54 protein-coding genes and 4 pseudogenes (1 of these 58 running past the window's edge) are annotated in these 57,671 nt (G+C 44.3%); 47 read left to right on the top strand and 11 right to left on the bottom strand.

Annotation, left to right across the window (positions count from 1 at the left end):
- The 7 genes from ACQSGY_RS27185 to ACQSGY_RS27155 all read left to right on the top strand — a co-directional run.
- Window positions 1–864, top strand: the 3' portion of a protein-coding gene (locus ACQSGY_RS27185; protein WP_427181721.1) for an ABC transporter substrate-binding protein. The gene continues 303 nt to the left of window position 1, outside the view; only the last 864 of its 1,167 coding nucleotides appear in the window; its start codon lies off the left edge, out of view; it ends in the stop codon at window positions 862–864.
- 26 nt (window positions 865–890) lie between these two features.
- A complete protein-coding gene (locus ACQSGY_RS27180; protein WP_427181719.1) occupies window positions 891–1,262 on the top strand; it encodes a hypothetical protein in 372 nt (123 codons plus the stop codon).
- A 49-nt stretch (window positions 1,263–1,311) separates the two neighbouring features.
- Complete coding sequence (locus ACQSGY_RS27175) at window positions 1,312–2,166, top strand: GNAT family N-acetyltransferase (protein ID WP_427181717.1); 855 nt, start codon at window positions 1,312–1,314, stop codon at window positions 2,164–2,166.
- Window positions 2,167–2,460: 294 nt separating this feature from the next.
- A complete protein-coding gene (locus tag ACQSGY_RS27170) occupies window positions 2,461–3,465 on the top strand; it encodes an ABC transporter substrate-binding protein (RefSeq protein WP_427181715.1) in 1,005 nt (334 codons plus the stop codon).
- Window positions 3,466–3,619: 154 nt separating this feature from the next.
- Window positions 3,620–5,209 (top strand): helix-turn-helix domain-containing protein, encoded by a 1,590-nt coding sequence (locus ACQSGY_RS27165; RefSeq protein WP_427181713.1) that lies wholly within the window; start codon window positions 3,620–3,622, stop codon window positions 5,207–5,209.
- Window positions 5,210–5,371: 162 nt separating this feature from the next.
- Window positions 5,372–6,409 carry an NAD(P)/FAD-dependent oxidoreductase gene (locus ACQSGY_RS27160; RefSeq protein WP_427181712.1) on the top strand — a complete coding sequence of 346 codons (1,038 nt, stop codon included), beginning with the start codon at window positions 5,372–5,374 and terminating at the stop codon, window positions 6,407–6,409.
- Window positions 6,410–6,782: 373 nt separating this feature from the next.
- Window positions 6,783–7,145: a VOC family protein gene (locus tag ACQSGY_RS27155; RefSeq protein WP_111270911.1), complete on the top strand. Its 363-nt coding sequence runs from the start codon at window positions 6,783–6,785 to the stop codon at window positions 7,143–7,145.
- Between the two features lie 52 nt (window positions 7,146–7,197).
- Here the strand turns inward: ACQSGY_RS27155 and ACQSGY_RS27150 are convergent, their stop codons facing one another.
- A complete protein-coding gene (locus ACQSGY_RS27150; protein ID WP_188591977.1) occupies window positions 7,198–7,632 on the bottom strand; it encodes an Rrf2 family transcriptional regulator in 435 nt (144 codons plus the stop codon).
- A gap of 648 nt (window positions 7,633–8,280) precedes the next feature.
- On the opposite strand from ACQSGY_RS27150, the gene ACQSGY_RS27145 reads away from it, so the two are divergent.
- The 7 genes from ACQSGY_RS27145 to ACQSGY_RS27115 all read left to right on the top strand — a co-directional run bounded on the left by ACQSGY_RS27145 (window position 8,281) and on the right by ACQSGY_RS27115 (window position 19,990).
- Entirely contained in the window at window positions 8,281–10,041 is a 1,761-nt protein-coding gene (locus ACQSGY_RS27145; protein WP_427181709.1) for a sensor histidine kinase, read from the top strand.
- Window positions 10,042–10,077: 36 nt separating this feature from the next.
- Complete coding sequence (locus tag ACQSGY_RS27140) at window positions 10,078–11,556, top strand: response regulator transcription factor (RefSeq protein ID WP_427181708.1); 1,479 nt, start codon at window positions 10,078–10,080, stop codon at window positions 11,554–11,556.
- Between the two features lie 231 nt (window positions 11,557–11,787).
- Window positions 11,788–13,071 carry an ABC transporter substrate-binding protein gene (locus tag ACQSGY_RS27135; RefSeq protein ID WP_427181706.1) on the top strand — a complete coding sequence of 428 codons (1,284 nt, stop codon included), beginning with the start codon at window positions 11,788–11,790 and terminating at the stop codon, window positions 13,069–13,071.
- Window positions 13,072–13,094: 23 nt separating this feature from the next.
- Window positions 13,095–14,045, top strand: coding sequence for a carbohydrate ABC transporter permease (locus tag ACQSGY_RS27130; RefSeq protein WP_427181704.1), 951 nt, complete (start codon window positions 13,095–13,097; stop codon window positions 14,043–14,045).
- 35 nt (window positions 14,046–14,080) lie between these two features.
- Window positions 14,081–14,863: a carbohydrate ABC transporter permease gene (locus ACQSGY_RS27125; protein WP_427181703.1), complete on the top strand. Its 783-nt coding sequence runs from the start codon at window positions 14,081–14,083 to the stop codon at window positions 14,861–14,863.
- 5 nt (window positions 14,864–14,868) lie between these two features.
- Window positions 14,869–16,038 (top strand): glycoside hydrolase family 88 protein, encoded by a 1,170-nt coding sequence (locus tag ACQSGY_RS27120; RefSeq protein ID WP_427181702.1) that lies wholly within the window; start codon window positions 14,869–14,871, stop codon window positions 16,036–16,038.
- A 118-nt stretch (window positions 16,039–16,156) separates the two neighbouring features.
- On the top strand, window positions 16,157–19,990 hold the full coding sequence (locus ACQSGY_RS27115) for a polysaccharide lyase family 8 super-sandwich domain-containing protein (RefSeq protein ID WP_427181701.1): 3,834 nt from the start codon (window positions 16,157–16,159) through the stop codon (window positions 19,988–19,990).
- Window positions 19,991–20,046: 56 nt separating this feature from the next.
- Here the strand turns inward: ACQSGY_RS27115 and ACQSGY_RS27110 are convergent, their stop codons facing one another.
- Entirely contained in the window at window positions 20,047–20,952 is a 906-nt protein-coding gene (locus ACQSGY_RS27110; protein ID WP_427181699.1) for an AraC family transcriptional regulator, read from the bottom strand.
- Window positions 20,953–21,163: 211 nt separating this feature from the next.
- Here ACQSGY_RS27110 and ACQSGY_RS27105 point away from each other — a divergent pair, with 211 nt between their 5' ends.
- The 7 genes from ACQSGY_RS27105 (at window position 21,164) to ACQSGY_RS27075 (ending at window position 25,725) form a co-directional block, all read left to right on the top strand.
- A complete protein-coding gene (locus tag ACQSGY_RS27105) occupies window positions 21,164–21,808 on the top strand; it encodes a carbohydrate-binding family 9-like protein (protein WP_427181698.1) in 645 nt (214 codons plus the stop codon).
- Between the two features lie 34 nt (window positions 21,809–21,842).
- Window positions 21,843–22,691, top strand: a complete 849-nt coding sequence (locus ACQSGY_RS27100) for a sugar phosphate isomerase/epimerase family protein (protein WP_188591972.1) — start codon at window positions 21,843–21,845, stop codon at window positions 22,689–22,691.
- Window positions 22,692–22,746: 55 nt separating this feature from the next.
- Window positions 22,747–23,805, top strand: a complete 1,059-nt coding sequence (locus ACQSGY_RS27095; RefSeq protein WP_427181697.1) for a Gfo/Idh/MocA family protein — start codon at window positions 22,747–22,749, stop codon at window positions 23,803–23,805.
- Window positions 23,806–23,936: 131 nt separating this feature from the next.
- Entirely contained in the window at window positions 23,937–24,446 is a 510-nt protein-coding gene (locus ACQSGY_RS27090; protein ID WP_427181696.1) for a hypothetical protein, read from the top strand.
- 263 nt (window positions 24,447–24,709) lie between these two features.
- Window positions 24,710–25,018, top strand: coding sequence for a PadR family transcriptional regulator (locus ACQSGY_RS27085; protein WP_308423455.1), 309 nt, complete (start codon window positions 24,710–24,712; stop codon window positions 25,016–25,018).
- The gene (locus ACQSGY_RS27080) at window positions 25,015–25,362 is read left to right on the top strand and encodes a DUF1048 domain-containing protein (RefSeq protein ID WP_427181735.1); all 348 of its coding nucleotides are present in this window, start codon (window positions 25,015–25,017) and stop codon (window positions 25,360–25,362) included. The genes ACQSGY_RS27085 and ACQSGY_RS27080 overlap by 4 nt, the downstream gene beginning before the upstream one ends.
- A gap of 12 nt (window positions 25,363–25,374) precedes the next feature.
- Window positions 25,375–25,725: a DUF1048 domain-containing protein gene (locus ACQSGY_RS27075; RefSeq protein ID WP_427181694.1), complete on the top strand. Its 351-nt coding sequence runs from the start codon at window positions 25,375–25,377 to the stop codon at window positions 25,723–25,725.
- Window positions 25,726–25,803: 78 nt separating this feature from the next.
- Here the strand turns inward: ACQSGY_RS27075 and ACQSGY_RS27070 are convergent, their stop codons facing one another.
- Window positions 25,804–26,187 carry a collagen-like protein gene (locus ACQSGY_RS27070; protein WP_427181691.1) on the bottom strand — a complete coding sequence of 128 codons (384 nt, stop codon included), beginning with the start codon at window positions 26,185–26,187 and terminating at the stop codon, window positions 25,804–25,806.
- Between the two features lie 198 nt (window positions 26,188–26,385).
- Here ACQSGY_RS27070 and ACQSGY_RS27065 point away from each other — a divergent pair.
- Window positions 26,386–26,466: pseudogene (locus ACQSGY_RS27065) on the top strand (DUF302 domain-containing protein); the annotation flags it as partial.
- A gap of 29 nt (window positions 26,467–26,495) precedes the next feature.
- Here the strand turns inward: ACQSGY_RS27065 and ACQSGY_RS27060 are convergent.
- Window positions 26,496–26,669, bottom strand: a pseudogene (locus ACQSGY_RS27060) (hypothetical protein); the annotation flags it as partial.
- Between the two features lie 200 nt (window positions 26,670–26,869).
- On the opposite strand from ACQSGY_RS27060, the gene ACQSGY_RS27055 reads away from it, so the two are divergent.
- The 4 genes and pseudogenes from ACQSGY_RS27055 to ACQSGY_RS27040 form a co-directional block, all read left to right on the top strand.
- Window positions 26,870–27,850: an SDR family oxidoreductase gene (locus ACQSGY_RS27055; RefSeq protein WP_427181689.1), complete on the top strand. Its 981-nt coding sequence runs from the start codon at window positions 26,870–26,872 to the stop codon at window positions 27,848–27,850.
- A gap of 725 nt (window positions 27,851–28,575) precedes the next feature.
- A complete protein-coding gene (locus ACQSGY_RS27050) occupies window positions 28,576–29,430 on the top strand; it encodes a helix-turn-helix transcriptional regulator (protein ID WP_427181688.1) in 855 nt (284 codons plus the stop codon).
- A 103-nt stretch (window positions 29,431–29,533) separates the two neighbouring features.
- Entirely contained in the window at window positions 29,534–30,397 is an 864-nt protein-coding gene (locus tag ACQSGY_RS27045) for an SDR family oxidoreductase (protein WP_427181687.1), read from the top strand.
- Window positions 30,398–30,537: 140 nt separating this feature from the next.
- A pseudogene (locus ACQSGY_RS27040) lies at window positions 30,538–30,995 on the top strand (aldo/keto reductase); the annotation flags it as partial.
- A gap of 9 nt (window positions 30,996–31,004) precedes the next feature.
- Here ACQSGY_RS27040 and ACQSGY_RS27035 read toward each other — a convergent pair.
- Window positions 31,005–32,210, bottom strand: a complete 1,206-nt coding sequence (locus ACQSGY_RS27035; protein ID WP_427181686.1) for a hypothetical protein — start codon at window positions 32,208–32,210, stop codon at window positions 31,005–31,007.
- Window positions 32,211–32,718: 508 nt separating this feature from the next.
- On the opposite strand from ACQSGY_RS27035, the gene ACQSGY_RS27030 reads away from it, so the two are divergent.
- The 4 genes from ACQSGY_RS27030 to ACQSGY_RS27015 all read left to right on the top strand — a co-directional run bounded on the left by ACQSGY_RS27030 (window position 32,719) and on the right by ACQSGY_RS27015 (window position 36,369).
- The gene (locus ACQSGY_RS27030) at window positions 32,719–33,396 is read left to right on the top strand and encodes a response regulator transcription factor (protein WP_427181685.1); all 678 of its coding nucleotides are present in this window, start codon (window positions 32,719–32,721) and stop codon (window positions 33,394–33,396) included.
- Window positions 33,393–34,796, top strand: a complete 1,404-nt coding sequence (locus tag ACQSGY_RS27025; RefSeq protein ID WP_427181684.1) for a HAMP domain-containing sensor histidine kinase — start codon at window positions 33,393–33,395, stop codon at window positions 34,794–34,796. Before ACQSGY_RS27030 ends, ACQSGY_RS27025 begins: the two co-directional genes overlap by 4 nt.
- A 114-nt stretch (window positions 34,797–34,910) precedes the next feature.
- Window positions 34,911–35,534, top strand: coding sequence for an undecaprenyl-diphosphatase (locus ACQSGY_RS27020; RefSeq protein WP_427181683.1), 624 nt, complete (start codon window positions 34,911–34,913; stop codon window positions 35,532–35,534).
- A 274-nt stretch (window positions 35,535–35,808) separates the two neighbouring features.
- Complete coding sequence (locus ACQSGY_RS27015; RefSeq protein ID WP_427181733.1) at window positions 35,809–36,369, top strand: DedA family protein; 561 nt, start codon at window positions 35,809–35,811, stop codon at window positions 36,367–36,369.
- Window positions 36,370–36,455: 86 nt separating this feature from the next.
- Here ACQSGY_RS27015 and ACQSGY_RS27010 read toward each other — a convergent pair.
- Window positions 36,456–36,663: pseudogene (locus ACQSGY_RS27010) on the bottom strand (IS3 family transposase); the annotation flags it as partial.
- A 66-nt stretch (window positions 36,664–36,729) separates the two neighbouring features.
- On the opposite strand from ACQSGY_RS27010, the gene ACQSGY_RS27005 reads away from it, so the two are divergent.
- Both ACQSGY_RS27005 and ACQSGY_RS27000 read left to right on the top strand, forming a co-directional pair.
- On the top strand, window positions 36,730–37,287 hold the full coding sequence (locus ACQSGY_RS27005) for a helix-turn-helix domain-containing protein (protein WP_427181682.1): 558 nt from the start codon (window positions 36,730–36,732) through the stop codon (window positions 37,285–37,287).
- Between the two features lie 30 nt (window positions 37,288–37,317).
- The gene (locus ACQSGY_RS27000) at window positions 37,318–37,797 is read left to right on the top strand and encodes a YbaK/EbsC family protein (RefSeq protein ID WP_427181681.1); all 480 of its coding nucleotides are present in this window, start codon (window positions 37,318–37,320) and stop codon (window positions 37,795–37,797) included.
- A gap of 154 nt (window positions 37,798–37,951) precedes the next feature.
- Here the strand turns inward: ACQSGY_RS27000 and ACQSGY_RS26995 are convergent, their stop codons facing one another.
- The gene (locus ACQSGY_RS26995) at window positions 37,952–39,340 is read right to left on the bottom strand and encodes an MFS transporter (RefSeq protein ID WP_427181680.1); all 1,389 of its coding nucleotides are present in this window, start codon (window positions 39,338–39,340) and stop codon (window positions 37,952–37,954) included.
- A gap of 115 nt (window positions 39,341–39,455) precedes the next feature.
- Between ACQSGY_RS26995 and ACQSGY_RS26990 the strand changes: the two genes are divergently transcribed.
- On the top strand, window positions 39,456–40,343 hold the full coding sequence (locus ACQSGY_RS26990; protein ID WP_427181679.1) for a LysR family transcriptional regulator: 888 nt from the start codon (window positions 39,456–39,458) through the stop codon (window positions 40,341–40,343).
- Between the two features lie 94 nt (window positions 40,344–40,437).
- A complete protein-coding gene (locus tag ACQSGY_RS26985) occupies window positions 40,438–41,319 on the top strand; it encodes a nucleoside hydrolase (protein WP_427181678.1) in 882 nt (293 codons plus the stop codon).
- Between the two features lie 892 nt (window positions 41,320–42,211).
- Here the strand turns inward: ACQSGY_RS26985 and ACQSGY_RS26980 are convergent.
- From ACQSGY_RS26980 to ACQSGY_RS26965, 4 genes are all read right to left on the bottom strand, one after another.
- Window positions 42,212–42,682: a DinB family protein gene (locus tag ACQSGY_RS26980; protein WP_427181677.1), complete on the bottom strand. Its 471-nt coding sequence runs from the start codon at window positions 42,680–42,682 to the stop codon at window positions 42,212–42,214.
- 102 nt (window positions 42,683–42,784) lie between these two features.
- Window positions 42,785–43,366: a TetR/AcrR family transcriptional regulator gene (locus ACQSGY_RS26975; protein WP_427181676.1), complete on the bottom strand. Its 582-nt coding sequence runs from the start codon at window positions 43,364–43,366 to the stop codon at window positions 42,785–42,787.
- Complete coding sequence (locus ACQSGY_RS26970) at window positions 43,363–43,824, bottom strand: DUF1348 family protein (protein ID WP_427181675.1); 462 nt, start codon at window positions 43,822–43,824, stop codon at window positions 43,363–43,365. Before ACQSGY_RS26970 ends, ACQSGY_RS26975 begins: the two co-directional genes overlap by 4 nt.
- 309 nt (window positions 43,825–44,133) lie before the next feature.
- The gene (locus tag ACQSGY_RS26965) at window positions 44,134–44,970 is read right to left on the bottom strand and encodes an alpha/beta fold hydrolase (RefSeq protein WP_427181674.1); all 837 of its coding nucleotides are present in this window, start codon (window positions 44,968–44,970) and stop codon (window positions 44,134–44,136) included.
- Between the two features lie 444 nt (window positions 44,971–45,414).
- Here ACQSGY_RS26965 and ACQSGY_RS26960 point away from each other — a divergent pair, with 444 nt between their 5' ends.
- The 13 genes from ACQSGY_RS26960 to sufB all read left to right on the top strand — a co-directional run.
- Window positions 45,415–46,605 carry a glycine C-acetyltransferase gene (locus ACQSGY_RS26960; RefSeq protein WP_427181673.1) on the top strand — a complete coding sequence of 397 codons (1,191 nt, stop codon included), beginning with the start codon at window positions 45,415–45,417 and terminating at the stop codon, window positions 46,603–46,605.
- A 39-nt stretch (window positions 46,606–46,644) separates the two neighbouring features.
- The gene (locus tag ACQSGY_RS26955) at window positions 46,645–47,604 is read left to right on the top strand and encodes an L-threonine 3-dehydrogenase (RefSeq protein ID WP_427181672.1); all 960 of its coding nucleotides are present in this window, start codon (window positions 46,645–46,647) and stop codon (window positions 47,602–47,604) included.
- Between the two features lie 302 nt (window positions 47,605–47,906).
- On the top strand, window positions 47,907–49,277 hold the full coding sequence (locus tag ACQSGY_RS26950) for a UDP-N-acetylmuramoyl-tripeptide--D-alanyl-D-alanine ligase (RefSeq protein ID WP_427181671.1): 1,371 nt from the start codon (window positions 47,907–47,909) through the stop codon (window positions 49,275–49,277).
- 103 nt (window positions 49,278–49,380) lie between these two features.
- Complete coding sequence (locus ACQSGY_RS26945) at window positions 49,381–49,848, top strand: hypothetical protein (protein WP_426332777.1); 468 nt, start codon at window positions 49,381–49,383, stop codon at window positions 49,846–49,848.
- Between the two features lie 363 nt (window positions 49,849–50,211).
- Complete coding sequence (locus tag ACQSGY_RS26940; RefSeq protein ID WP_427181670.1) at window positions 50,212–50,877, top strand: GntR family transcriptional regulator; 666 nt, start codon at window positions 50,212–50,214, stop codon at window positions 50,875–50,877.
- Window positions 50,878–50,895: 18 nt separating this feature from the next.
- Window positions 50,896–52,587: a dihydroxy-acid dehydratase gene (gene ilvD, locus ACQSGY_RS26935; protein WP_427181669.1), complete on the top strand. Its 1,692-nt coding sequence runs from the start codon at window positions 50,896–50,898 to the stop codon at window positions 52,585–52,587.
- Window positions 52,588–52,861: 274 nt separating this feature from the next.
- The gene (locus ACQSGY_RS26930; protein WP_427181668.1) at window positions 52,862–53,359 is read left to right on the top strand and encodes a MarR family transcriptional regulator; all 498 of its coding nucleotides are present in this window, start codon (window positions 52,862–52,864) and stop codon (window positions 53,357–53,359) included.
- Window positions 53,360–53,364: 5 nt separating this feature from the next.
- Window positions 53,365–53,940: a nitroreductase family protein gene (locus ACQSGY_RS26925; protein WP_427181667.1), complete on the top strand. Its 576-nt coding sequence runs from the start codon at window positions 53,365–53,367 to the stop codon at window positions 53,938–53,940.
- Between the two features lie 15 nt (window positions 53,941–53,955).
- Window positions 53,956–54,441, top strand: a complete 486-nt coding sequence (locus tag ACQSGY_RS26920; protein ID WP_427181666.1) for a hypothetical protein — start codon at window positions 53,956–53,958, stop codon at window positions 54,439–54,441.
- 72 nt (window positions 54,442–54,513) lie between these two features.
- Complete coding sequence (locus ACQSGY_RS26915) at window positions 54,514–54,753, top strand: NifU family protein (protein WP_427181665.1); 240 nt, start codon at window positions 54,514–54,516, stop codon at window positions 54,751–54,753.
- A gap of 72 nt (window positions 54,754–54,825) precedes the next feature.
- On the top strand, window positions 54,826–55,608 hold the full coding sequence (gene sufC, locus ACQSGY_RS26910; RefSeq protein WP_289372569.1) for a Fe-S cluster assembly ATPase SufC: 783 nt from the start codon (window positions 54,826–54,828) through the stop codon (window positions 55,606–55,608).
- Window positions 55,609–55,632: 24 nt separating this feature from the next.
- Window positions 55,633–56,937: a Fe-S cluster assembly protein SufD gene (gene sufD, locus ACQSGY_RS26905; protein WP_427181664.1), complete on the top strand. Its 1,305-nt coding sequence runs from the start codon at window positions 55,633–55,635 to the stop codon at window positions 56,935–56,937.
- Between the two features lie 39 nt (window positions 56,938–56,976).
- Window positions 56,977–57,671 (top strand): Fe-S cluster assembly protein SufB (gene sufB / locus ACQSGY_RS26900; RefSeq protein ID WP_427181663.1); only part of this gene is annotated, 695 nt, incomplete at its 3' end.

The following is a 57,671-nucleotide window of genomic DNA, read 5'->3' as shown; positions in this document are numbered from 1 at the left end:
ATGGGAGCTATTCCGGTAATGGCGGAAACGACTGGGGTTTTCTACAACAAAGCTCTTTTTGACCAAGCCGGAATTGCTTATCCAAAGGAAAATTGGACCTGGGACGAATTTGTGAAAAAAGCCCGTATGTTGAACCGCTATGATGTGGATGGCGAAGTAATTCGCTACGGGGCTTATTTGGTCCCAAGGCTTCTTCCAGTTGAGCCGCTTGTGTGGAGCAATGGAGGAGCGTTTTTATCTGAGGATGGAACGAAGGCAGCCGGTTATCTGGATTCGGCTGAAACTGTTGAAGCGATTCAGAGGTACCTTGAAATGTACCACCCTCTAGAAATAACGCCTTTTGAGGATGTAGGAAGGGATACCTGGTTTTCCTGCTTTGTACACCATAAGATGGCGATGTATTACGATGCGAACTGGACGATTAAACCTATGGGGCAAGAGCAACGGGAAACGTTTGGTGTTGTTATGCCTCCTCGTATGGGAGAAGAGCCGCTGCGCAACATTGTCCAGGTTTATGGATACTGCATCTCCGCACAGTGCCAAGATGTGCAGCTGGCCTGGGCATTTCTTCAGGAGCTTGCTTCTCCACATACAGAGCCGGGCAGAGAATGGGCTAAACATAATCTGGTGGTATCGCGTACAGCAGCTGAAATAAGCGGACAGCAGTCCGATCCCTTATATATCCCTTTTCTCGAATCGTTAGAGAATGCAAGGCAGAGCGCATTTGATGTGTCCAGCATGAAGCTATGGCGTTTTTGGAACAATGATGCATTCCAGGAATGGATATTTCGAGAAAGTCGAATCAATGTAGAAGAACGTCTGGGGAGAATCGCAAGACAATACGACGAAATGCTTCATACATAGAAAAAAGGAACGTGTGGTGAGACAAAATGGGCAATATGCATCGAATTCTGTGGTTTGATGAGCAGGTGCGGTTCGGAAAGTACCCTAATAGCGGACATTTGTCGGAGCATTTTGAAATATCCGTTCGGCAGGCCTGTAGGGATATCGAATATTTAACCAATACGCTTTGTGCTCCTCTGATCTACAATCCTAAAAGGCGAGGGTATCAGTATGAAGATAAAACTTATGCACTACCCGCGCTAATATTGACGGCATCCGATATAGAAATGATACAAGCCATCATATCCCACCTAGAACAAACGGCAACGTTGTTCGGGGCAACCGCATTTTCAGAAAAAGCAGTAGGTCTGCTGCAGAATATAATTTCCCACTCTTCTTATGAAGGGAATAGGGACTAATACAAAGGTTTCCTTTGCTGATTGAAAACACTTTAAGGAGGACATTAGAATGTCACTACAAATTCGTCCATACTGCACTGAATTAGAGGAGGCAGTGAAAGATTTAAGTCACAAAGCTTGGATATTTTTTAAGTACAATAAAGATTACGATTATCAGAGAATGTGTTGTGTATTTAACGAGCACGAGCATTTAATTGGTGTGGGATACTTGCGGCATGGAATAGCTGATGATCATGATGTATTCGAAATTGAGATGCCTACTAATGAATTAGCGCTAGATCGTATGAATGAACTGAGAACGGCTCTTTATCCCGTATTTTTAGATATGTGTCGTAGGCTCCGTAATCCAAACAAAATAACAAAACTGGTTGCGTGGAAAGACTTTTATGGAGATAGAGAATTTTACGAAGAGAAAGGATTTCAAGCTTATCAGACCTATTATGTAGCAAAGCGTTCACTTGAAAAACCGATACCTGTGGTCAGTACGCCTGTTGGAGTCCAAGTTCAGTTTCACCCAATGGAATCCAAAGAGGAGAGAATCCGATATACCGAACTGGAAAATCAATTTTATCAAGGCGTCATATACCGAAGTGTAAATATGCTGGAATGGATGATGGGTGGCCCAGAGCTGCATACGATTTCCGCATTTGAAGGCGATGAACTTGTTGGCAGTGTTATGTGCTGGCAGACTGGTGCCGTTGAAAGATTATTCGTCATTCCGAGATGGCGTAATAAAGGACTGGCTAAACTGCTTATAACGAAGGCATATGAGTACCACATTAACAATGGCCGGAACGAAGTTAATACGCTGGTTAATGAACAAAATAGGGAAGCAATGAGCTTGTTGGAATCGATGGGGTATACCTTTCCTGTTAAATTAGAACTCAAAGCATTGGATGTTTAAAAAAGGACACTACGATTTCAGACAACAACATACTCCAAATTAAAGTCGCTATTTTAGCGGCTTGTTTTATGTTAACGGTACATTTTTTTCGGAGCCAAGGTCAGAAAAGGATAAAACATTTTATCTGAAATACGAAAATGACGAGTTTGTATAAAGCCGATCATATAGAATGTATATTGAGCATGCAATCCGAAATGGGGTAAAATCGACTCAAGCAAAATGATAATGATTATCATTATAAATTAACGAATTATTTTGCTACAATACATAAAACTTACGGGAGTGAAGGCAGACATGGCAAGTTCAGAATTTATGAAAATCAGGTGGATATCGCTTATAACGGCAGCAATGATTATGGTGACAGGTTGCGGATCGACAAGCGATCAAGGTGCGTCTACAGTACCTGCCGATCAGACTGGACAGGCAACGGCTGCGACCAGCGAGGCGCTACCTCAGACCGAAACACGCATTGTAACCGATGGCTTTGGAGAGGTAGCGATTCCGACCAATCCGAAGAGAATCTCAGCTCTTTATCGTGAAGATTATTTGGTTGCACTTGGGGTAACGCCTATTGTGCAATATTATAACCCGATGTGGGGTAAGCAGGATTATCTGAAGCTGGACGTGCCGTTGTTCGATGTAACAGGAAATATCGAAGCTTTGCTTATATCCGAGCCAGACTTAATCATCGGTGCGGGAGAGGTCGATGCAGAACAATACGAGCTTTATTCCAAAGTAGCTCCGACATTTCGTTTGCCGGACGATGTACTTGCGGATTCACGTAAAACTTTGACCTTAATCGCCGATCTGCTTGGTCTCAGCGATAAAGCGGAGCAGGTTATTGCCGATTATGATACTCGTATTGCCGATGTGAAAGCAAAGTTGAACTCGGCGATCGGCGATGAGAAGATCGTTGTTCTGCGGATGAACGTCGCAGACAAATCGATTAATATTTTCGGTATCCATAACACCTTTGTCGGAGAAATCTTGTATAAGGAGCTTGGGCTGAAGGCACCAGCGTTCGCCGAAGCGATGACGGAGGGCAATATCGTCTTGTCGAACGAGGTCATTCCTGAACTTGACGCGGACCATATTATTTTGCTTCCGTCCAACGGAACGTGGGAGGAAGAGAGTAACGCAAAAGCACTTGAAGAAATGAAGGCTAATTCGTTATGGAAGACCGTTCCCGCATTTAAGAACGGCCATGTATATCCCGTTGAAAGATCATACTGGCAGACGGGAGCCATTACGGCCAACGGGTTGAAGATGGATGATTTGCTTCGATTGTTAGCTTCATAACAGGGATCAGAGAGATTACGTTTATGGAGAAGGATCAGCACCATCATAGAGCAAGAACGAGTCACTCTTCAACGAAGGTTGAAGGGCGGCTCTTTTTAATTTACACTATATATATTGAGAATGAATATCAATTGAAAGGCGTTGGATAGTAAAAATGGATATTGAAGAGGGCAAACAAGCGGGGACGGCTCCTTCAGTTCAATATGTGCTACGATCGATCCGCTTCTTTGTTGTGGGTGAGCAAGGAGAAACAGGTGACTGGGACGGCGGAGACGGAGACGATAAGGAAGATTTCTATCTCTTCTTTATTATGAATGGAACGGGTCAAGGAAAATGCTATTTACAGGGACCTGGCAGACCTTTCTCTATTGAACAACAGGTTATAAACTGCAGCTATTACCGAATTTGCTTTACAACGATCGGCGATGGTGAAGTTTCAGGTTTGCTGCCGGATAAGCACGAGCTTTCCTGCGCACCCTTCGCGAAGGCGATGGATCTGCTTGATGAGTTATATGGACTTGACGGAGCGACAGGCGAGCTCGAGCTGTTCCAACGATTTGTCAAATTCCAGGAGCTGCTGCTCTATCTATTTCACCAAAATGCACCCGCAACCAAAGATAATGGAACAGATATCGAGCATCACGGGGTAGAGCTTAGTATACGGCACATTCATGAATATTACCGCGAGCTTCTGACCGTGGAGGATCTTGCTTCCCTTGCAGGCATTGATCGATGGAAGTATACCCGTCTGTTCAAGGAGATTACGGGTCAAGTACCGCTTCAGTACTTGAATGAAGTACGGATTAGTCAGGCCAAGAAGTGGTTGGCAAGCGCCGATGACAGGCTGCTCGATATTGCGCTCAATGCAGGATTCAACAATGAATATTATTTCAGTCGTCGTTTCAAGCAGACGGTTGGCATCTCGCCCGGACAATACCGCCGAAGCCGCAAGGGAGAGCTTAGAGTAGTAGCGCCGTATTTGGAGGATTTTCTCGTTGCGCTGGATATGCAGCCGATCGCTCAATATCGACATGAGAAATGGGGAAAACAAGACTATCTAGGTTTAAACCATATTCCGACGTTCGACGAGAACAGCGGCAACTTTGACGAGCTTTCCTCTTATAAGCCGGATCTGATATTGCTTGTCGATCGTTACGAGAAGCAGCAATATTCTCAGTGCCGACGCATATCCAACACGTGCATCCTGCGTGAGCCGACCACGAATTGGCGTACACTGCTGCGTACCGTGGCCGATTATTTCGGCCGGATGGACTTGGCCGACAATGCTATTACAAATTATGCTTTCAAAGCTCGGAACGCGAGCCACACGCTGAATAAACTTATGAAAGATGAAACGGTCGCTTTTTTGCGTATCTCGGCGGACCAGATCATCCAATATACGGAAGAAGCACAAGGCTTTGTTTCAACGGTTCTCTATGGTGATGTTGGCTTGCGCTCGCATGCCGCAGTAGGGATAACCTCAAAATTGAATAAACCGGGTATGTTCACTCTCTCTGTAGAGGAACTAAGTGCGTTAAACGCGAACCATCTGTTCATTACTTTCGATAAGTGGCATAGCCAAGCAGAAGGGAAGGAAAGGGCACTACTGGAGCAGCCAGAGTGGCGCGATCTTCCCGCTGTAAGAAACAACCGCGTTTACGAAGTTGATTTTCTAACCTGGATGAATAACGGAGTTATTTCTAACGGCAAAAAAATTGATGATATCCTGCGATCGTTAGCGTGATTTTTGTTTTCCTTACGACCAGTTGGTCTGCTCCTCCGTTTTGTATAAAGCAAACGTCGATTTTGTTCATTGTTATTGTTACGTTGTCGAAGTTACAATGATAATGATAACTATTATCATAAGCGCGGATATTTACATAAGCCGGCAGGAGGAGGACTTCAATTGACTGAGCAGCTTGAATTATACGATGTGACCATTATCGGCGGTGGTCCTGCGGGAATGTATACTGCTTTTTATAGTGGAATGCGCGATTTAAAGACGAAGTTAATAGAAGCGAAAGAAGAGCTGGGAGGGCGGATGCTTATTTATCCCGAGAAAATGATCTGGGACGTTGGAGGAGTTACCCCCATCCTATGCGAGAAGTTAATCGCACAATTATCGGAGCAGGCGAAGACGTTCGACCCTACCATTGTATTCGGCCAGCACATTATCCGATTGGAGAAACAAGCGGATTCAACCTACATTCTGGAGGCGGTAACAGGGGAGAAACACTGGACACGCACAGTCATTCTGGCGATCGGGCGCGGCATTCTGCGAATGGCGAAGCTGGAACTGGAAGGGGCTGAGCGCTACGAGGTGTCCAATCTGCACTATACGGTACAGGAAATGGAGCCTTTTAGAGGGAAACGAGTACTTCTTTCGGGTGGGGGAAACTCAGCTGTCGATTGGGCAAACGAGCTGGCTTCCATCGCTGCTCAGGTGACGGTTGTACACAGGCGGGATCACTTTGGCGGACATGAAAAAAATGTTATTCGAATGAAGCAGTCCTCTGCCGATGTGCTTACGCCATATGAAATTACACAATTATACAGCGGCAATGGAAAGGCGATTGAACGGGTGACGATTGCCCACATCGAATCTGGGAACTCGCACGAGCTAGAAGTTGACGAGGTTATCATCAACCACGGGCTGAAATCCGATTTTACAGGAATCAAGGATTGGGGGCTGGATATGGACGACTGGAACATATTCGTCAGCCCGAAACTTGAGACGAACTTGCCAGGTATTTTCGGGGCTGGCGACTTTGTTAATTACGACAGCAAGCTGAACCTGATTGCAGGGGCGTTCACGGATGCTGCCTTAGCGCTTAACAGCGCCAAACGATATATAGATCCCGATGCACCGCGAATGGCTTATGTATCGTCACATAACGAAAGGTTTAAAGAGCGTAACAAAGCGCTTGGCGTATCCGATAAATAGCAGGGTCTGCAGCCAGTATACGAATAGAAAATGGGTATAATCGCAACTGGCCATGGATGAGCAGACAGAAACAATTGTAATAACAATCGGCCCACATACACTCGTGTTTGAGCTAGATAGACTAACACCCTTAATATGTACGTAAGACTAAACAAAGCCGCTATTTTAGCGGCTTTGTTTAGTTTGTCGGTATAAGTTCCCGCCAATGACAAGAACTTGTTCTCCATTACCGATTAGATGAATATTTGTTCTTTCAGTGTAAGTTCAGTTACTTCATTGACAATGAAAGCTTGACAAGGACAAAACATCCATATATAACTAAATTAGTTATAACCATTATGGTTATATTTAAAAATAAAAATTGGAGGTTAATATGAAAATCATAAATCATTTTATACCTGTTTTTACCGATCAACTGGAATTAACTGTTGCATATTATGAATCTCTTGCTAACCGATCTATGGATCGCACATGGAATATTCCCGAGGCTGGCTTATCTTTAGCCACAGTATATCCTTACGTCATTGTATCTGGAAGTCCAGAGGCCTTGGAGCCTGCTAAATCACTCCGTGCAGTGGTGTATGTTGATTCTATGAACGAATTGAAGGCAGAATTAAAAAAGCAAAATACCCTTATCGTAAGAGATCAGCATGGTCCTATTGGTCCAAGCGTTTTTGTTCAACATCCTGATGGCAGTTTTATTGAATATGTTGAGCCTGCGCAAGCTTCTGTCTGAATTGGTGCAAAATCCAAAAATGTAAAATAAGCTACTCCAGTAGAGGAGTAGCTTATTTTACATTTGTCTTCATGCGTAGTTGTTCTACAATCTGAGCTAGAGTAACAGAAGCTAGTTCATGCTCCATAGCCTTCTGTGCATTAGAGAGTTGGGGTAATAGAACAGATTCAATGTTCATTCCTACTGAACAATTTGGATCAGTATCCTTGTGAATTTTGAAAAGCTCATTTCCATCCACAGATTCGACTGCTTGGAAAATATCCAGTAGGGTTAATCTTTCAGGAGGTATCAAAAGAGAAGCCCCGGCAACTCCTGGTTTTGTATCAATATAACCTGCTTTTTTGAGCTGGGCCATAATTCTTCTAATGACTACAGGGTTACTATTTACGCTACGGGCAATTCGATCGCCTGTACTATATAGAGGGTCCAGTGAGATCATGGAAAGAATATGGACGGCCATCGAAAAGCGACTACTTATTTGTTTCAATCTACTCACCTTCTTGCTCAATAGTATAGTTTCATTTAAAGAACAGGTCAATCAACTGCTGTATCAGGTTAACGGAAGGATAAAAAATCACTTCCAATTCAAATCTATCTATAACACAGTCGGCTATGGCTGCGAGTTCCGGGATTTGGAGGAGTCGAGCCGGGAGTCCATCGAATCATTCTGCTTCTACAAGTTGTGGGGAAGGTGCAAACCCACTTCCGTCATAGCTATAACCGCCCACAATTTGATTGATGTGCTAATTCAATACCTTTTACGATCGCATCTTCTGTTCCATGATCTAAAGCCCTCCTTATTTATTCAAAAGGATAGGTACTTACTCCATGCTCCAATTGAACCGTTCTGAGATAACGAATAGCAGCATAGAGGCGTTCGACTTTAGCAAACCCGCATTAATCATCATTAACAACCTCCGATTCGATTAGTGATATATACTCGAGGTTGTATTCAGTAAAGTTGTTATATTACGATCTCGTATGTCTTCGATTGTTCTTCTGTTCATTCATTGCTGAACCATTTCCTTCTTTTTATCTTGAAGTCCATGCTCATATAACACATACTTAAATTTATTTACTCAATCACCACGGCTTAGCGGGAAAAACTTCTCGGTCTTACAGGGGGTGGAAGGTTGTGAGCACAAAAATTACCAGATGGACCCTGCGATCCAAATTCATCGTAATCTTGCTGCTCTTCGGTGTGCTTCCCATGATTGTTATCGGCTGGGCTGGTTATAATGCCTCCAAGCGGACAATCATTCACCAAGCTATGGAAATCCAGTCTCGTCTACTCGAACAGACAGTTGCCTCGGTTGACCGCGAGCTGTCCATGTACCAAATGCTCGCCGGATCGTTTGGGCAGGAGGAAAGCGTCCGCCAGATGCTTGATCCGGAATCTTCTCCGGACGATCTAAAGCGGTACATCAAGGAATGGGATATGTTTAATCAATTGATGAGCAAGCTGGTATTTTCCAAATTCGAAAAAACGCCCTCCATCATAATTTACGGTTATAACCGCAAAGTGTTCACAAGTTGGGGAGCGGATGGCAGTAGGCTAGCCGATTATCTGGACAGCAAGGCAGAGTTCAAAAAAGTGCTGAAAGCCGGAAGCGGTGGACGGTTCGTGTGGGTAACTCCACATCTGGCGTTCGATCCGTCAAGCACAACAGAGCCTATGCTCACTTATGAGGCTGGATATACGGATACAGAAACCGGGGCAGAGTGGGGGAAAATAATGATTTCGGGTTCGGTGGCGACCTTGGTAGACGATCTGGCTTCAAATAACCAGTTCATCATCGCGAAACCAGATGGTTCACTGGTGTATTCTGCCTCAGACACAACCGTGCCTGTTGTGATCCTCCAAGAAGCGGTTGCAACGGATTACGGTAAAGTCACCACCGTACTAAATCAGGGTGAGAGCATGGACAATTCTCTCTATATATCCGCCAAGCTTCTGAATGATTGGGTTGTCGTCAAGGAGATTCCCTACCAGAATTTCCTGTCCGAGCTTGGACAAATCCGCAACATCCTGTTGGTGGTCATCGGACTCTGCGCATTACTGTCCATCCTGCTTGGACACTTGTTCACCGGCCGAATTCTGCGGCCGATTAAGCAGATGGTCCGGGTCATGAGAAGGATCGGGTCAGGGGAATGGACGCATGTTCAGCTGATTCGCACCGACCCTGAGCTTGATATGCTCCAGCGTTCATTCCTGAGCATGACCTCCGATTTGAAGGAATTGCATGAGCGTATGGAGATGGAGCAGCGACAGAAGCTAGAGCTAGAGTTGCAAACACTGCAGTCGCAAATTCAGCCCCATATGATTAAGAATACGCTGGCGGTGATCAGTGGGCTGGCGCTACATGGACAGATGGAGAAAATCCGTGAGGTCGTCCATGCTCTGGGATACTTTCTATCATCAAAAATATATCCGGAGAACCCGCTCGTGACTGTTAAAGATGATCTGGATGCGCTGCAGCATTACCTGACAATTATGCGGATTCGCTACCCGGATCGCATTCATGTCCTGATTGATGTACCAGACGCACTACTTGGGCAGTACATCCCCCGCTTTACTTTGCAGCCGCTGGTGGAGAACAGTATCTATCACGGTATGTACGGTGAGGCGGCGATCCATATCTGGATACAGGCCTATGATATATCCGACACCTTCACCATCACCGTATCCGACAACGGGGCCGGTACAGCCAGTCGTCCACTCGAAGCGATCGTAGAGGCGGAGGATATAGAGCAGATGCAAACATATTCCGGTATTGGGTTGTCCAATATTCAGCAACGCATTGCCCTGTATTTCGGTGGTGCAGGAACCTTGCAATTCGAAAGCTCTCCAGGATCTGGCGCTCAGGTGGAGATATCGCTGCCGAAGCGACAATGATCTTAAAAAAAGCTGTGTTCATAAGGAGGCGACAACATGTCCATTCGAACGATGCTGGTAGAAGATGAGTGGCTAATTAGAGAGGCCCTGCTAAGAACAGTGCCCTGGGAGCAATACGGATTTGAAATTGCGGGCCAGGCGAGTAATGGAAAAGACGCACTCGATATGTTCATCCAGCTGCAGCCGGATGTTGTGATTACGGATATTCGCATGCCGGGAATGGACGGGCTGGAACTGATCGGCTGTATCCGCGAGATATCACCGACAGTGCTGATTTGTATACTAAGTAGCCATACCGACTTTGGGCTCGTTAAGCAGGGTATACGCTACGGAGTGTTCGAATATATGGACAAACTGAATCTATCATCCGGAGAGGTCGAACACTGCCTGGAGCGGCTATATAATTCCTTTCACGGGCAGCTTTCCGAGCAGCGTGGTGGTTCCAGACTGCTGGAAGCGCCACAGCCTGAAGTCCGGATACTTGAGCTTCAGTCTCCATCCGCCTGGCTAAAACAGTTCAGGCCAAGTGCGCGGGATTGCGCTGGCTGGAGATGGATTATTATGCTGATGGACCGGGAAATATGGGGGCAGACGGATATTCACGCTTGGCTGGAGGGGTTTCCCTATCCAGCCGTCATTGCGGAGAGGCGATTATTCGTTGACACCGAGCAGCGACTGCATCTTATTCTCGAGGACGAGATTGAAGCGCCGCGCCTGCTACTAGAGCGCTATGAAGATACGGGCATACTGATCAGTTCCAGAGTAGCCGGACCGAACGAGTGGGAGAAGGCTTACCGTGAAGCTGAGGAGTTGCAGGCGGACTTATTCTATACGGGCTGGAACCATATGGTCGAGTATGAGCACAAGCGTATATATCAAATGTCCGTCCCGGTACTTCAGGCTCAACAGGAGGAAAATCTGATTGCCTTGCTGGCGGGCGGCAATGCGAATGCCATCATGGATTGTTTAGATCAGCTGATGCAGGACGCCGAGCGGCGCTGCGTTCATCCGAAACGGCTGGTTCAGGCGCTAACGATGCTGCTCACGCGGAATATTCCCGGCAGATATTTTCATCGTGAGCATATCGCAGCTTGGGGGGAAAGTATAAGTCTTGCCCATTCCTGTACGACCGCCAGACAATTCATGGAACGTATGTCAACCGCTTTAAGAACCGTGATGCAGGACAATGAACGTTCTGTGACCATAGATGTGGAATCAGCGATCCGCTATGTGCAGGAGCATTATTCAGAGAAGCTAACGCTTGGCCGCTTGGCCGGTGCTGCTCATCTGAATCCAAATTATTTCTCCACGCTGTTTAAGGAACAGACTGGAGAGACGCCAATGTCCTTCGTGGCCAGCCTTCGGGTGGAAAAGGCTAAAGAGCTGCTCCGGCGCAGGGAAGTAAGCATACAAGAGATTGCAGAGCAGGTAGGTCTGCATAATCTCAGTCATTTCTCACGGGTATTCAAAAAAATGACAGGAAAAACACCCTCAGAATACCGCGGATATCTGTAAAACAGAACACAAAACTGAATATTCGACTAACCAAGGGGGAATACCCCTTTTTTTGCGTTATTATGTTATATATATGATATTTTAAATGACATAAACATAACGGAAAGCGCTATCATAAAAATGAATAACTCAACAATTGTACTGAAATTTGTGCAAAGACAAAAGCCTATAACTCTATTATAGTTACATCAAGTAAGAAATACTCACACATTTGAACTTGGAGGGGACTACATGAGAAATTGGTTTAAACCTTTGATTGGAATTATGGCCAGTGCAGTGATGCTGGCCGGATGCGGATCGAGCAAAGCAGATAACACAGCGGCGAATACATCAGCTTCGGAGCAGGAAGTAACCATCAAATTCATGCTATGGAACGACAGCGCTTCAGAGCGGATGTATGATGAACTGGCTCAGGCGTTCGAAGCGAAAAATCCGGGCATCACCATTGATTTTACCAAAAGTGATGCAAACACCTACAGTGAACGTTTAACCGTTACGCTGACAGGCGGTGGCGAGGTTGATGCTTTTGCTTTTAAGAGTCTGGATGAATATTACAAGCTGGCCTCGTCGGGGCGCGCGCTGCCACTCGATGATCTTGCAGCTGCTGACAACACAGAGCTTTCGGGTGTTCAATCCTTCTTTAAAGATCTGAAAATTAACGATAGACTGTACGGCTTGCCATTCCGTTCGGACGGCTGGGCGCTCTACTACAATAAAGATCTTTTTGATCAAGCGGGAGTTGCATATCCCGGCGACGACCTGACTTGGGAGCAATATGTTGAACTAGCCAAGAAGATGACAAGCGGAAGCGGGACAGATAAAATATACGGTTCCTTTATGCCGGACTGGCCGCAGACCTGGTACTCCTATGGACAGCAGCTCGGAAGCTCGCTCTACAGTGACAACTTGACCCCTTATGTGGAAGGACTCAAGCTGCGCAAGGAGCTGTCGGAAAGCGGTGCACAGCCTTCCGTAGCCGAGAATAAGGCAACCAATGCACATTACAGAACGGCTTTCCTCACTGGGAAATATGCCATGGTTGTTACGGGAACCTGGTTCCCGGGCATGCTGGAACAGGATCAGAAGGACAATAAGCTCAACTTTAACTGGGGCATGACGTATGTTCCTCATCCGCCGGGAGTGCAGAAGGGCACAACAATGACTGCAGTCGTTGTTCATGCCGTGAACTCGGATTCCAAGCATCCCGAAGAAGCCAAGAAATGGATAAGCTTCATTTCCAGTGAAGAAGGGCAGAAGATCGTGGCCAAATATCAGACACCGGCTTCCTCAGCAGATAGTGTCAAGGATCAGTACAAGGCAACCTTTACCAATGACGCGGTGAACATGGATGCCATCTTCAACATTACATCTGTTCCGGAACGAGAATTACGTAAGGGGATTACCCAGATGAATACGATCGCGACAGAAGAAGGAGAATTAGCATTGCTGGGCGAGCTGACACCTGAGGAAGCAATCGAGAACATCAAGAAGAGAAGAGAGCAAGAGATTCAATAGATCAAGAGGTAGGAAGTGATGAAATGTCTTCTTTGAATAAAAGCACGCTAGGGACACAGGAAACCAGGCTGTTGAAAAAAAGCAAAAAACCGTCATTGTGGCAACGGATGATGCATCCGCAAGCGAGAACAGCCTATCTCTTTTTGCTCCCAAATCTGCTAGGGTTCTTGTTATTTATCGCTATTCCGAGTGTGATGGCGTTCGGGCTTGGCTTCACAGAATGGGACGGGTATAATCCGGTGAAATGGAACGGTCTGGATAATTATTTCCGGCTTGTGCGGGACGAGAACTTTCGAATTGCTTTACAGAATACGCTGCTCTACACCTTTGGCTCCTGCCTGCTCGTTATCATTGCATCTCTATCATTGGCCTTGCTTGTTAACCGGAAAATGAAAGGGATGTCGCTCTACAGAGCGGCATTCTTCTTCCCCCATATTGCATCGTTTATCGCAGTAGCGGTGGTATGGCAGGCCATTTTCAATCCAACGCTCGGACCGCTGAACATGTTCCTCAGCAAGTTTATGGAGCACCCCCCCGGGTGGCTGGTCAGCTCGAACTGGGCTTTGCTCAGCATCATACTTGTTTCTGCCTGGAAGATGGCTGGCTACTATATGCTGCTGTTCCTAGCCGGTTTGCAGGGAATTTCCAAAGAGCTGTACGAGGCAGCCAACATTGACGGTGCCAATATTCTGCAGCGCTTCCGCAATATCACGCTACCTATGCTATCTCCAGTGACGTTCTTTGTCATCATTACCTGCATTATTAATCTGTTCAAGTCATTTGATCTTGTGTATGTCATGACCGGTGGTGGTCCGGGCCGCTCCACGAAGCTGCTTGTCTATGATATCTTCGTTCAATCGTTTCGCAATTCCGCATTTGGTTACGCCTCGGCTGAGGCCATCGTGCTGTTCCTTATCGTTCTGACGATTACTTATGTTCAATTTAAGGGGGAGAAACGATGGGTCAACTACTAGGTCGAGCAGTGCCTAAATCACTGGCGCATCTGTTCATGATCTTAATATCTCTGGTCATGATCGTGCCCTTTCTGTGGATGCTGTCCACCTCCTTCAAGTTGCAGGAGGAAGTGTTCCAGTATCCGATACAGTGGATTCCGCAGGTATTTCACTTCGAGAATTACGCCGAGGTATGGACCAGTATTCCATTTCCATTATACTATTTCAACTCTCTGAAGGTCTCTATCCTGGTTACTCTGGGGCAGTTGATTACCTGTTCTCTGGCTGGGTACGCTTTTGCCAGATTGGATTTCCCCGGGAAGAACCGATTGTTCATCATGTATTTTGCAGCCTTTATGATCCCTTATCAGGTCATTATGATTCCCCAGTATTTCGTCATTAAGAAGCTAGGCCTTGTCGACAGCCATTGGGCACTAATCCTGCTGGAAATCTTTAGTCCCTATGGCGTGTTCCTAATGCGCCAGTTTTTGTCGGGAATCTCGAAGGAACTTTCTGAGGCGGCGCGGATCGACGGTTGCAACGAATTTGGCATCTTTGCGAGAATTATCATGCCGCTGGCCAAGCCAGCGTTAGCAACGCTTGGAATCTTCGCTTTCTCCTGGGTGTGGAATGATTTTCAGGCTCCACTTATTTATCTTACCAGCGACAGTCTTAAGACATTGCCGCTCGGCTTGGCCAGTCTGAACGGAGAGTTCACATCGCAGACCCAATTGATTATGGCCGGTACTGTACTGTCGCTTATTCCGGTAGTCACTGTATTTCTGTTCTTCCAACGATACTTTATCTCGGGCATTACCGCCGGTTCTGTGAAAGGATGAAAACTGTGAAGAGAACTCTAAGTACCAACATAAAATGGCGTGAGCACATCGATTATGCAGTCCTCAAAACGAAACACAATTTGTCCCGGTACAATCAGAAGTTCCCCCATATTTCCAATGACAAGTGTTATGAATGGGGCGATAACGAGGACTGGATCGAAGGCTTCTGGACCGGGATAGTCTGGTTATGTTACGAGTACAGCGGTGACGAATATCTGCGTTTGCAGGCTAATAGCCAGATTGACTGCTTTCATCGCCGGCTTCAGGCCCAACATGCTCTAGAACATCATGACATTGGCTTCCTATATGGATTATCCGCACTTGCTGGCTGGATCGTTGAAGAGGATGAGCGGCACAAACGGCTTGCACTGCAAGCCGCTGATCATCTACTGGGACGTTGGCGAGAGACATCTGGGCTCATTCAGGCTTGGGGGCCGGAAGATGATCCGGAGAATGGGGGGCGTATCATCATCGACTGTTTAATGAATCTCCCGCTTTTGTACTGGGCTTCGAGTGCAACGGGCAACCCCCGTTATGCGGAGGTTGCCGTCCGACAGGCCGAGTTGTCAAGGAAATTTCTTGTGCGGGGAGACGACTCGTCCTATCATACCTTTTATTTTGACCCAAACGGAAATGCCATTAGAGGGGGAACACATCAAGGCTACAGTGACGGTTCTACCTGGACACGCGGACAGGCGTGGGGCATCTATGGATTCGCTCTATCTTATCGCTACACAGAAAACATCAATTTTCTGGAAACCTCGAAACGCCTTGCTGCTTATTTCATAGAACGAATACCGGCTGATGGCATCGTCTATTGGGACTTTGATGTTCCCGTGAACGACTCTACCAGTAGGGACAGCTCTGCTTCCGCCATCGCTGCTTGTGGCATGCTGGAACTACTGGAGCATCTAACACCTGACGACCCGCAGAGGCAGCGATTAGAAGATGCAATCTTGCTGACCATGAGGGCACTAACCGATTCTTCAATGGGCATGGCACAGGAAAACGAAGGCCTTATCGATCATGGATCATACCATGTCAGGGGTAACTATGGGCTGGATGGTTATATGATCTGGGGGGACTATTTTTATCTTGAAGCTCTACTTCGCCTGGAAAAGCAGATTCCTGGGTATTGGTATGAGCGGGGCAGCAGCTCTCATGCAGGTGGTTAAGTCGCCAGCTGCCTGGAATTTGCCTGAGTATTCATCTTGATTTTTTTGAAACGGCTGGAATTTCGTTTGCTGCATTTATAGGCTTTTGATGCAAAATCACAATTTTGGAGGGGTTGGTATGCAAGTGTATAATCAGCCATTCATTAAATCGTTCTTCTTCCGTTTTATCATTATGCTGCTGATTCTATCGCTTATCATTCCCGCTACAGCCTTGCCATCGGCGTTCGCCGCTGGCACCGTATACGTAAATGTTAACTATGATGAAAGCGGAAATGCCAAGAATACAAAGCTCTATAACGGCTCCACATACAGTGGCTCGGTCGGCGGAAGTTGGGGCATCTATAATTCTTTGGCAGAAACAGATTATGTGACTATAGAAAATGCTCCCCAGCGTGAGGATTACAGTCTCAAAATCGTTTCCAATACCAAAAACGTGAGTACCGGAAGAAATAATCTGGGCGGAACGGAAGCTGGCAATACCGGCATCGCTGGAAAGCTAGTTTTTGAAGCGTCGGTTTATATGAACAGTACTACGCATCGCCGGGAGATTCAGTTCAGAAGCCTTAATGCGCCTTACCCCGCTACAAGCACTACTAATATTTCAGCCCTTACCTTTAATAATGCAGGAGAAATACGGGATGCCAGCAATCAACTCCTTGCACACTATGAGAAGAATTCATGGTACAACATAAAAATGTTCATAGACAATTCAGCCCGCTCCATAACTTATTTCCTGAATGATCAGTATTTAGGGGAAGCCTCGCTGCCCTCCGTCTGGATGAATATTAGACATATCTACCTCAATCAATATTTTCAAAGTGGTATGCAGGCAGAGTGGATGGTCGATGACCTGAAACTCACGGAATACGTTCCAATTACGGGAATCAGTAGTTCAGTGGCACAGCTTGAGCTGCCGGAGAGTGCCCGCACCAATATAGTGGTTACGCTTTTACCGCAAAATGCTTCCGACCAGCGTTTACTTTGGAGTACGGATGACCCTGACGTGGCCACGGTGACTAATGGTACGGTTCATGCGCTCAAAGAAGGCAGCACTACAGTGAATGTGAGCACTTATGAGGGCAATTATTCACTTGCGGTTCCAGTGACAGTGACCCAATCCGTACTGCCGCAGGGCATCATATTGCCGGATGAAGTTAGTCTTGCGGTAACAAGCCAACAAATACTGCAGCCTGTATTTGATCCCCTTAATACAACGAATCAGGCAATAAACTGGAGTTCCAACAATCCTGCCGTTGCCACCGTAAATGACGTTGGTGAAATTACCGGAATATCGGTCGGCTCTACGCTGATTTCAGCAGTATCACAAGCCGATCCGACGATCTCTGCAGAGGTTACCGTTGTTGTTACTCCCTATATTCCTGTCGCCTCTGTTGCCATTACCTCTCCACCCTCACAAATTTCCAAATACGACAGCCTGCAACTCACCGCAAATGTTGAGCCGGCGAATGCAACGGAATCACAGTTAAGCTGGGTATCCGATCACCCGGAAATTGTAAGTGTGACTGCAGATGGAAAAATACAGGCACTTGGCGTCGGTACGGCAACGGTGTCCGCAAACACAGTTAACGGAGTTGGGGATTCAGTTACACTTGAGGTGGTTGCTCCCCAGCCGGAAAATCCAGAAGAATATGATGAACTCAGGCAGCGTTGGAAGGAGACTCTGATCGGTAAAGATTCTCTGGATGTAAATGACACGGCAGTGCAAACCATTATTGAGACCAATGCGTCTGCAGCTCAACAATACTGGGAGAGCATGCAACTTTCATCGGGAGGCACAACGCTCTGGAATGACCTGCCCGCTTCCGCCAGTGATTCTACTTATATCAACAACCACTATACCCGATTGAAGACAATGGCATTAGCCTATCAGACAAAAGGAACCTCACTCTACCATAATTCCGGGCTAAAGGACGATCTGCTGCAAGCCATGGACTGGATGCTGGATGAGTTATACACGGACACGGGCATCGAATTCGGCAACTGGTGGAACTGGGATATCGGCGTTCCCAATCGTTTGGCCGATATTCTGATCCTGATGTATGACGATTTGACACCGGAACAAATTCTGAGAAATACGGCAAGCATTGATCATCATATCGGGGACATCACCGCCGCTTCTTTTACACAAACAGGTGCCAACCGCTCGGATATCATGCTGATTCAAGTCCGTATGGGACTTGTCGAACATAACTATGACCGGCTAATTCAGGCCAGAAACGGGATGAGTGAGCTATTTCAGTACACAGCAGCGGGCGACGGGTTCTATGAAGACGGCTCATATGTGCAGCACAGCACGATAGCCTACACGGGAAGTTATGGGGAGGTGCTGATACAGGGGATAGGGAACCTGATGTTTCTGCTGAACGGAAGCACCTGGGAGCCGATCGTTCCCGAAATGAATAATATCTATCGGTGGATCGACGAAGGATTTGCTCCTATTTTATATAAAGGGCAGGCAATTGATATGACAAGAGGTCGCGCAATCGTCAGGCCGGCAGCAGATGCCTATTACTCCGGCAGAAACATTCTGGCAGGTATCGCCCGAATTGCAGTGACATCTCCTGCCGAGCTATCGCTTCAATTAAAGAGCTTCGTGAAATATCATGTAGAGTATCAGCTAAGCCGGGGGGTATCATACTATCAGTTTCCACTGGATTTGGCAGATACGATCAAGGCTTGGGTGGAAGATCCTGCGATTGTTCCCGCCACCGATGTTCAGGCACACTATGAGTTGAATGGCATGGCTCGCAGTGTACATCGGGGCGAAGACTTCCTGTTCGGAGTCAGTAAAAGCTCAAAGCGTATTGCTACCTATGAGCTTACCAATGGAGAGAATCCTAAAGGCTGGTATACTGGTGACGGGATGACATATCTCTACAATCAGGATCTGTCCCAGTATACAGGCAGCTTCTGGGCAACGGTGAACTGGAACCGACTGCCGGGTACAACGGTTGTCTCGCGGACAAGGAATTCCAGCAATTATCAATATGGGGATGGCGAGACCGTCCCGCTTAATTCCTGGGCGGGCGGCACAACGTTGGATACATTCGGCGTTACAGGCATGGAACTGATTCAGAACGGCACACAAATGCAGGCGCGGAAATCCTGGTTCACTTTTGACAATGAAATTGTTGCGCTGGGTGCTGGCATTACAAGCACAGATAACCTTCCTGTAGAAACCGTCATTGAGCAGCGGAAGCTGAAAGAGGACAATTCCAACCGTTTCTTCGTGAATGGTGAAGAATTGAATGGGACCATAGTAAATGAAGAGATAGAGAATCCATCATGGGCTTATCTGGAGGGAAATGTAACAGGTTCGAACATTGGTTATATCCTCCCGCATCATTCACCGATCAAATTGACCAGACAAATTCAAGAGGGAAGATGGTCCGACATTAATCTCAGCAATCCTCCTTCTGCAACAACACCTACCGAACTGCTGCAGAATTATTTCCTGACCATGTGGATTGATCATGGGAATAACCCTGCTGACAGCCAGTATGAATATATGATTTTGCCAAATGCAAGCAAGCAGGAAACAAAAGAATACGCCGATTCGCCAGATGTCACCATTCTCGCCAATTCAAAGATGGTTCAGGCGGTCCGAGAGAATACGCTCAACGTTGCCGGGTATAATTTCTGGACGGATACTGTGACTTCAGTAGATGGCGTTACTTCGAATAAAAAAGCCTCAATTATAATTAGAAAAAATCCGGAGGCGGATACGATTGAGCTTTCAGTGTCTGATCCTACGCTGGAGAATCAGGGTTATATTGAACTGGAGCTGGATGCAGATGCAGCGAGCATACTGGGTAAAGACGATCGGATCGAGGTCCTGCAACTATCACCCACGGTGAAGCTCAAGATTAATATGCGAGATACCCTCGGGCGGACATTGCTGATTAAACTGCAAACACAATTGAAACCATGACGAAGCCGGTTATCTTGTGGGAACAGAAGGCTCAAGACCGGATGAAGGAACCCTTTTTATAACATTCGTGATAATTTTCGGTACTCTCGAGGAGATATCCCTTCATGTTTGCGGAATGTGCGACTGAAATAATGGATGTCAGGGTAACCGCTTTGTATGCCTACCACCTCGATGGAACAGTCCGTTTCCCGTAACAATTTGCGTGCTTCCCTTAGACGGACGAATTGAATGTATTCGTTTGGAGGCATGCCAACCATTTGTTTGAAAAGTTTTGCCGTGTGGTCTATGCTAAGATTCATTTGTTTGGCTATCCCTGAATTGGTCCAAGGCTCTGAAGGAGCATCTTCGATCTGTTTCATGAGTTCACGCAGCTTATCCCCATGAACGGAAAGATGGCGTGATGAGTTCAGATAAGGTGAGCGCAGCAGATGGGTGAGCAATTGCAGCATCAAGGCTTTGCATATGAGCTCATAACCTGGCGGGCGCATCGTAAATTCATGGACCAGCTGTTCCATGAGTTGAACTGCAGCAGAGGATAGTGAATAGACGGGGGTCGCCGATAACGGAGTCATCCCTTCTGCGCAGGCTTCTGCAGCGAATTTTTGCAGCTGGATAGTCTCTTCATTTACAACCATATCAGCCTCGGTTTGAATGGTTAACTCGTTGAAAAAGTCAAAGTGAATACCAATGAAACGCGCCTCTGGACGAGATACGACTTCATTCTGATGATATACCCCGGAGGGTAGCATAATGAGCTCTCCGGCTTTTACGGTGTAGCGTTTATCGTCCATGTAGGTCGCTGCTTCACCCTGACAGACGTAGAGAACTTCGAAATCATACAGTCGTCGTCTGGGGAGTTTGCCTGGAGGTAGGGTCTGGAATTGTGCATAGTGGACATTGGGAGACCATTCCTTGTAATTTGCAGTTCTTTGTACTGGATAATCCCTTTGCGAAGGTGACACCGACTTCAACTCCTTTCTATGTAATTCAATGCCAGGATCAGATGATTAAAACTGAACGGAATTGTACAAATAATCTCTTGATCCTCTAAATCAATCTCAGAAAAAAATATATATAATACAAATATTATTACATCTTCATTCCATAGTTACAACATCACGGATTAAGTCAAATTAATGGACAGACTAAGTCCAATTAAGGAGATGAAGCGGAATGGATTTTCATCCTGCGGAACGAAGCAGTACCTACCTCTGTAATGAACTCAAATTTACGACGCAGGGAAAGTTGCCTACTCCATCGGATTGGGAAAATTGTGTGCCGCTAAATTTGGTCGATACAATGACGGGACTGCCACCCCTGCAATCAACTGAAGTACGTTTGGGCTGGAGTAAGGATTACCTTCATATCCGTTTTACATGTCAGGACCCCTACGTCGTATCCAATTTCACCGAGAGAGATCAACCTCTGTACGAAGAAGACGTCGTTGAAATCTTTATTGACGAAAAAGGGGATGGCCGAAGCTACATGGAGCTGGAGATCAGTCCGAACAACGTGATTTTCGATGCTCTTATCCAAAATGATGACGGACAGGGATCGAAGCTGAAGGTAGATGTAACTTGGCACTTGGAGGGACTTCAAACCGAGGTGGAGGCCGACAACCATGGTAACCGAGTGTATTGTATCCATATCCCATCCGACAATTTCAACTCACCTTTGACTTCAGGATTATGCTGGAGATTTAACATGTATCGCATTGATGAGAATGAACAGGGAGAGCGGGAATATCAGGCTTGGCAACCAACCGGAGCCATTAACTTTCATGTGCCGTCCAAGTTTGGTCTATTGCGATTCGCTTAGCATTGCTATTCATAACGACGAGGAGGCAATTAAGATGAAAAAAGGAATAAACATATGGTCGTTTCCAGGGAACTCATCCATCGCAGACTGTATTTGGACAGCCAAGAAGGCGGGATTCGAGGGGATTGAACTATCGCTTAATGGAGAAGGGGAGCTAAGCCTGTCTGCCACAGACCAGGAAATTCGTGACATTCAAGGACGTCTTGAAGAGGCCGGTATAGAGATTGCGGGTCTGGCTACCGGACTATACTGGGATTTTCCCATGACGAGTGCGAATACGGAGACTCGCACCAAAGCACTGGATGTTTGTAAAAAACAGTTGGAACTTGCCTCGGCATTTGGCGTGGATACGATCTTGGTTATTCCCGGTGCGGTAGGAGTTGATTTTATCCCTGACAGTGAAGTGACTGATTACGAGGTGGCCTATGAGCGAGCTCAGGAAGCTATCGCATACCTGCTGCCATATGCTGAAAGTGCTGAAGTATCGATTGGAATTGAAAATGTGTGGAACAAGTTTCTGGTCTCGCCGCTTGAACTTCGTACGTTCATCGATTCCTTCCAATCCAAGTATGTTGGCTCCTATTTCGACGTAGGCAACGCGGTGCAGAGCGGCTATCCGGAACAATGGGTTCGTATTCTGGGGCACCGGATCAAAAAGGTTCATTTTAAGGATTATCGCCGACAAGCGGGTGGACTGCATGGCTTTGTGGATCTGCTCGCTGGAGATGTGAATTATCCCGCAGTTATGGAAGCATTGCGTATGATTGGTTACGACAACTACGTTACAGCAGAGATGATTCCTCCATACACCCATCATTCAGAGCAGATCGTATACAACACGTCCAGAGCAATGGATGCTATCCTGGAGAGATTCATTGATTAAATTCATATAACAACGAATTTAGTGAAATATAATTTTTGCATTAGGAGGGAAACACATGTTGAAAGTGGGCTTGGTTGGTTTTGGTTTTATGGGGCGCATGCATTTTGATAACTATATACGTCTTGCCTCGGAAGGGGAAGCTATCGAACTGGTTGCCATCTGTGATTTGAGAATAAACGAACTAAAGCATGGAAAAGCATCCGGAAATATGGCAACAGAGCAAGAAATTTATGACCTTACACCTTATCGGCTATACGACGACATCGCTGAAATGGTGGCGCAAGAAGAACTGGATATCATCGATATTACATTGCCTACACCGCTGCACGCAGAACTCACATGTGCGATGTTGGAAAAAGGCATCCATGTGCTTTGTGAGAAGCCAGTGGCGCGCCATTCATCAGATGCATGGAAGATGGCCCATGTCGCCAAACAGACGGGAAAAACACTGATGATCGGTCAATGTTTACGCTTTTGGCCAGCCTATGAATATCTCAAGTCAGTGGTTGAAGAGGATCGGTATGGAGCGGTGAAGGCAGGTTATTTCTTCCGTGGTTCAGGTTCGCCTCAAGAATGGTTCCTGGATGGTAATAAAAGCGGTGGTTGTATATTAGATATGCATATCCATGATACGGATATCATCCATTGGTTATTCGGAAAACCCGACCAAGTGTCTACACTCGCACGTAATGTGATTTCTGAAAGTGGTTATGACATTGTATCAACCCATTATCTGTATCCTGACGGAAAGGTGCTGAATGCACAAGCAGATTGGACGCTGGAGGGAGATTTCGGTTTCTCGATGACATTCCGCGTTAATTTTGAGAAGGGAAACCTTGTATTTGAGAATGGAGAACTAAAAGTGAATCCGAATGATGCACCAGGCTTTGTTGCCGATCTTTCTCCAGACTCGGGGTATTATCAGCAAATCCGGTACTTTATCCGCTCGGTTGCAGCAGGGGCACCCGTTACGGTATGCACACCGGAGAGTGCAACAGGAAGTCTTGAAATTATTGAAGCAGAGATACGCTCAGCGGATGAACGAGGTGCGCTTATAACGATCGGGGAAAAGGCCGGCAGCCTGACAGCGCGAGATAAAAGCACATTAATTTAGGGTTTAGCGAAAACGAAACTATCCATCTATAGATGGATACCAGAGACAGGATGTCAATCCATGGGTGGACGAACGACCTCCTTACAAAAGGTATGATTAAAACAAATCTTAGATACCTTCAGGGAGGAACCATGACAACTGACTTATGGATATCAACAATCGCTATTTTTGCTGTACTTGTGTATAGCTCCTTTGGTCGTAAACGATTCAACATGATTCGTATACTGTTACCCTTTGTATTCCTTTCTTACTTTGGCTTTACCTACTTAAAGGATATACCAACCGAGGGAAACAATTTATGGCTTTTAGTAGCCTCAATCCTAATTGGTGGCGTATTTGGCACAATTCTGATATCTTTGAGTCGTGTTGATTTCGACATAAATACCCAGCAAGTCTACGTTTTCAGCGGTTTTGCAAGTATAGGGATTTTGTCTCTGGTATTTATTTTACGCATTATTCTGATTGAGCTAATTACTAATAACGGGGAAAAAGCGTACCGCTTTGCAATGGAACACCATTTCAACTTGAATATAATCGGGCCATTATTTATATTTATGACAGCAGCAATGATTACAATCCGTGTTATTGGTACGTTAATCCAAGTTAATCGAAGCAAAGCAAGTTCCTCACAAAAAGCATAAAGCAGATATAAGCAAAAGGACGGCCAACCGTCCTTTTTTTGTGATGTTTTTTTGGAGCAGAAGTAAAATAACAGTATCAATGGGGGAGAAAATTGTTTTTATTTCATTAAGCCAACCGTTAGTTTAGAGGAAAAAGTGTTATCCGCGACAGAATGCTATTGACTAAACATCTACTACGTGTTACTTTGTAGTGGTACTAAGTATTACTGCATACCAGTCATACAGAATAGTAAAGGGTGATTTTGCTGGAAAACCTAACGGAAATGCTTAAAGGCGTGCTTGAGGGCTGTGTACTTGAAATTATTAGCCGCAAAGAAACCTACGGTTACGAAATCACACGGCGGCTGAACGCACTCGGCTTTACAGATGTTGTGGAGGGAACGGTGTACACCATCCTGATCCGGCTTGAAAAAAACAAGCTGGTGGAGACCACCAAGAAACCTTCCGAAATGGGACCGCCGCGAAAGTTTTTCGCGATCAATGAAGCAGGGCATGAGGAACTGCGGAAGTTTTGGGCAAAATGGGAATTCGTATCATCAAAAATGAACGAGTTAAAGGAGAAAAAACAATGAATTTTTGGGATAAAATCACCGGAAACGACATGACAAACGAATTCAAAGCTTTTGAAGAGCGAGTCAAAAAATTGCCGGCGGATTATCAAGCGTCATGGAAAGAAATTAATGGCCACCTTTGGTCACACTCCGATTTTACCGGACGAAACCTCATGCCAATTTTGGACGGTGTGCTTGGCCTGTTGGAAGAAAGCGCAGCGGAGGGGCAGCGTATCCAAGAGGTTTTAGGTGACGATATCAAAGGCTTCTGTTCTGCACTGGCTGGCGAAGAAGGGGCAAAATCTTATCGGGACAAGTGGCGAGAGCAACTCAATAATAATGTTGTTAAAAAATTAGGTAAATAGGAGGAGAGTACTTTGAAAATCCGAGATATTATTGAAGGAAAAAAAGAGTGGCGAGCGCATATGGCGCGTGTCAAAGGACTCCCGCAAGATTATCAGATTGTTTATAAAGAGATTCAAAAATATCTCTTTAAAGTCGGCCCTGTCGAGCTAACTAACGGGACGGGTTTGCTCTCGGGAATTGTCGATCTTTTTGAAGAGGGCACGGTCTTGGGGAAAAGCGTGCTCGAAGTTACTGGCAGTGATGTAGCGGCTTTTTGTGATGATCTAATTAAAAATTCCAAAACTTATGCGGACATTTATCAAGAATCTGTTGACCAAGAAGTTAGAAAGGCCATGAAAAAGGTTACGGATAAAACAAGGTAATTAACAGATATTTATTCTTATAAAATAAATGTTAATCACCCTGTATGCAGGATTGATCCGCATACAGGGTGATTCATTCTAGAAACAGCTAAACGAGCTGATTTGCTGTAGATCAATGCCGCTATACATCCAGAAGAAGCCATTCCAGCGGAAGCCAGCCACCGAATTTCTGCCGACAAATACCGGGTACATCCAAAAGCCGGGACCGCGATTTGGCCAAATATATGTGTAGCGAAACAGACAGCCGGATATGGCTCCTGGATCTACCGCAAATAACGAAGCGGGTTGCTGTGGAATGAATGAAGGGGGCGGCCCAGTAGGTGCTTGCACGCCTTGAGGCCCGCCGCCTCCACCCCCGGGGAACGATGGAGAACCAGGCATTCCCCCGGGTCCACCGGGTCCTCCGGGACCCCCAGGTCCGCCAAACCCTCCGCCTGGTCCAAAAGGAGGTAAAAATGTCATATAACATCACTCCTGTTCATTAGTCTAGTGTATTGTATGTAGGCAATTGAGCAGGGGAATGGGTGTAAGCCCATAGAAAGGCGCAAATTTGTCATAACCTTGTCAAGTAGACAATACTCGCTCAAGCAGCGACCGTTTAACCTTGAGCGCGCGGAGTCATAAATGGGGGCGTTGTATTCATTTGTCGGATTACAAAGGCTAGTCGGTTATTTCCTTCCCTGCAAGCTCGCAGTGTATGAAGAAGGAGGAAGTACCAAGAATGGAATGCCTAAGCCTACACATTGAAAGTCGCTAATGTAGCGGCTTTTTTATTTTATCGGTACAAGTTCTTGTCCCAAGAATCGCAATAGACAGCACTTCACCAGCTCCTGAAGTTGCTGTTGTGATAGTGACACATCTTGTTGCAAAATTTGCATCAGTTCCGGGTCAGTTACCAAAGCTTGCATAGTCTTGGATTTAATCATGCAAACCGTCTTGTATGCAGCTTAGGCGTCAGATACGCTGGAAAGTCTGGCAAAGGCAGATGTACACGATTTAGTGCGGCTATGTCCTTGAAGGAAAGTAACCAGAAGAGAGAAGAGTGTGGACAACATGAATCAACTTTTTTCACACTATTATTACTTTATTTTTAGTGATCAACATAGACATTCTATAGAAGAAATTGTTTCTACAGGAGGTTTCCATGGATCAAAACGATCAAAGTCGTCAATTAGACCAAATAAAGCAAATGCAACAAATGTTTAAAGCGAACATGATAACCCAACCTTATCCCATGTATCCTAACTATGGGAAAATCACACGTTATGAAGAAATTCCGATAAGTTTACCTGAACAGCGCCAGCTGCGCCATCCCGGAGAGGAAAAATTCATGGTACCCCTTCCAATTATCGAAAACCCGAACTACAAAGGGAGTGGAAAGTTAACAGGAAAAGTAGCCCTTATTACAGGGGGTGACAGTGGTATTGGTGCAGCAGTAGCCATTGCGTTTGCTAAAGAAGGCGCAGATGTTGCTATTTCATACTTAGACGAACATGAGGATGCAAATAGAACAAAAACGAGGATTGAACAATTCGGACAACGTTGTATTCTAATGCCTGGTGACTTACGAGACAAACATCAGTGTATCTCCATTGTGGAACAAACAGTAAATACGTTTGGACGTCTCGATATTCTTTGTAACCACGTTGGGATCCAATTTCAACAGCTAAGTCTTCTTGACATTACAGATGAGCAGTTCGATGACACCTTCAAAGTTAATATATATTCTCATTTTTATACAACAAGAGCAGCGCTTCCTCATTTAAAACCAGGCAGCTCAATCATTGGCACTTCTTCAGTGGTGACGTATGTAGGTGAGCAGCAAATGATTGATTATACGGCAACAAAAGGCGCAATAGTGGGTTGGACACGTGCTCTGGCAAAAAATGTCGTGAAACAAGGGATCCGAGTCAATGCCGTCGCCCCCGGCCGAATCTGGACTCCACTTATTTCCGCAAGTTTCTCGTCAGACCAAGTCGCTGTATATGGAGCATTTAATCCAATGGAACGAGTTGCCCATCCATTTGAACTCGCACCAACCTTTGTCTATCTTGCTTCTGATGATTCTCGTTTTGTTACTGGTCAAGTTCTTCATGTTGATGGGGGAGAATCCACACATACCTAATCGAAGGGGGTTACCATTTTGAGATATGAGTTTAGTCCAGAAGTAAAGCTATTGCTTGTAAACCATTCAAATGAAAAAGTAAAGATGGTCTATATCGAGGATTCCTGGCCCATGTCAAAAATAGGACTGAGACCACCCTATTATTGCTACCCAAAGTACGAGCTGAATTATCCAATAATCTAAATATTATCAGACATAAAGACTTAGATTTCACCCCATTTGAAGGAAATTATGATCAGGCGGCGAGAGAAGCATTACCTCATTTTCCAAGCTTCGATGTAACATTCGTAAGGGTATTTGATATCAAAGCAAACGTACCTTTGGAATATATCAAACATGCCGAGCTGTTCTAATCAGATCATTGAACTAACGCGGAACGATAGTATAATGAATAGGCTGCCAGCTTGATAGGTAGCCTATTCAACTATCGGACAGTTTAGTGACATAACGTATGTGGTTATCCGTTTGAAGTTGAGGGATTGAAGCAAGGTGAGTGATCTCATTATATGGCTAAAAGTCGAAGCCGAATGGTTGAACAATGGGCACACGAATTTCTACGTAATCATGGAGAATGGGAACCGAATACCTTAACTGGGATAGACTTTATAATGCAATGTTTGCTCTGGAGAAAAGAAACAACGGAGGACAGCGCGAACCGTATAACAAGTAGATGTTAGTTCTCTGTTTTCAAAAGTATAAGAACAACATAAGGAAAGGAGCAACACATGAAAACCACCCCGCATATGCAGTCTTCGCTAGGCCAATTTCTCAAATCCCGCCGCGAAAGGCTTCAGCCATCCATGGCGGGTATCTCGCCACTTCCCGGTCGCAGGCGAACCCCTGGACTTCGCAGAGAGGAAGTCGCATATCTTGCCAACATCAGCGTGACATATTATACCTGGCTGGAGCAGGGTCGAGAGACCAAACCATCACAGGAAGTCCTCACAAGTATTGGCAAAGCCCTGCAGTTGAGCACCGACGAGTTTCAACATTTATTCGAACTTGCAAATGGAGATATCTCGCGTACAGACAAGGCCCAAAGCGAAAAAGATATTGACCGTTTTGTTCTGCAAAAGCTTGTAGAGCAGTTCCAGTATCCTTCTTTTATTTCAAACGAAGAAACGGGCGTAATCACCGCGTGGAACCGTTCCGCCGAGTTAGTCATTGCGGACTTTGGCAGTATTCCCGAAGAGGAGCGCAATCTCATTCAGCTGATCTTTTTAAACCCGGATTATCGGCGCAGATTGGAAAATTGGGAGTCCCTTGCCCGTTACAGTACCGCGTTCATGCGCGCTAACTTCGATCGTTATAAGGATAACCCCGTGTTTATGGAGCGATTTAAACAACTGCTTCGGGATAGCGAAGATTTTGCCCGCTTCTGGGATTTATTCGAAATACAGCAGAAACGGGTAACTCGAGCGGCTTATTTTCTTCCCGACGGACAGAGGATGGATTTCGAGATACACTCTGCCGCAGGTATAGACAACGATCCGAATCTACATTGGTGTATCTTCATGCCAGTTGCCACTACAAACACGGAAGAGCAGCTCATCCGTTTGCTGGAAAAGGATAAGGGGTGAAGCTAGCCTATTAGTACGGTTACTAGAATAGACATGCTGTGGTTAAATATTTTCCTATTGATGTATCCTAAGATGGAATTACATCAATAGGAGGTTATTTCGAATGAAAACTTGGTTTATTACCGGAGCAACGGGCGGACTTGCTATACAAATGGTACATCATTTGTTGGAAAGAGGCGACCGCGTCGCTGCCACTATACGCAAACCGGGCTTACTTAATGAGCTGCAGGCCCAATACGGCTCCCGATTGTGGCAGGCAAATCTGGATTTGACCAATGCGGCTCAGATCAAAGAGGTCGCGGAACGTGCCATTGGCGAACTAGGTACGATCGATGTCGTCGTGAACAACGCTGCGTATGGACTCTACGGGGCAATTGAGGAAGCGAGTGATGACCAACTGGAGCATCAATTTCAGACCAACGTGTTCGGCTCGCTTCGCGTAGCAAGAGCGTTTCTCCCCCATCTTCGGAACCGGGGCGTCGGTCATATTGTGCAAATCGCCAGTAAAGCCGGCCATTATGCAACACCCGGGATGGGGGTGTACTGTTCATCCAAATGGGCCATTGAAGGTGCTTTCGAAGCACTGGCCCAAGAAATCGCGCCCTTCGGCATAAAGACAACTATCGTAGACCCAGGCGGTATACGCACAGGATTTGCTGCCAGCAATGGCCGATTCGGCGAACAGATGGACGTCTACAGAGATCAAGCCTCCGGAAAAATGATTAGCATGATGAAGGGGGAGGTTCCCGGCATCGATCTAAGCATGTTAGAAAAGCTTGTCGTTGGCGATCCGGACAAGATGGCTCGTGCTATCATTCAGCTCGTTGATCAGGGGGAAGGTCCACTTAGAGTACCGCTTGGTAGTGATGCTTACAACGACATTCGCGCAGCGCTCGTGAAAAGGCTGGATGAATTGGAAGCTCAGAAAGATCTTGCCTACTCAACAGACGCGGATGACGTCGTGTGATAAACCTACTGAAGATGCTTTATTGAGCTAACTGGAAATTTAGTTTAGGCAGCGAGTATTTAATACAGCTGCCTTTTTCTATGTTTAGTGCCGACTTTTGTTTGGTAGAACACTTAGATGCACGAAGTGGCCATTGAGTGGGCCATCCTGATTATGTTAAGCAAGCAGTGGAGGATAGCCTTCGTTGTTTGAATACGGATTACATCGATATACTACCAACACCGTGTCGATCCACAAATCCAATAGGCGGACGGACGGAGCAATGGCAGACTTGGTCATGGCAGACAAAGTTCGGGCGCTCGGCCTGTCCGAGGCTTCCGCTTCCACCATTCGCCGCGCTCATGCTGTGTATCCAATTTCCGTGCTAGAGAGTGAGTATTCGCTCTGGAGCCGTGACAGCGAAGAGGAGATACTTCCTACCGTAAGAGAGCTGAGGATTACCCATGTGGCCTGCAGTCCACTGAGCAGCGGCTTTTTCTCCGGCGAGCTTCGCACTTTCGAGGATCTGGCGACCGACGATCTTCGCAGATGGATGCCTCGGTTCCAAGGAGAAAACTTCCGGAAGAACATTGAGGTTGTCGGCAAGATCAAGGAGATCGGCCCCCTTTTATTTATTTGCATCTTTTATGACAATAAGTGAATTAGTAAGAACTGTTTTGCTTTGAATAACATCAGGGTTTGAAGAACGAACCGCTGCTAGAACAGAGTCAATTGTTCCATCAATTTTTGTCCATGTAGTGCTATCCATTTTTCGAAGCTTAGGTTCTTGTGTATCCCATTGATGCTCCAAATTATCAGCGACTTTTTTTGCTGTAGCAAATTCGGTTTTATTTACAGCGTTTAGCATATCATTTTCAATTTTAACAAAATCGTTTAATTGACCTCCTAATGTAGCTTGATCAGCAGCACCTTGTGATGCAATATAATTACTGCGCCAGTTATAACCCTCTATACCAACAACTAAGAAAATTACGAGTACAACAATTGTTTGTATCAGCACATGTTTCTTATTTTCACTACTTTGGTTTGTTTCCGCTATATCACTATTAGTAATTGTATCAATTTTTGAAACGGCAAGGAAAATGACGATCGCTAAAATAGAGATCAGAAAAATGACACTCGTAACGGTTGTCCCTAGTCCTAATCCGCCATTTACTTTTGATTGAGATAGGTAATCTCCAAGTGACGCTCCAAGCGGACGAGTTAAAATATATGCAATCCAGAAAGCTAATACCCCGTCAAGTTTCAAAAATTTATAAGCTAAGAACACAAGAGCAATAATAAAAACAACGCCTATTCCTGTGTTAAGATATCCAAAACCAAGTTGTTCTGAATATAAATCGCCGACTGCTGTTCCAACTGCAAAGGTGAAAAGGATTGTAAGCCAGTAAAAAACTTCTCTTTTTTTAGTCAAAATTGAGTGGATCGATAGTGTTTTTTCACTAAGATACCAAAATAGAAAAGTGAGTCCTAGCAGCACCGAGAATACAGCTGTACTAACCTCAAGTGGTACGCTCATATTATCTGTCAAATTATCCGTTACCAGTGTTCCAAATACACTTATAAGAACAACGGTTGCCCAGTAAATGGCTGGAACATATTTGTTTGATTTAAGTTGAAAAAATAGTGCAATAAAAAACGAAACTCCCATAATAATGGTAGTCATAGTTAAACCAAGTCCAACGTTGAAATTGATGAAGTCAGCAAATGTTTCACCAACGGTTGTACATAAAATTTTGATGATCCAAAAGAAAATCGTCACTTGTGGCACTTTGTTAAGTAAAATTATCATTTTATTTTGGTTTTCCTGCATATATAAATTCCTTTCTTTAAAGTGGTCTCCCACAACTTAATGCATACGATGGACAGCCCATAGATCCAACGGCACATACTTATCCGACTGCTGAGCCAGACCCTCCTAATTATGCGTATACTGTTCCATTTGCTTCCTCCTTTATCGTCATAGAAACAACCTGTCTCTGCTGCTATTACTGCCCATGTTGATTCGGTTTTGTCCATGAGTGTAACAGCATAAAATGAGAATTTTCTGTGAAAATGACCTATCTCAACCGAAGCTGTACAGTAAGCGATGGATAAAATCTCCTCCATGGAGTATTGGCATTTCTCATCATTTTTTAATTACTCTGCCTTTTTGAAGATATAAGAAAGTATAGAAAATGTGATAAAGGATTATCATTGGTTTATAATTTCAGGGGATGACCAAATAGTAAGGATTAGCAGCATCAGTACTTGTATTCTCATCGATTTCTCATGATATTTAAATATACTTGTCTCAGAGCTGTAACCTGGAGGAGATATCAATGAAAAGAATACTTATTATAGAAGACGAAAAAAACCTTGTGCGTTTTATCCAGCTGGAACTTGAGCATGAGCAATTCTTTGTACGTGCTGCCCATGATGGAACCAGCGGACTTCAACTAGCCTTGAAGGAGGAATGGGATCTGATCCTGCTGGATATTATGCTGCCACATTTGGATGGGGTAGAGGTATGCCGCAGGCTCCGGAATGTGAAAAGCACTCCTGTGATCATGCTCACGGCCAGAGATGGACTGGAGGACCGGGTGCAAGGCCTCGACAGCGGTGCAGATGATTATATCGCCAAGCCATTTGACATCGAGGAGCTTCTTGCCCGCATGCGCGCGATTTTCCGCAGGATCGAGCTGCGGGATCAGCAGAATCGGGTAATACTGACATTCAGGGACATCATTGTGGACCTGGATGCGAGAGTTGTTACCCGTGGCGGTAACCCTGTTGAACTGACCAAGCGTGAATTCGACCTGTTGGCCATATTTATGAAGCATCCAAACCTTGTCCAAACGAGAGATATGCTGCTCGACTTGGTATGGGGCTACGATTCGTTGGTAGAAACGAATGTGGTCGATGTGTACATTCGGTATTTGCGGAATAAGCTGGATGTTCCCGGAGAAGAAAGCGTCATCCAGACCGTGCGCGGAATGGGATACGTGATGCGGCCATGAAACGGATAACGGATTGGCTCAAACGGCTGCCTGTTATATGGAAGCTGACGATCGGCGCAACGATGCTCATTTTTCTGCTGTTCGCCACGTACAACTTTGCCCAGTACCTGGTATTGAAGCACTGGATGCTGAACCAAGAGCGGGACGCGCTTCATGTCATGATGTCACAGGTTCAGGGTTATTTAGAGGATCAACCGACTAACGGGGAATTGCTGCATTCACCGGAAACAAACTCCTTTATGCGAAATGTTCTAGGAAAAAATCAAATGATTCGCCTAATTGATAAAAATGGGATGGAGCTGCTGCTGGCTGCGGACCATTTTAATCCACTTTGGGTCCAACCGCTTCCGAGCACGATTAACTCCTTGCAGGATGTATGGCATGAGGAGGACCATATTCTCGTATACCGGGCTTCTCTTATGATCAACAACGAAGCTGGAACGATTGAAATTGCAACGAATCTCGAGACCTTCGACCATTTTAACGATACGCTGCTGTGGGTCATGGTCATCGGAGGCTTTTTGGCCGTATGCATTAGCGCTACCAGCGGCTGGGCGATCGCCAAGCAGTTTTTACGGCCGGTTAAGGCGCTTGCCATCACCATTCAAAATGTGAAGCGAAACGGGCTTCAGGAACGCGTCGCAAATATCGAAAACGGGGATGAGCTATCGCAGCTGGCGAGCCTGTTCAATGAGCTGATGGACCAACTGGAAGTGTCCTTCCGCCAGCAAAAGCAGTTCGTGGACGATGCTTCGCATGAACTGCGCACGCCCATCACCATTCTGGAAGGCCACTTGAACTTGCTGGACAGGTGGGGAAAAAGAGATCAGGCTGTCCTGGAGGAGTCGCTGGAGGCGTCGCTTCAGGAAGTCCGAAGACTGAAAGGGCTCGTTCAAGGGCTCCTGGCGCTGTCGCGGGCTGAGTCCTCGACTTTGACCAATCATATTGAACAAATTCGGATTGAACCGTTTCTGACCAAAACTCTCCGTAGGATGAAAGATCTGTATCCGGAATTCACTTTCCGTATGAAAGGGGAGAAGAGCGGCAAAATGGTGAAGATCAATCCACTTCACCTCGAACAAATGCTGTTTATCGTCATTGAAAATGCGGTCAAGTATTCAGGGGATCATAAAGAAATCGACATTCGCAGCTATGAAGAAAAAAAACAGTTGCGCATATCCATTCAGGATCATGGAATCGGCATACCGACGGCTGAAATCCAGCATGTTTTCGACCGATTTTACCGTGTAGACCGGGCCCGCAGCAGAGAAATTGGAGGAACGGGTCTGGGTCTGGCGATCGCCAAAAATCTCATTCAGCACTATCAGGGCGAAATTTCTCTCATCAGCGTAGAAGACGAAGGAACCTGCGTAATCTTGTCTTTCCCGACGGTACCATAATTAATGATGTAATCGAAAGGCTAATTCTCATTAAATTTTCATTATCTTTCGTTAAGCTTATTTTCATCGATCGTTATCATTAACAGATCAGAATAAGACGAAGGAGTATGAGAAATGAGTATCGGTCAAATCGATTATGAGCTTTTTCATTTCATTAATGCGTGGGGGAAAGCTGCTCCCTCCTTGAATGCTATTATGCGTTTTTTGGCGGAATATGCTTTCTATTTATTTTTTGTGGGTCTATTGGTCTATTGGTTTAGTCGTAAGGAAAGCAATCGAAAAATGGTAGCTGAGTCTGTCGTTTCCGTTTTCATCGGGCTTGGGATCAGCTGGGTGATAGGCCATCTATTTTACCGGGATCGACCTTTTGTATCCTATACGGTGCTGCAGTTGATACCGCATCCAGCCAACGCGTCGTTTCCAAGCGATCACTCCATCGGAGCTTTTGCCATCGCCACATCTTTCGTTATATATCGCCGTAAAGAAGGAATAATCTGGCTGCTCTTGTCTGCTGCTATTGCTTTCTCCAGGGTATGGACAGGCGTACATTATCCGTTCGACGTATTGGGTGGGGCACTGATCGGTATCATAGTTGCAGCAGGGGTGCACCGCCTTGCGGAGCATTTCTCGTTCATTTCCCGTTCGTTTAAAGCAGGTCTCGGGTGGTATGAAAAATACGAATCGAAGATATTGCCCCGGAACGTGACCAAGAAAGGACAAATTCAATCAGGTAAGTAACCTGGGACGAAGATGATTACAGCAACTTCTGATCAGCAAAATTAAGGTGTATCGGATGAGCCTGTTCTCGTCTCATCTGGGCTTCGATTATTATTGCTGGAGCTAATACATTACCAGGGATTGCAATCCATCCGCCCCGGTGAACCGATACAATATAGTTTAGTTGTTATCTGAATAAAAGATACAACCACAAAAAACAACAAATTAAATTATAAGAAAAGGGCGGAATACATTGGGTGAAATCATTCATCGAATATTGGAAACAATCACAGGGATGGGATATTGGGGAATATTATTGGGGCTAGCTCTTGAGGTTATCCCGAGTGAAATTGTATTAGCTTATGCTGGCTATTTAGTTTATCAAGGACAAATCAATCTAATAGAAGCAGTTGTTTTCGGAACCATCGGTTGTCTTTTCCAACAGATTATTCTTTATGTAATAGGTTTATATGGAGGAAGGGCTTTTATAGATAAGTATGGAAAGTATCTTCATATCAAATCAAAACATGTTGATGTAACTGAACGTTGGTTTCAAAAATATGGTGCAGGTGTCGTATTCACCTCACGCTTTATTCCGGTTGTCCGTCAAGCAATCTCAATTCCGGCAGGCATATCCAACATGAATATGGTCAAATTTTTGTCTTATTCTGGACTTGCCTCCGTATTATGGGCCATTTTATTTATTTCGCTGGGTAAAAGTTTAGGTGAGAATTGGCAGAACATCTATGAAAAGGCTGCCCCTTATACTCAGCCAATTTTATGGGGAGCTATTCTTCTAATGATTGCATATATCTTGTATAAATCTTTAACACGAAAGAAAAAAATACAGGGTTAGGGTCTCTATTCAAATAGTCTTAAAAGAACTAAGAGCAATTTGGATTGAACCCCATTCGTGAGACAGGGATCAAAACACCTTTCAAGTTAAGCGGCTAGTCGTCGGTAATCAATCGGCGACTGGTTATTTAGTTTCGTTTGAATACAAATTGAATTATAGCCGTGAAATGTAGTCTTGAACGGTCTGTTCAACGATAACCATCGTTGTGCAGGTTAATCCTTCGAGATAGAATGTTTTGGACTGTAGCGTGGAATGAAACGATTCGATTGGGGTATTAACAGCAGGCGTACCAATGTTTGTGAATTGTTTTGTATAATGGTATATTTGTAGAATATAATGAACGAAAGGAGGTGTTACTTCTTGAATGCTATACACATCAGGATAGGAAACAACCTGCATCGTATTAGAAAACATAGGCAGTTAAGCTTAGATAAGCTTGCTGATTTAACAAAGGTTAGTAAAGGTATGCTTCATCAAATTGAGCGAGGAGAAACGCAGCCTACAGTGACAACCGTGTGGAAAATTGCTACGGGACTTAATATTTCGTTTTCATCTCTACTTAAAGAGGATGATGCAGTAGTATCCATTGCAACTCGAAAAGAAATTCCAGATTTAACAGAAGACAATAGAAATTGCAGAGTATACTTACTGTTTCCGTTTGACCCCCAAACACGTATTGAAATGTTTACGATTATTCTTAGTCCTACTTGTAACTATGTTTCACTCCCACACAATGATGGGGTTCAAGAGTACATCACGGTTACCTCAGGAGTGTTTAATCTACAGATTAAGGATGAAATATACGCCTTACAAGAAGGACAGGCTATAAGATTTGCAGGCAATGTTGAACACCGTTATATCAATAATTCGGACGAAGATGTAACGATACAGGTTGTTATGTATTATGCGGAATCTTAATTGCCTGTAATCATTAAGGAGGGATATACGTTGACAAGTCAACTTAAAGATAGTGCACAACAAGTTCAAAACAAACTAATAGAGTTGGGTTATGCAAATAAAGTTATAGAACTACCTGACAGTACACGAACTGCACAGGAAGCTGCCGATACGATCGGTTGCGATGTTGCACATATAGCTAAGTCAATTATCTTTCGACTCAAAAATAACGATAAACCCTTATTGGTTATAGCCAGTGGAGTAAATCGAATTAATGAAAAACAAATTAAAACCCATCTGAATGACAGTATAGGAAAAGCTGACGCTGATTTTGTACGTGAACACACAGGGTTTGTTATTGGAGGCGTGCCACCTTTAGGACATATAGAGTCCATCATCACTCTTATTGATGAAGACTTGTTACAATTTAGAGAGATATGGGCTGCTGCCGGACATCCAAGAGCAGTGTTTCAATTAACACCCGAAGAATTAGTGCAAATGACAAAAGGACGAGTAATCTGTGTAAAATAAATTTGTGTTACTTTCTCTTATTTCGCTAGCGATTCGTATATTGACGGTATCTGGAAGAAGCGTCAGCTCAACATGATATTACGGTAGCCGATTTTCACGATCAGCTACCGCTTTCTGTTGAGGTAACGAAGGATAATTTACATCTGGCAGATAACTAGATCTCATGCAACTTTCCTGATTCCTTGTGCCGCCAATGTATGAATACCAATGACAATGCAATTAACGTGAGGATAATTCCAAGTACTCGAAATCCTTCGAAGCTGAAGTTACCTCCCATTACACTGCTAATCAGCAAAGAAGAGAGAATGGTTCCCAGGTATCTTGAGGTATTGAATATTCCAGATGCTACACCTATCATTTCTTTTGGTGAACTCCTGAATAAGGCCGCTTGCATAGCGACACTGTTTAAGCCATTGCTAATACCGAATGCAGCTAAAGCGAGACACACACTGATAACCGGTGAAGTCTGATCAAGTGTCACGATCCACACGGACCCAAATGTCATCAGCAATCCGGACATAAGCAATGCTGGACGAGGTCCTGATTTATCGATCCATCGCCCTGCCATTGGAGAAGCAACGAGCGAGCACAGGCCTAAGCTTAGCATGAGCATCCCTGTATGGAACTCGCTCACATGACGTACGATTTGCAAATAGGACGGAAGCCCGAAAAAGAGAGAGTAAAAAAGCAAGTTAATGACCATGAATTCGACATTGATCCAAGTCATTGCAGGATATTTAGCGAATGTGCGTAAAGGAATAAAGGGCGTCTTCGCTTTTAACTCATGTCGGACGAAAGCTCCCAGTCCAACGAAGCCGATCAGCCCGACAATAACGTTACTCAATGAAATTTGACCAGATGATTTCGTGGACAACAATCCAAAGAGCAAAGCAACCAGACCCACGGTGAATAGCAGTACCCCTGGCGCATCAATCCAATCAAGCCATTTGCGAAAGGACATGTTGCGAGCAACGGATGTCGTAGACGGAACATCCTTAGGAATATGCCTCCAAGCTAATAAAAAGCTTGTCACCACGAAAGGAATATTAACCAAAAAGATAGCAGGCCAGCCCCACCAGTGAATGATGACCCCGCCAATAAAGGGGCCAATCGCTGCCGCTCCGGATAGGAATATCGACAAAATAGACAGCGCAGTTGCTTGTTTCTCCGTAATATGAATTCGCACAATGGCCATTCCAACCGCAACCATCATGCTTGTTCCGATGGATTGCACAATGCGGAACACGATGAGCCATCCAAAGTTCGGGGATAGTGGAGCTAATAATGATGCAACGAAGGATACAACAAGCCCGCTAAGAAATATCCTCCTCCTACCGAATAAATCGCTGGCTTTTCCCATGATCGGTTGAGCGATAGCACTCGCAATGTAGAAAGCAAAAATAATCCAGGATACCATTGTAAAGTCGAGATGGAACACATTTTGCAGCCTTGGAATAGCAACTGAAACCATTGAAGAATTCAATGGATTTAATAGAATCCCTAGTCCAACGGAAATCATCAACCACCTACTGCGAATACTCATTGCAATCCCTCACTCTGTATATTAGTGTCATCATCGTACTTGAAATCATTTATTTATTCCAATGCATTTTATGTTATGATTTCATTGATTCAAAGGAATGAACGGAGGGTCTAGAATGGAACTTCTTCAACTGAAATATTTTCTCGAGGTAGCTCGTTTGGAACATATGACGGAAGCAGCACGAAGTCTGCATGTCACCCAATCATCACTAAGCAAAACGATCGGGCGCTTGGAGGAGGATTTGGGAGTCCCATTATTCGATCGAATAGGAAGGAAACTGCGATTGAATGAGTATGGAAGCAGATTCTATCGCCGTGCAGAGAGGGCGTTATTTGAATTGGAACAGGGGAGGCAGGAGATTCGTGATTTATCCAGCCCAGAACATGACATACTCGAATTGGCGGTGACCACCGCAAGCACATTGCCTCAGATCCTTCGAGAGTTTCGGAACAAGCGACCCGATATCTTATTTCATGTGCAAATGCTCACCACGCAGGAAATGGCTACGCTTCTTCATAGAGGAGAGGTTGATTTTTGCTTGTCCTCACCTGCTATACAAGGGGAAGACATTGAAACTCAAATCATGTTCATCGACCCGATTCTTGTAGCTGTTCCCAAAGAGCACCGGCTTGCTGACCGAAACAGCATATCTTTGACTGAGCTAAGGGATGAATGCTTTGTTGGTGTAAAAAGAGGCTACGGTACTCGTGATCTGGTGGATTCGATATGCCAATCGGCTGGATTTATACCTACATATGTGTATGAAGGTGATGAACCTGCAAGGCTAAGTTCTCTAGTGGAAGCGGGGATTGGCATAGCCTTTATACCAAGTACTGCAAGGCATTCTTGGGAACATATCAAATATCTCAAAGTAGAGAATCATGCATTGGTACGGGAGATCGCATTGTTATGGCACAGGAGTCGCTACATTTCGCAGGCTGCTCTCGAATTCCGTGAGGTTGTTGTAGAATATTTCGAGACGGTATCCAAACAGACACTTTAATTATTCGACAACGAATACCGTCTCTAAACCGTCTATAATGGGGATTTGTAATGTACTCTTGAATACTTAATTTTTAGTACAGGAGGTTCAATACATGAAAAAAGTACTGCTTGATACAGATATTGGCGGAGATATTGACGATGCAATTTGTCTAGCATATTTATTAAAAGAGCCACAGTGCGACTTAGTTGGCATTACAACGGTGTGTGGAGAACCTGAGAAGCGGGCGGCCGTTGCCAGTGCGATATGTAAAACGGTTAAGAGGAATATTCCAATTATTGCAGGGTTGGATTCAACACTGCAGCCTGTCCCTGTATATCCAACACCGGACGGGGCAAGAGCATTGCCAAACTGGGAACATGAGAAATATGAGAAATCGGATGCACCCGCATTTATGTATGAGATGATCCGGACTAATCCCCATGAGATTGTGTTACTTGGCATTGGAAACATGACCAATATTGCAACGCTGTTTAACACCTATTCCGACGCTCCGTCCCTGTTAAAAGGACTTTATATAATGAATGGATATTTTGGTCAAGAGGAATTGCCGGAAGCCTACTACAATTGGAACTCATGGGCTGATCCGCTTGCATCCAAAATTGTTTTTGCTTCCAATGTGGCGATCAACCGAGCCATTACACTTGAAATTACAGAGAGATTGACCTTAGATGCAGCCAAGGCGGGAGAACTTTTTCTTGCGGAATCCGATTTAATGAAATCGGTACTTGATTTTGGTGATTCTTGGCTTGAAAGTTCGAATAAGTTGACATTACATGACCCATTGGCAGCTGTTTGTATATTTTATCCTGATGTTTGTCAATTTGAAAGAGGCTTTGTCCGCGTTGAAACCGATGAGGAAATGTTTATGGGAGGTACTTCTTTTAGAGCAGCTCGGGATGGAAACGTGGAAATTACTCGAGAAGTAGATAAGGAACGTTTTTATCATATCTTGTCATCCACCTTAAGCAGGTAAGTAGCCAGAAGGTGTGAACATGGGAAGTGATATTCCACAGTTAGATCAATAAAACGAAGAAAGCAGCTGATCAACGTGATCGGCTGCTTTCTTAATGGGCAAGCTATGTAAAAAGAAGGTAACTACATAAACTTTTTGATTTATTATCGGTTGTTAGTGTCAAGAAACAAGAACATAGTCCCATTCAAGTCGTTATATTGGGGACTTTTTTTATCGAACCAAGTCTTTGTCCTTAGCTCGGGACAAGAACTTAGTCCATTTACCGATATCAAGTGGATATAATTTTATTGATGATTATGGATACAGAGGAGTATAAAAGACATATGAGGTAAGGCGCTTCTCCTAAAAAAGGAGATTTTACTCATAATACGTAAAACGTAATGAGGAGTTTGGAAAACCATGAAAAAGACAATCTACGATCATATAAGTGACTGGGGGCCAGGCCTCATTTTCATCCAGAAAAGGACGATTCTCAACGACTGCTGTGAGGGATTAGAAATGGCGGCTGCTTGGGGTACTCATCATATTGTTGATAGAATAATGGGAGATGATAAGTGGCACCGAGATTTTTGGGTTAGAAGGAACCCTTCAGGTTCTTAAGGCAAGAAGAGAATTGGAAGAGGAGATTTATAACAACATAAACATAGCTAAGGAAAAGGCAAACAACTCTGCGTGTGATTTAAACGTTTTTAAGCAGGTTGTAGTGAAGATTTTGACAGAACATTTTGACTTAATCTAACTAACAAAATTGTCTTACTATTTCGTGGTGGCTAAAAGCAAACCCGTAAATCCTATATAAGATTTTTATGAAGTTATAAAAAAACAAACCGACCTTATTCCAATTTTAGCAGGATTTAAGGTCGGTTTGTTCGTTTTAGTGAAAAGACATTATCTAACTGTCAATAATGCTCTTGATATTTTTAATTGTAGCAAAGTGCATTGCTTCATGGTAAATCAGAAAACCGAGTAATTGTTCTACATTTGTAAAGTTAAGTCCTGTAGAAGACTTGTAATGAGGATTGATTTCTTCTTTCAATTTGCTTGAAAGTACTGATTCAACCCTTTCAATTTGTTCAATTAACAAGTCGATTATTTGAGACAACGGTGGAGACTCTGTAGTCCAGTCAGACGGTTTAGTTCCTGAATCAAACAACTTACTAAAACTAGCAGGATATTTGGTTTCTTCCCCAGTAAGTTGGAAAGCGAACTTCTCATGTATAACATACATGTGGCCTAGATTCCATTTTATATTGTTTTTCAAACCTGTTGGAATTATTTCCGAGGCAGAGTCATTTATATTCCTCACATAATCAACTGCCTGACGGCGAACAAATCCCAATTGATCTGCGACAAAATTGCTCATGATATTGACCTCCCATAAAGCCGCTAATGAAATCGTCAAGAAAAAATCACTTGTTTTTTGGGTAAAGAAATTCCGCCAGTTTTACTAAAAAACAATTTTGTGTCAGTGACCAGAGTTGCCTTGAGAAACATAAGCTGAGACTCGTTGTGACAGATTTGCCAACGTACGTTCAAAAAAGGATTCATCATTAAGTGCTCTACTCAGTGTTAACCCCCCTTGAATACTAGAAATTGTTTCCTCTGAAATTTGGTCAGCAGTCTCTTTAGAGATACCTGTTTGAACTAGTGCCGCGCTTAAGGCTTCAATCCATCTTATAAAATATTGCCGGATTACAGCAGCGAATCGATCCCTTGTTTCGTCCAAAGCGAATGCACCAATAAGGCATATACGCCGACCAGATTGAAAATAAGTATCGACCTCTTGCCACATATGATCAATGGCTGCCAGGGGTTCATTCTTTTCAAGCGGTTCAAAAATGTTTTTGATAAACCATTGATCAATATGTGCAAGAATTTCTGCAGCCATCTCATCTTTTCCACCAGGAAAGAAATAATACAAGCTTCCTTTAGATAGACGGGTACGGGCTGTAATTTTACTCAACGAAGCGCCCTCATAACCTAATTCACGAAATACCTCGGCAACGAGAGGGATGACGTCAGACTTTTCAAACACAGTACGAGTCATAAGTTTAACTCACTTAGACTTGGGTGTTCAGCGGGGCGCGTGCCGAGAGGCCAATGAAATTTCCGTTCCTCTTCCTTAATCGGCATGTCATTAATCGAAGCAAATCTACGCTGCATCAAGCCGTCGTTAGCGAATTCCCAATTCTCGTTTCCATACGATCTGAACCAATTGCCACTATCATCACGCCATTCATATGCGAATCTAACTGCAATACGGTTATCCGTAAATGACCAAAGTTCCTTGATCAGGCGGTAGTCCAGTTCTTTGGCCCATTTTCTAGTTAATAAAGAGACAATTTCTTGGCGGCCTGTTATAAATTCGCTCCGATTTCTCCAATAGCAATCCTCAGTATACACAAGTGAGACGCGCTGAGGGTCCCGGCTATTCCAGCTGTCTTCTGCCATACGAGTTTTTTGGATTGCTGTCTCACGAGTGAATGGGGGTGTTAAATTAATCATTAATTTTCCCTCGCTTTCTAAACTGTTTGTGTCAGTATAAACCGATCGGTTTATAAATGCAAGTTTACATCCCAAATTCAATACCAATCTAGAATGGATACAAATTCATAGTGCACCAAGAAGCCATCAAGCTTATGAATCCTAAGCATAGTGGCTCTTGTTGTGTATTACCAATGACCAAGAGGGGGTACATTCTTTATGCATAACCTATGAAATAATGAAAAAGCAGAACGCGCTCCTCTATGAGAGGCGTTCTACTTTTCACCTCATTTTGTTCTTTTTGCTAAAAAATCATAAGTCGAATCAAATTTAACCCTGCAAAAATTCGATCAATGCTGCATTAAATTGATCAGAATGGGTCGCATTAAATCCGTGTGGTCCACCTTCGACAACAACCAGACGGCTGCCAGGGATGGATTCATGAGTACGTTGTCCACTCACCTTCAAAGGCACGATGGCATCTGAATCGCCATGGATAACCAGTGTCGGAATGTTGAACTTCTCCAGATCCTGACGAAAATCCGTAAGGGCAAAGGCAGCAATACAATCCAATGTGCCTTTGGGTGAAGCCAGAGCTGCAATATCACGGTTATAGATACGGAATGGTTCGCTCACAAGGTCTTTACGGTCTCCAGCAGCGAAAAAGTTGCTTGTAAAACCATCCAGAAATGCTAGCCGATCCGCTTTTACCCCGTTTTGAAATTCTGCAATCGTTGCATCATCCAATCCTCCTTGAGGATTGTCTTCAGTGATATAGAGATAGGGAGGAACCGCTCCCGCAAATACGGCTCTAGAAACGCGTTCTGTTCCATAGGTTCCGACATAACGTGCAACTTCGCCGCCACCCATGGAGAATCCGACTAATGTGGCATCACGCAGATCAAGGTGCAAAATCAATTTATGCAAATCCGAAGCAAAGGAATCATAGTCATAACCATCCCAAGGTTGAGAAGACTGACCGAATCCACGACGGTCATATGTAATAACTCGGTAGCCCGCTTCAATTAAAGCAGGAACTTGCTTCTCCCAAGATCGTCCACTCAAAGGCCAGCCATGAATCAGAATAATTGGTTTTCCCGCACCATGATCTTCATAATACAGTTCAATTGGTTGGTCATTCTCAGCGCCTACGTTTACTTTAGCCATGGAAAATACCTCCATCAGTTGTTATATTTTTGTTTATACAAAAGCTATTTGGCTCAGAAACATGAGTGGGGACTTGTTCATGAATCGCCTCACTTTCTATACCGTTTGTATCAGTATAAACCGATCGGTTTATAAATGCAAGTTCATATATTAATCTAGATACTTAGCTAATCTCTCAATATATCAGATAGCTTTAGCTGATGAAGGTGAAGTTCTTATCGCTGACTATTCAGCTAAACTATATAGTCAGCGATTGCTTCCGGGAATGGGGAAGCAATCGCTATGTTTATTTGCGGATATTTTTGTTTTTTGTCCGCCACATGTGTACAAAAAATAAAAAAGATGCTACATTGAAATCAGCATAACTCCTTCTATAACAAGGTTTTTTTCGGAAAATCATACGTCTCCTGTACAAGGACAAACGTATATCAAGGAGGGAATAAAATGTCAAGTAAAGCATTGGATCAATTTTTGAGTTCAAATATTGAAAATCTGAAGACTAAAGGTCTATATAACGTCATTGATACACTGCAGGGTGCAAATGGTCCTGTTATTCGTATCGACGGAAAGTCCCTAATCAATTTGTCTTCTAATAACTATTTGGGACTGGCAACAGATCACCGCCTGATTGATGCTTCAGTTAAGGCGGCGCAGACATACGGGGCAGGCGCAGGGGCTGTGAGGACAATTAATGGTACGATGGATCTTCATGTTGAGCTTGAAGAAAAACTTGCCCGTTTCAAAAAAACGGAAGCCGTTATCGTGTATCAATCGGGATTTAACTGCAATATGGCTGCTATATCCGCGGTAATGGACCAGCATGATGCTATTTTATCAGATGAGCTGAACCATGCTTCCATTATTGATGGCTGCCGCCTGTCGAGGGCCAAGGTGATTCGCTTTAAACATTCGGATATGAATGATTTAAGACAGCAGGCGAAAGAGGCCAAGGAATCCGGTCAGTACCATAAAATTATGGTCATCACCGACGGGGTTTTCTCCATGGATGGTGATATAGCAAAGCTGCCCGAAATCGTGAAAATAGCAGAAGAATTCGATCTGATTACTTATGTGGATGATGCACACGGTTCGGGCGTTCTCGGAGCAGGTGCGGGAACCGTGAAGCATTTTGGATTGTCCGACCGTATTGACTTTCAAATTGGTACTCTTTCCAAGGCGATCGGTGTTGTCGGCGGTTATGTCGCGGGTAAAAAACAACTCATTGAATGGTTGAAGCTAAGAAGCCGTCCATTTTTGTTCTCGACATCGCTACCTCCAGCTGCAATTGCTTCTTGTAGCGCTTCTGTCGACATTTTGATGAATGACAAAGAACTGATTGAGAAGCTGTGGGAGAACGGCAATCATTTGAAAAATGGCTTGAGCCGGCTTGGATATGATGTAGGCCAAAGTGAAACCCCGATAACCCCTTGTATTATTGGCGATGAAGTAACCACCCAACAGTTCAGTAAACGTCTCTATGAAGAAGGCGTTTATGCCAAGGCAATCCTGTTTCCGACGGTCCCGAAAGGAACCGGAAGAATACGCAACATGCCGACAGCTGCCCATACCAAGGAGATGCTGGGTCAGGTGATCTCGGTTTATGAGAAAGTTGGCAAGGAAATGAAGCTGATTTAGCTGCATTCGCGGGAGTCTCTATTTCGGGAGGAATGTCTTATGAACAAGATTTTGGTGACCGGAGCACTGGGCCAAATCGGTTCTGAGTTAGTTGTTAAATTACGTGAAATTTATGGTGCGGATCACGTCGTTGCTACGGATCTCAGGTCATCATCTCACGAAATTACCCGATCCGGGCCATTCGAGCTGCTGGACGTGACGAATGCTAAAGCGATGTTCGAAATCGCCAAGCGATACGAAGTGGATACCGTCATTCATTTAGCTGCGCTGCTGTCGGCTACCGCAGAGGAGAAACCGCTGCTTGCCTGGAACTTGAATATGGGCGGATTGATGAATGCACTTGAAATATCCAGGGAGCTCGGCTGCCAATTTTTCACTCCAAGCTCCATTGGAGCTTTTGGCCCTTCGACTCCGAAAGACAATACCCCACAGGATACGATCCAGAGGCCCAATACGATGTACGGCGTAAATAAGGTGTCCGGCGAACTGCTTTGTGATTATTATTTTCACAAATACGGCGTGGATACTAGAGGGCTGCGATTCCCGGGTTTGATATCTTATATGACGCCTCCCGGCGGAGGAACGACGGATTACGCGGTGGAAATTTACTACGCAGCCGTGACGATTGGCCGATATACATCCTATATCGCCAAGGACTCGAACATGGACATGATGTATATGCCGGATGCCCTGAACGCTATCATCGATTTAATGGAAGCGGATTCATCACGGTTGATACACCGAAACTCATTTAATGTCACCGCAATGAGTGTAGATCCAGAGGCGATCGCTGCAGCGATTCGGGAAGAGATTCCCGGCTTTATCCTCGAATATGATGTTGACCCGAAGAGACAGGCAATTGCAGATAGCTGGCCGCATTCTATTGACGCGACGGCAGCAAAAACAGAATGGGGATTTCATGCCCGCTACGACTTGAAGGCCATGACAAAGGATATGCTGTCACAGCTAAGCGAGAGACAAATGCTTCGCAAAGCTTAAAGTTATGTTGAATCCGCTCTGCAAAGCGAGTAGAAATACAAAAGAAGCTGTATAAGAGGTTTGGCGTTACCCCGGACCTTTTGTTGCAGCTTCTTTTTTCATCCTCCAGCCCAGACATTTCCGTGGTCTGTGGCTTATCAGATAAAGAAAAATGAAATTATAATCAGTTTTTAATTTGTGTGAGAACCACCCTTTAAAGAAAAATCATTCGTGTTGGATATTTAGATTTCTTTTCATCCGTGTCATTATCATAGAAAGATTGAGTTATAAGCTCCAAAAAATTAATTCGATGGGGGGGTGCAATGATGATTAATCATGAACTCAAAGTTATTGAACGAATGTCAGCAGGTAGTGGGTTATCGTTAGGGTTTGAGGATCTCATAATTCTTGGTGTGTCTATTGACTCCAGGACTATAAAGCCAGGGAATTTATTTGTTCCAATCATAAGAGATTTAGATGGACATGATTATGTAAGTGATGCAATATCCAAAGGTGCGATTGCTTCTTTCTGGCAGAAGGATCGCCCCAATCCACCAGATCATGTTCCGTTAATCTATGTGGATGACTGCTTAGAAGCTTTACAAAAATTGGCGACAGAATACCGACGAGAGTTACAAATTAAAGTTATTGGTATTACGGGAAGCAACGGTAAAACAACCACAAAAGAGATGCTAAATTCTGTTTTACAGACAAAATTTCGAGTTCATAAAACAGAAGGTAATTTAAACAGTCAAATCGGTGTTCCTTTAACGATTTTAGGGATAGATAAAGATGCTGAAATTGCAGTAATCGAGATGGGGATGACTGAAAGAGGTCAAATTGAGCAACTCTCCCGAATTACTCATCCAGACATAGCCGTGATTACAATGATAGGGGTTTCACATCTATCTAGTCTCGGCTCTCGAGAACAAATAGCAGCAGCAAAATTAGAAATTATTAATGGTCTAAAGAATGGTGGGTGCTTTGTTTTCCAAGGTGACGAGCCATTATTAAATAAAGAACTAAATAATAGAAATATCTCAATAGAAACAATTAGTTTTGGACAGGGAGATTTTAATGATGTGATCGCCGAAAATACAATATCCTGTTCCGATGGTTCACAATTCTCTGTTGCAAATCAAATGTACTACCTTCCACTTCTTGGTATGCATAATATTAATAATGCTCTTGCTGCAATTGCTATTGCTCTAAGATTGGGTTTAAATTCTTCAGAAATAAATGAGGGGTTTACTCAACTGAAATTACCTAATATGAGATTTGAGAAAATGAATTCCCCCTTGGGATTTACAATTATTAATGATGCTTGGAATGCTAGCCCGGATTCCGTAAATGCAGCAATTACGACTTTTCAGGAACTGACGGGTTATGGAGAAAAGCATTTAGTAATTGGTGACATGCTAGAATTGGGTGATGATGAAATAGAGTTTCATCGAGTGGTTGGAAGAAATCTTGATCCGAATAAAATAAATTATATTTATACTTGTGGTGATCTCAGCAGCCATATTGCATCAGAAGCAAAAAGAAGATATCCATTAGAGGCTGTAATGACTTTTAAAGATCAAATAATCTTGGCGAATACATTAAAACAAAAAATTAAGAAAAATGATGTGATTTTGTTAAAAGCATCTAGAGGAATGCAGATTGATTTAATAATTCCTTCCTTAATGAATTAGTCATTCGACTTGCCCTTCAATTCATTAAACCAACGGGCAGAATAACTCAAAAGCATGTTACAATGGAGTTGCATATTTAAAGTAGAAGTAAAGGAAATGACTCATGGATAAAAAAACTTTGCTTGCTTGGGAAAGTAAACATAATGCAATAAAACGAACTGTAGATGGCTTTTGGGATTGCTTTGGAAAATGGCGTGAAGAAGAAAAAGACGATTATCACAACACATTTCAAGGTAAGCTGTATGAAGAATATATAAGTGTTCAAGAACGCTCAATTTATCTTAAGTATTCTTTCAATGGCACAGAAGCAGTTATATTTTGTTCAGTCGATATATTTTATTTGGAAGAAGATATAGGTAGTTATGACATTGAATTTAATTTAGATGGCGAGATTGCTGATGACTATTTGGATTTTAACGATACTTTATTAAAGGATAAGATCTCAAAAATTAGATATAATTTAAAAATTGCCCGTAACGCCATCAAAGAGGGAATGGATATAGGAACAACTTCCAAAATCACTGGAATTAACGTAAAGTATGTACAGATTTTAAAGGAGAAATATTGTTGAACTAATGGGAAACGGTAGCTCAAACAACAAGAAAGCAGCTGATCATTGCGATTGGCTGTTTTTGCTCTACTAACAGGCACATACGAATCTGATATTGGAAAAATTAAGGTGCAAGCAGAAGTGTCGAGGGACAAGAACATGTGCTGATTGAAGTCGCTATTTTAGCGGCTTTTTTATTTTATTCGATACAAGAGTTTTTATATTAGAACAGAATCACATTAAAATTGTCTCCAACACTCAATAAAAACAGGTAGTTATCAGAATAAACTTAATTGAGCGAGTAAACAATGAAATAATAATTGCATCTCGATCTTGTATGCGATATATTGCATATAACAATAATTGTAATGAGGATGAAAAACAATGCCAATTCCTAAAGATTTTGCCTTACCCGTCCGTATGTCCGCAAAAGAAAGAGCGTTTTCTCAGATTCAGCGATGGATTATTGATGGAACACTGCAACCAGGTGAAAAGCTTATTGATGCGGAAATGGCTGAATCGCTTGGAGTCAGCCGGACACCAATACGGGAGGCACTTCAGTTACTCGAAGTTCAAGGTCTGGTTTCTATGCATCCAGGAAAAGAAACAAAAGTAACGAATATTGAGAAAAATGATATTTTCAAGATGTATTCAACCATGGCTGCTCTTCAGGCCTTGGCTGCTGAAATTACCGCCAAAATGATTGTTCCAGAACAAATCGAGAAACTAAGATCCATCAATTTGGAATTTGAAAGTTCCATTAAGAATGGCCAAGTTTATCAGGCCATGGAGGTGGATGAGCTATTTCATAATTATATTGTGGAGCTCTCAGATAATCCTTATGTGGCCACATTTAATACATCTCTTCAGATTCACATTAGGAGATTTAAATATGTGTTTTTAAAACAACCCATTACAGCTACACTTGCTTCAGTCGAGGAGCATGATTTGATTATTAAAGCTTTTGAAGGCAAAAATAGTGGGGATGCTCACATGCTAATGAAACAAAATTTTATTCGACCGATGCAGGAACTGAACGAAATACTTTGAAGTGAGGGATAAAAGGACATGGGAAATAAAAAAGATCTTCGTATTCGAAGCAAGGTAATCAGTGAAGGTGCTAACCGGGTACCGAACAGAGCGATGCTGCGTGCAGTTGGTTTTCAAGATGACGATTTTAAAAAGCCAATGATCGGAATAGCGAGTACGTGGAGTGAAGTAACACCGTGTAATATGCACATCAATGACTTAGCGGTGCAAGCTAAGCAGGGCGCACGTAATAACGGCGGTGCTCCACTAATTTTTAATACGATTACCGTTTCAGATGGGATTTCGATGGGGCATGGGGGGATGTTGTTCTCGCTGCCAAGTCGGGAAGCTATCGCTGATTCGATTGAAATTGTGACCGGAGCGGAGCGTTTTGACGGCGTTGTTGCAATCGGTGGTTGTGACAAGAATACGCCTGCATGTTTGATGGCTATTGGACGGATGAACATTCCTTCCGTTTATGTCTATGGAGGAACCATTCAACCCGGTAATCTTGATGGTAAAAAAGTGGATATCGTTTCCGCTTTTGAAGCCGTTGGTCAATATCAAGATGGAAAAATAACAGATGAACAGCTGCATAAGGTCGAATGTAGTGTCTGCCCAGGTCCAGGGGCTTGCGGGGGCATGTATACCGCTAATACGATGGCCGCAGCTGCAGAAGCAATGGGGATGTGTTTGCCTGGTTCTTCTTCGACATCAGCGATCTCAGCAGATAAAGCAAAGGAATGCGAAGCAGCCGGTAAACAGGTCATCTCACTGCTTGAACAGGAAATCTATCCAAGAGACATTATGACGAAGAAAGCATTTGAGAATGCGATCACCGTTGTGATGGCTCTGGGGGGATCGACCAACGCATTTCTCCATCTGCTAGCTATTGCGCACTCCGTAGAAGTTGATTTAACCTTGGATGATTTTGAGCGCATTCGCTTGCGTGTTCCGCATCTGGCAGATCTGAAGCCAAGTGGCCAATATGTGATGCAGGATTTGAATGATATCGGTGGCGTTTCAGGGGTAATGAAGCTATTGCTCGCTGAGGGATTACTTCATGGGGATTGCCTCACGGTAACTGGTAAAACGTTGGCCGAGAATTTAGCGGAAGCTGCTCCACTTCAGAATGATCAGGAGATCATACGTCCACTAGATAATCCGCTTAAACCAGATGGACCTCTGGTTGTGCTTCGAGGAAATCTCGCTCCCGAAGGCGCTGTTGCCAAAATGTCAGGCATGAAGATACAGCAATTTTCCGGTCCGACAAAGGTATACGATAGCGAAGATGAAGCGACAGAAGCGATCATGAACGATGAAATTCAGGAAGGGGACGTATTGGTCATACGCTATTGTGGTCCGAAGGGTGGACCAGGTATGCCTGAAATGCTTTCCGTTACAGCACTCATTGTAGGAAAGGGTCTCGGCGGGAAAGTTGCTCTCATAACAGATGGTCGATTCTCTGGTGGTTCGCATGGATTTGTAGTCGGTCATGTATCACCTGAAGCACAAGTAGGCGGGCCGATCTCTTTGCTCCAAAATGGAGATATGATTACCATTAACAGTGACATTCAGGAAATTAAGGTTGAGGTGTCAGAAGAAGAGTTGGCCGCTCGAGCGCAAGCGTGGGTACAACCTCCACTGAAAGTAAAATCCGGTGTACTCGGCAAATATGCCAAATTAGTTTCGTCTGCTTCAAAAGGTGCAGTAACCGATTTGATGGAATAGACAAGATTGAATTTTTAAAACCCGCTAATCAGAAAAGATTAGCGGGTTTTTTGTTGACCAGGATGGAAATGGGCAGGTTGAAAAGATATTCCGTTTAAGGCAGGTTTCCGTCGGCGATTGTAGCGTGATATTGTCATGTCAGAGATTTTAGTTGATAATCATTATCATTCATGTTATATTGTTCACCAGTAAACAAAATATAAGTGATTGTTTAAAAAAACTATATTATTAAGACGATATTTTTGTTTACAAGTAAATAAGGAGCGATCAAAGGATGACTTCAAAAGATCAAACAAAACAGTTGCTTTATGACCAGTTTATCCGTTTTTTACATGTATATGAGAACCACAAGGATACAGAAATCGAGCATTTCCTGAGTATCGCCCAGCGAGAAAGCATCGAGAAAATTCCTCAGCATTTGACCGCGGTTCATATGATAGATTGCATAGGCAAACATGAGCCTATTAATAACACGGGTATTGCCGAGGCGATGAATTTGTCCAAAGCAAGCATCACCAAAATTGGCAACAAACTGCTGGAGGAAGGATTCGTCAAACGAACAAAAATGAATGACAACAAGAAGGAGAGTTATTTCCGGTTGTCACCGCAAGGCAAAAAGATCTTTGAACTGCATGAACGTCTGCATGTACAAGAGACTGAACGCTTCTATCGTACTCTCGACAAGTATTCAGAAACAGAGCTAAAAGTAATCCATCAATTTCTGCAAGACAGCAGTATAAATATTGAATCCAGATCAAACGAAGGAGAGTGAAGCATTTGAGTCTGGCGGAATTGATCAGGGCGCGCAGGAGCATTCGTAAATATAACTCTACGCCGGTGGATCAGGAGTTAGTTGTTGAATTACTGCGCAAGGCTAATCGGCTTCAACCATTTGCTCAGACTGGCTCGTGGCGTGTGGTATATGCCGGAACTTCAGAAGCACGCAAACGGTTGGTGGACTGCATGCTGGAACAGATGTCACAGAGCAGGCTCGGTAAACTGATTCCTGGGAAACTTCTGGATATTTTCAAAAAGAGATTTACCGATATTCCTGCTCACGTCATTGTTATGTCGACTGTAGGACCGGATCGGCTGACTAATGACCGCAATTATGCGGCTGCCTGCGGGATGATGCAGAACTTTCAACTGATAGGTTGGGAACATGGGTTAGGAATGCTATGGGATACAGAGTCCATGATGCTGCATGAAGGGTTTTTCAAAGGAATTGGCCTGCGTGAGGATGAAAGATTTGTTGGCATTCTTCATATAGGATATTACGATAAAGCGCCAAAAAGTCGGAAAAGAACGCCAGCCGAGCAGAAGTGGACCGTCTTGCAAGGACAGTCTACCTAAGAGGAGGATGTAAAAATGAAATTGTCCGATCTGGAAGGAGACATGCATACTCCGAGTGAGTTTTTGGATCGACCGGTATCGCAGGAGCTAATTCTGGAATTGCTCAATCATGCCGTATGGGCGCCAAATGATGAACTGCGAGAGCCGTGGCGATTTATATTTGCTGATAACCGGCATGGGGACATCATGCAGGGATTGCAGGAGCAGGCTCCCGCGTATCTTCTGGTCTTGGTGAAGGAAGAGGCGGATCCACATAAGCGGGAAGAGGATTTTGCAGCCGTCTGCTGTCTAATTCAAAATTTCCGATTGCTGGCTCATGAGCAGAGTCTAGGTGTACGCTGTACCTTGCATGACTGGATGTACGACCCGAGCCGTACTGAAATGTTTGGTGTACTGAGTAACGAGCGCATTGCTGCGGTTCTAGAATTGGGATACGGTGCAACTCAGTCGAAAGGGAATACCACGTTATCAAAGACTGAGCTTCATTTTGAACTTCTCTAGGGTGAAGTCGCTAATTTGATCAGGATATAGCTGATGAGTTAGAACTACGGATAACAGAGAGGAGTGAATGAATTGAAAGATAAAGCAACATTGTTTAACGAAGTATCGGAGGTTCTATCTAAACTTCGCCCTTTTTTACAACGTGATGGTGGTGATGCAGAATTAATAGATGTTGAGGACGGTATTGCTAGGCTTAAATTTCTAGGTGCTTGTAATGGTTGTCCAAGTTCAACCATCACCTTAAAAGCGGGTATAGAACGTGCAATAATCGAAGAAATTGATGAGATTCATGAAGTTGTACAAGTTTTCTAAAATCCAATATTTTGACTACTTCTATGGATACGTAAATAGACAATAAATATGTTGGAAGGGAATGAGCTACGCATGACAACATCACTACAGATAAATGATTTTAGGGCAACAATTGAAGGCAAAGAAATTCTGAAAGGAATCAACCTGCAAATGAAAGGTGGAGAAATCCACGCAATCATGGGGCCAAATGGAACAGGTAAATCTACATTGGCTTCCGCATTGATGGGACATCCCAAATATGAAGTAACCGGCGGAACGGTAACATTAGACGGTGAAGACCTGTTGGAGATGGCAGTGGATGAGCGTGCGCGTGCTGGTCTGTTCTTGGCTATGCAGTATCCAAGTGAAATCGCGGGCGTAACCAACTCCGACTTCCTGCGTAGCGCGATCAACGCACGCCGCGGCGAAGGCAACGAGATCTCCCTGATCAAGTTCATTCGTCAAATGGAAGGCAAAATGAAAGAGCTGGACATGAATCCTGAATTTGCACATCGTTACCTGAACGAAGGTTTCTCCGGCGGTGAGAAAAAACGTAACGAGATTCTGCAAATGATGTTGCTTGATCCAAAAATCGTTGTACTGGACGAAATTGACTCTGGTCTCGATATTGATGCTTTGAAAATCGTTGCTAACGGCGTTAACGCAATGAAGAGCGAAGATCGCGGCTTCTTGATCATCACACACTACCAACGTTTGCTGAACTACATCACACCTGACTACGTTCATGTTATGATGCAAGGCCGCATCGTGAAATCCGGTGGTCCTGAACTGGCCCAGCGTCTCGAAGCAGAAGGTTACGATTGGGTTAAAGAAGAACTGGGAATTACAGACGAAACTGTAGGTCAAGAAGCGTAAAGACAAAACGGAGGAGGATAATAAATGACTACACAAACAATTCTTCCGGTTGAATCTGAAGCGCTTCGCGCCTTGTCGGAAAGCAATAATGAACCCGGCTGGTTGACTGAGCAGCGGCTCGAAGCCTTGAAGCTTGCGAGCGAGCTGGCGCTTCCCAAACTGGAAAAGCAAAAAATCGAACGCTGGAATGTCAGCGAATATGGAACATATAAGACTAGCAAGGCCTTGGCTTCCCTGGATGATGCACCTCAGAACATCAAAAAACTGGTACAAGATCAAAACGAAGGCGGTTTGGTCATTCAACGCAATTCCGGCAGCATATACGCAAAACTATCGGAAGAGCTTGCTGCCAAAGGGGTTATTTTCATAGACCTCGCTACTGCGGCTCGTGAACACGAAAACTTGGTTAAACCGTACCTGAATACGGCTGTCAAAGCCGATGAGCATTCGATTGCTGCTCTTCATGCAGCGCTTTGGAATGGAGGAGTATTCCTTTATGTTCCTGAAAACGTGGAAATCGAAGTGCCGCTGCAAGCCGTTCTATTGACAGATGATGCGTCTGCCACATTTGCGCCACACGTGCTTGTTATTGCTGACACAAACAGCTCGGTTACTTACGTGGATAACTATGTTTCGAGCGAACTTTCTGCACCTGTATTCCATAATGGCGTGGTTGAAGTCATTGCGAAAGCTGGGGCAAAAGTGCGTTACGCGACAGTCCACCAAATGGATACTCTAGTGACGGACGTATCGTTCCGCCGCGCTGTTCTGGAGAACGATGCAACAATCGAATGGATCGTTGGCGAAATGAATGATGGGGATACAGCGAGCAACACGATGAGCGTGCTCAAAGGTAACGGTTCAAAATCCGATTCCAAAGTAATCGCGATCGGTTCCGGTTCGCAAAAAAATAATTATACCACTGAAGCACGTCACTTCGGTAAAAATACACCATCTCAAATGATCACTCGCGCAGTTATGCGTGAAGAAGCATCGGCGATTATTAACGGGATTACGAAGATCGAAAAAGGCGCAACCAAAGCAGACGGACAACAAACAGAGAAAGTGTTGATGTTGAGCCCGAAAGCACGGGGGGACGCTAACCCGATCCTTCTGATTGATGAGGATGACGTAACGGCAGGTCATGCAGCTTCGGTAGGGCAAGTCAATCCAGAGCAGGTCCATTACTTGATGTCTCGCGGAATTAACCGTACAGATGCGGAACGCCTGATTATCATCGGTTTCCTAGCTCCGGTGGTGTCGGATATTCCTTTGGAGGCATTGCGCACCCAATTACAATACTTGATCGAACGGAAGCTGGGTCAATGAACGGATCCATTCACAAGGAGACTTAGGAGGTAGAACAAGATGGCTAAAAAAGCACCGGAGATGGAAGAGTACAAATATGGTTTTCGCGACGAGCACAAGTCCATCTTTCAAACCGGGAAAGGTCTGACAGCAGAAGTCGTAACCGAAATTTCCCGAATCAAAAACGAACCGGAGTGGATGCTGGAGTTTCGTCTGAAATCTCTGAAACAATTCGAAAAGATGGCAATGCCAAAATGGGGCGGCGATCTCGATGAGCTGGATTTCAACGACATTCAATATTATGTTCGTCCTTCGGAGAAGCAAGGGAAAACATGGGAAGAGGTACCTTCCGAAATCAAGGAAACATTCGACAAACTGGGTATTCCAGAAGCAGAGCAAAAGTTCCTGGCAGGGGTATCCGCTCAATACGAATCCGAGGTTGTATACCATAACATGCAAAAGGAACTGGAAGAGCAAGGTGTTATCTTTATGGATACCGACACTGCGCTCAGAGAGCACCCAGAAATTTTACGCGAATATTTCGCAACCATCATTCCACCAGCAGACAATAAATTTGCTGCTTTAAACAGTGCGGTATGGTCCGGAGGCAGCTTCATCTACGTTCCAAAAGGCGTAAAATGCGAAGTGCCTTTGCAAGCATACTTCCGGATTAACTCTGAAAACATGGGTCAATTCGAGCGTACATTGATCATTGCAGATGAAGACAGCTTTGTTCACTATGTAGAGGGCTGTAC

It is taken from the genome of Paenibacillus sp. TC-CSREp1, from assembly GCF_050171015.1.
Taxonomy (GTDB): domain Bacteria; phylum Bacillota; class Bacilli; order Paenibacillales; family Paenibacillaceae; genus Paenibacillus; species Paenibacillus silvae.
Note: the sequence above shows the minus strand (reverse complement) of the source record. Positions and strands in the feature narration are given on the sequence as shown.

What these genes read in the sequence shown, in the direction of transcription:
- ACQSGY_RS27180 (WP_427181719.1), top strand. Translation starts at nt 891, where the DNA reads ATGGGCAATATGCATCGAATTCTGTGGTTTGATGAGCAGGTGCGGTTC.
- ACQSGY_RS27175 (WP_427181717.1), top strand. Translation starts at nt 1,312, where the DNA reads ATGTCACTACAAATTCGTCCATACTGCACTGAATTAGAGGAGGCAGTG.
- ACQSGY_RS27170 (WP_427181715.1), top strand. Translation starts at nt 2,461, where the DNA reads ATGGCAAGTTCAGAATTTATGAAAATCAGGTGGATATCGCTTATAACG.
- ACQSGY_RS27165 (WP_427181713.1), top strand. Translation starts at nt 3,620, where the DNA reads ATGGATATTGAAGAGGGCAAACAAGCGGGGACGGCTCCTTCAGTTCAA.
- ACQSGY_RS27155 (WP_111270911.1), top strand. Translation starts at nt 6,783, where the DNA reads ATGAAAATCATAAATCATTTTATACCTGTTTTTACCGATCAACTGGAA.
- ACQSGY_RS27140 (WP_427181708.1), top strand. Translation starts at nt 10,078, where the DNA reads ATGTCCATTCGAACGATGCTGGTAGAAGATGAGTGGCTAATTAGAGAG.
- ACQSGY_RS27135 (WP_427181706.1), top strand. Translation starts at nt 11,788, where the DNA reads ATGAGAAATTGGTTTAAACCTTTGATTGGAATTATGGCCAGTGCAGTG.
- ACQSGY_RS27130 (WP_427181704.1), top strand. Translation starts at nt 13,095, where the DNA reads ATGTCTTCTTTGAATAAAAGCACGCTAGGGACACAGGAAACCAGGCTG.
- ACQSGY_RS27125 (WP_427181703.1), top strand. Translation starts at nt 14,081, where the DNA reads ATGATCTTAATATCTCTGGTCATGATCGTGCCCTTTCTGTGGATGCTG.
- ACQSGY_RS27115 (WP_427181701.1), top strand. Translation starts at nt 16,157, where the DNA reads ATGCAAGTGTATAATCAGCCATTCATTAAATCGTTCTTCTTCCGTTTT.
- ACQSGY_RS27105 (WP_427181698.1), top strand. Translation starts at nt 21,164, where the DNA reads ATGGATTTTCATCCTGCGGAACGAAGCAGTACCTACCTCTGTAATGAA.
- ACQSGY_RS27100 (WP_188591972.1), top strand. Translation starts at nt 21,843, where the DNA reads ATGAAAAAAGGAATAAACATATGGTCGTTTCCAGGGAACTCATCCATC.
- ACQSGY_RS27095 (WP_427181697.1), top strand. Translation starts at nt 22,747, where the DNA reads ATGTTGAAAGTGGGCTTGGTTGGTTTTGGTTTTATGGGGCGCATGCAT.
- ACQSGY_RS27090 (WP_427181696.1), top strand. Translation starts at nt 23,937, where the DNA reads ATGACAACTGACTTATGGATATCAACAATCGCTATTTTTGCTGTACTT.
- ACQSGY_RS27085 (WP_308423455.1), top strand. Translation starts at nt 24,710, where the DNA reads ATGCTTAAAGGCGTGCTTGAGGGCTGTGTACTTGAAATTATTAGCCGC.
- ACQSGY_RS27080 (WP_427181735.1), top strand. Translation starts at nt 25,015, where the DNA reads ATGAATTTTTGGGATAAAATCACCGGAAACGACATGACAAACGAATTC.
- ACQSGY_RS27070 (WP_427181691.1), bottom strand. Translation starts at nt 26,187, where the DNA reads ATGACATTTTTACCTCCTTTTGGACCAGGCGGAGGGTTTGGCGGACCT.
- ACQSGY_RS27055 (WP_427181689.1), top strand. Translation starts at nt 26,870, where the DNA reads ATGGATCAAAACGATCAAAGTCGTCAATTAGACCAAATAAAGCAAATG.
- ACQSGY_RS27050 (WP_427181688.1), top strand. Translation starts at nt 28,576, where the DNA reads ATGAAAACCACCCCGCATATGCAGTCTTCGCTAGGCCAATTTCTCAAA.
- ACQSGY_RS27045 (WP_427181687.1), top strand. Translation starts at nt 29,534, where the DNA reads ATGAAAACTTGGTTTATTACCGGAGCAACGGGCGGACTTGCTATACAA.
- ACQSGY_RS27035 (WP_427181686.1), bottom strand. Translation starts at nt 32,210, where the DNA reads ATGCAGGAAAACCAAAATAAAATGATAATTTTACTTAACAAAGTGCCA.
- ACQSGY_RS27030 (WP_427181685.1), top strand. Translation starts at nt 32,719, where the DNA reads ATGAAAAGAATACTTATTATAGAAGACGAAAAAAACCTTGTGCGTTTT.
- ACQSGY_RS27025 (WP_427181684.1), top strand. Translation starts at nt 33,393, where the DNA reads ATGAAACGGATAACGGATTGGCTCAAACGGCTGCCTGTTATATGGAAG.
- ACQSGY_RS27020 (WP_427181683.1), top strand. Translation starts at nt 34,911, where the DNA reads ATGAGTATCGGTCAAATCGATTATGAGCTTTTTCATTTCATTAATGCG.
- ACQSGY_RS27015 (WP_427181733.1), top strand. Translation starts at nt 35,809, where the DNA reads ATGGGATATTGGGGAATATTATTGGGGCTAGCTCTTGAGGTTATCCCG.
- ACQSGY_RS26995 (WP_427181680.1), bottom strand. Translation starts at nt 39,340, where the DNA reads ATGAGTATTCGCAGTAGGTGGTTGATGATTTCCGTTGGACTAGGGATT.
- ACQSGY_RS26990 (WP_427181679.1), top strand. Translation starts at nt 39,456, where the DNA reads ATGGAACTTCTTCAACTGAAATATTTTCTCGAGGTAGCTCGTTTGGAA.
- ACQSGY_RS26985 (WP_427181678.1), top strand. Translation starts at nt 40,438, where the DNA reads ATGAAAAAAGTACTGCTTGATACAGATATTGGCGGAGATATTGACGAT.
- ACQSGY_RS26980 (WP_427181677.1), bottom strand. Translation starts at nt 42,682, where the DNA reads ATGAGCAATTTTGTCGCAGATCAATTGGGATTTGTTCGCCGTCAGGCA.
- ACQSGY_RS26975 (WP_427181676.1), bottom strand. Translation starts at nt 43,366, where the DNA reads ATGACTCGTACTGTGTTTGAAAAGTCTGACGTCATCCCTCTCGTTGCC.
- ACQSGY_RS26970 (WP_427181675.1), bottom strand. Translation starts at nt 43,824, where the DNA reads ATGATTAATTTAACACCCCCATTCACTCGTGAGACAGCAATCCAAAAA.
- ACQSGY_RS26965 (WP_427181674.1), bottom strand. Translation starts at nt 44,970, where the DNA reads ATGGCTAAAGTAAACGTAGGCGCTGAGAATGACCAACCAATTGAACTG.
- ACQSGY_RS26960 (WP_427181673.1), top strand. Translation starts at nt 45,415, where the DNA reads ATGTCAAGTAAAGCATTGGATCAATTTTTGAGTTCAAATATTGAAAAT.
- ACQSGY_RS26955 (WP_427181672.1), top strand. Translation starts at nt 46,645, where the DNA reads ATGAACAAGATTTTGGTGACCGGAGCACTGGGCCAAATCGGTTCTGAG.
- ACQSGY_RS26950 (WP_427181671.1), top strand. Translation starts at nt 47,907, where the DNA reads ATGATGATTAATCATGAACTCAAAGTTATTGAACGAATGTCAGCAGGT.
- ACQSGY_RS26945 (WP_426332777.1), top strand. Translation starts at nt 49,381, where the DNA reads ATGGATAAAAAAACTTTGCTTGCTTGGGAAAGTAAACATAATGCAATA.
- ACQSGY_RS26940 (WP_427181670.1), top strand. Translation starts at nt 50,212, where the DNA reads ATGCCAATTCCTAAAGATTTTGCCTTACCCGTCCGTATGTCCGCAAAA.
- ilvD (WP_427181669.1), top strand. Translation starts at nt 50,896, where the DNA reads ATGGGAAATAAAAAAGATCTTCGTATTCGAAGCAAGGTAATCAGTGAA.
- ACQSGY_RS26930 (WP_427181668.1), top strand. Translation starts at nt 52,862, where the DNA reads ATGACTTCAAAAGATCAAACAAAACAGTTGCTTTATGACCAGTTTATC.
- ACQSGY_RS26920 (WP_427181666.1), top strand. Translation starts at nt 53,956, where the DNA reads ATGAAATTGTCCGATCTGGAAGGAGACATGCATACTCCGAGTGAGTTT.
- sufC (WP_289372569.1), top strand. Translation starts at nt 54,826, where the DNA reads ATGACAACATCACTACAGATAAATGATTTTAGGGCAACAATTGAAGGC.
- sufD (WP_427181664.1), top strand. Translation starts at nt 55,633, where the DNA reads ATGACTACACAAACAATTCTTCCGGTTGAATCTGAAGCGCTTCGCGCC.